The 57277-nt window shown below is 73.7% G+C and carries 54 protein-coding genes and 1 pseudogene (1 of these 55 cut by a window edge); 22 read left to right on the top strand and 33 right to left on the bottom strand.

The features are described 5' to 3' along the window. The 3 genes from FB388_RS32165 to FB388_RS32155 all read right to left on the bottom strand — a co-directional run. Window positions 1–1362, bottom strand: partial view of an aldehyde dehydrogenase family protein gene (locus FB388_RS32165; RefSeq protein ID WP_142107657.1) — the 5' portion only. Its footprint begins 72 nt before the window's first position; only the first 1362 of its 1434 coding nucleotides appear in the window; the start codon lies at window positions 1360–1362; its stop codon lies off the left edge, out of view. Continuing rightward, window positions 1359–2336 carry a deoxyribose-phosphate aldolase gene (gene deoC, locus FB388_RS32160; protein WP_142106481.1) on the bottom strand — a complete coding sequence of 326 codons (978 nt, stop codon included), beginning with the start codon at window positions 2334–2336 and terminating at the stop codon, window positions 1359–1361. The genes FB388_RS32165 and deoC overlap by 4 nt, the downstream gene beginning before the upstream one ends. Window positions 2337–2665: 329 nt before the next feature. Beyond that, on the bottom strand, window positions 2666–2902 hold the full coding sequence (locus tag FB388_RS32155) for a hypothetical protein (RefSeq protein ID WP_075940218.1): 237 nt from the start codon (window positions 2900–2902) through the stop codon (window positions 2666–2668). Window positions 2903–3334: 432 nt separating this feature from the next. On the opposite strand from FB388_RS32155, the gene FB388_RS32150 reads away from it, so the two are divergent. Further along, window positions 3335–4834 carry a metallophosphoesterase family protein gene (locus tag FB388_RS32150; protein WP_211362395.1) on the top strand — a complete coding sequence of 500 codons (1500 nt, stop codon included), beginning with the start codon at window positions 3335–3337 and terminating at the stop codon, window positions 4832–4834. Window positions 4835–4837: 3 nt separating this feature from the next. On the opposite strand, the gene FB388_RS32145 is transcribed toward FB388_RS32150, so the two are convergent. After that, on the bottom strand, window positions 4838–6238 hold the full coding sequence (locus FB388_RS32145; protein WP_342787949.1) for an MFS transporter: 1401 nt from the start codon (window positions 6236–6238) through the stop codon (window positions 4838–4840). Between the two features lie 67 nt (window positions 6239–6305). Between FB388_RS32145 and FB388_RS32140 the strand changes: the two genes are divergently transcribed. Continuing rightward, complete coding sequence (locus FB388_RS32140; protein ID WP_142106479.1) at window positions 6306–6758, top strand: winged helix-turn-helix transcriptional regulator; 453 nt, start codon at window positions 6306–6308, stop codon at window positions 6756–6758. On the opposite strand, the gene FB388_RS32135 is transcribed toward FB388_RS32140, so the two are convergent. Both FB388_RS32135 and FB388_RS32130 read right to left on the bottom strand, forming a co-directional pair. Continuing rightward, window positions 6719–7837, bottom strand: coding sequence for a sensor histidine kinase (locus FB388_RS32135; protein ID WP_142106478.1), 1119 nt, complete (start codon window positions 7835–7837; stop codon window positions 6719–6721). The two genes, FB388_RS32140 and FB388_RS32135, sit on opposite strands and share 40 nt — an antisense overlap. Beyond that, window positions 7830–8501: pseudogene (locus FB388_RS32130) on the bottom strand (response regulator transcription factor); the annotation flags it as partial. The gene FB388_RS32135 and the pseudogene FB388_RS32130, both read right to left, overlap by 8 nt. 185 nt (window positions 8502–8686) lie before the next feature. Between FB388_RS32130 and FB388_RS32125 the strand changes: the two are divergent. Together FB388_RS32125 and upp are read left to right on the top strand one after the other, a co-directional pair. Next, entirely contained in the window at window positions 8687–9268 is a 582-nt protein-coding gene (locus FB388_RS32125) for a hypothetical protein (RefSeq protein WP_142106476.1), read from the top strand. 10 nt (window positions 9269–9278) lie between these two features. Next, window positions 9279–9902 (top strand): uracil phosphoribosyltransferase, encoded by a 624-nt coding sequence (gene upp / locus FB388_RS32120; protein WP_142106475.1) that lies wholly within the window; start codon window positions 9279–9281, stop codon window positions 9900–9902. Between the two features lie 31 nt (window positions 9903–9933). Here upp and FB388_RS32115 read toward each other — a convergent pair whose 3' ends face one another. Then, window positions 9934–10398: a flavodoxin family protein gene (locus FB388_RS32115; protein ID WP_142107655.1), complete on the bottom strand. Its 465-nt coding sequence runs from the start codon at window positions 10396–10398 to the stop codon at window positions 9934–9936. A gap of 64 nt (window positions 10399–10462) precedes the next feature. Here FB388_RS32115 and FB388_RS32110 point away from each other — a divergent pair, with 64 nt between their 5' ends. Further along, window positions 10463–11209 (top strand): GDSL-type esterase/lipase family protein, encoded by a 747-nt coding sequence (locus FB388_RS32110; RefSeq protein ID WP_142106474.1) that lies wholly within the window; start codon window positions 10463–10465, stop codon window positions 11207–11209. On the opposite strand, the gene FB388_RS32105 is transcribed toward FB388_RS32110, so the two are convergent. Genes FB388_RS32105 through FB388_RS32095 form a run of 3 tightly spaced genes read right to left on the bottom strand, consistent with a single transcriptional unit; the run spans window position 11184 to window position 15213 of the window. Beyond that, window positions 11184–12803, bottom strand: a complete 1620-nt coding sequence (locus FB388_RS32105) for a phospho-sugar mutase (RefSeq protein ID WP_142106473.1) — start codon at window positions 12801–12803, stop codon at window positions 11184–11186. The two genes, FB388_RS32110 and FB388_RS32105, sit on opposite strands and share 26 nt — an antisense overlap. Beyond that, on the bottom strand, window positions 12800–13588 hold the full coding sequence (locus tag FB388_RS32100) for a purine-nucleoside phosphorylase (protein WP_142106472.1): 789 nt from the start codon (window positions 13586–13588) through the stop codon (window positions 12800–12802). Before FB388_RS32100 ends, FB388_RS32105 begins: the two co-directional genes overlap by 4 nt. Before the next feature lie 11 nt (window positions 13589–13599). Next, window positions 13600–15213: a serine/threonine-protein kinase gene (locus tag FB388_RS32095; protein ID WP_142106471.1), complete on the bottom strand. Its 1614-nt coding sequence runs from the start codon at window positions 15211–15213 to the stop codon at window positions 13600–13602. Between the two features lie 426 nt (window positions 15214–15639). Here FB388_RS32095 and FB388_RS32090 point away from each other — a divergent pair, with 426 nt between their 5' ends. Continuing rightward, entirely contained in the window at window positions 15640–16875 is a 1236-nt protein-coding gene (locus FB388_RS32090; protein WP_142106470.1) for an amidohydrolase, read from the top strand. 63 nt (window positions 16876–16938) lie between these two features. Here FB388_RS32090 and FB388_RS32085 read toward each other — a convergent pair whose 3' ends face one another. Further along, window positions 16939–18342 carry an NAD(P)H-quinone dehydrogenase gene (locus FB388_RS32085; RefSeq protein ID WP_142106469.1) on the bottom strand — a complete coding sequence of 468 codons (1404 nt, stop codon included), beginning with the start codon at window positions 18340–18342 and terminating at the stop codon, window positions 16939–16941. A 74-nt stretch (window positions 18343–18416) separates the two neighbouring features. Here FB388_RS32085 and FB388_RS32080 point away from each other — a divergent pair, with 74 nt between their 5' ends. Beyond that, window positions 18417–18866 carry a gamma-glutamylcyclotransferase family protein gene (locus tag FB388_RS32080; protein WP_142106468.1) on the top strand — a complete coding sequence of 150 codons (450 nt, stop codon included), beginning with the start codon at window positions 18417–18419 and terminating at the stop codon, window positions 18864–18866. A 61-nt stretch (window positions 18867–18927) separates the two neighbouring features. On the opposite strand, the gene FB388_RS32075 is transcribed toward FB388_RS32080, so the two are convergent. Beyond that, a complete protein-coding gene (locus tag FB388_RS32075; RefSeq protein ID WP_142106467.1) occupies window positions 18928–19749 on the bottom strand; it encodes a DUF559 domain-containing protein in 822 nt (273 codons plus the stop codon). Window positions 19750–20280: 531 nt separating this feature from the next. On the opposite strand from FB388_RS32075, the gene FB388_RS32070 reads away from it, so the two are divergent. Beyond that, a complete protein-coding gene (locus tag FB388_RS32070) occupies window positions 20281–20640 on the top strand; it encodes a hypothetical protein (protein ID WP_142106466.1) in 360 nt (119 codons plus the stop codon). Window positions 20641–20643: 3 nt separating this feature from the next. Here FB388_RS32070 and FB388_RS32065 read toward each other — a convergent pair whose 3' ends face one another. From FB388_RS32065 to FB388_RS32010, 12 genes are all read right to left on the bottom strand, one after another. After that, on the bottom strand, window positions 20644–21429 hold the full coding sequence (locus tag FB388_RS32065; protein ID WP_170225945.1) for an ESX secretion-associated protein EspG: 786 nt from the start codon (window positions 21427–21429) through the stop codon (window positions 20644–20646). 129 nt (window positions 21430–21558) lie between these two features. Beyond that, window positions 21559–22038: a hypothetical protein gene (locus FB388_RS32060; protein ID WP_142106464.1), complete on the bottom strand. Its 480-nt coding sequence runs from the start codon at window positions 22036–22038 to the stop codon at window positions 21559–21561. Between the two features lie 227 nt (window positions 22039–22265). Further along, window positions 22266–22748 (bottom strand): GNAT family N-acetyltransferase, encoded by a 483-nt coding sequence (locus FB388_RS32055; protein WP_342787948.1) that lies wholly within the window; start codon window positions 22746–22748, stop codon window positions 22266–22268. Between the two features lie 64 nt (window positions 22749–22812). Further along, window positions 22813–24573: an acetyl/propionyl/methylcrotonyl-CoA carboxylase subunit alpha gene (locus FB388_RS32050; protein WP_246122647.1), complete on the bottom strand. Its 1761-nt coding sequence runs from the start codon at window positions 24571–24573 to the stop codon at window positions 22813–22815. A 221-nt stretch (window positions 24574–24794) separates the two neighbouring features. Then, complete coding sequence (locus FB388_RS32045; protein WP_142106461.1) at window positions 24795–25694, bottom strand: TIGR04222 domain-containing membrane protein; 900 nt, start codon at window positions 25692–25694, stop codon at window positions 24795–24797. 105 nt (window positions 25695–25799) lie between these two features. Continuing rightward, entirely contained in the window at window positions 25800–26255 is a 456-nt protein-coding gene (locus FB388_RS32040) for a SufE family protein (RefSeq protein WP_142106460.1), read from the bottom strand. Continuing rightward, complete coding sequence (locus tag FB388_RS32035) at window positions 26252–27142, bottom strand: sulfurtransferase (protein WP_142106459.1); 891 nt, start codon at window positions 27140–27142, stop codon at window positions 26252–26254. Before FB388_RS32035 ends, FB388_RS32040 begins: the two co-directional genes overlap by 4 nt. Before the next feature lie 25 nt (window positions 27143–27167). Then, the gene (locus FB388_RS32030; protein ID WP_142106458.1) at window positions 27168–28748 is read right to left on the bottom strand and encodes a Na+/H+ antiporter; all 1581 of its coding nucleotides are present in this window, start codon (window positions 28746–28748) and stop codon (window positions 27168–27170) included. 102 nt (window positions 28749–28850) lie between these two features. Next, entirely contained in the window at window positions 28851–29480 is a 630-nt protein-coding gene (locus tag FB388_RS32025; protein ID WP_142106457.1) for a Maf family protein, read from the bottom strand. Window positions 29481–29908: 428 nt separating this feature from the next. Next, entirely contained in the window at window positions 29909–30124 is a 216-nt protein-coding gene (locus FB388_RS40080) for a hypothetical protein (RefSeq protein ID WP_211362393.1), read from the bottom strand. A 78-nt stretch (window positions 30125–30202) separates the two neighbouring features. Further along, window positions 30203–31441: an enolase C-terminal domain-like protein gene (locus tag FB388_RS32015; RefSeq protein ID WP_142106456.1), complete on the bottom strand. Its 1239-nt coding sequence runs from the start codon at window positions 31439–31441 to the stop codon at window positions 30203–30205. 142 nt (window positions 31442–31583) lie between these two features. After that, complete coding sequence (locus FB388_RS32010) at window positions 31584–33284, bottom strand: enoyl-CoA hydratase-related protein (protein ID WP_142106455.1); 1701 nt, start codon at window positions 33282–33284, stop codon at window positions 31584–31586. Window positions 33285–33838: 554 nt separating this feature from the next. On the opposite strand from FB388_RS32010, the gene FB388_RS32005 reads away from it, so the two are divergent. From FB388_RS32005 to FB388_RS31990, 4 genes are read left to right on the top strand one after another with little or no spacing between them, the layout of a single operon-like run. Beyond that, window positions 33839–35872, top strand: coding sequence for a sensor histidine kinase (locus FB388_RS32005; protein ID WP_142106454.1), 2034 nt, complete (start codon window positions 33839–33841; stop codon window positions 35870–35872). Next, entirely contained in the window at window positions 35869–36270 is a 402-nt protein-coding gene (locus FB388_RS32000) for a roadblock/LC7 domain-containing protein (RefSeq protein ID WP_170225944.1), read from the top strand. The genes FB388_RS32005 and FB388_RS32000 overlap by 4 nt, the downstream gene beginning before the upstream one ends. Window positions 36271–36272: 2 nt before the next feature. Further along, window positions 36273–36671 carry a DUF742 domain-containing protein gene (locus FB388_RS31995; RefSeq protein ID WP_211362392.1) on the top strand — a complete coding sequence of 133 codons (399 nt, stop codon included), beginning with the start codon at window positions 36273–36275 and terminating at the stop codon, window positions 36669–36671. Beyond that, window positions 36655–37236 carry a GTP-binding protein gene (locus FB388_RS31990; RefSeq protein ID WP_211362391.1) on the top strand — a complete coding sequence of 194 codons (582 nt, stop codon included), beginning with the start codon at window positions 36655–36657 and terminating at the stop codon, window positions 37234–37236. Before FB388_RS31995 ends, FB388_RS31990 begins: the two co-directional genes overlap by 17 nt. A gap of 63 nt (window positions 37237–37299) precedes the next feature. Here the strand turns inward: FB388_RS31990 and FB388_RS39720 are convergent, their stop codons facing one another. From FB388_RS39720 to FB388_RS31980, 3 genes are all read right to left on the bottom strand, one after another. Further along, window positions 37300–37446, bottom strand: a complete 147-nt coding sequence (locus tag FB388_RS39720; RefSeq protein ID WP_170225943.1) for a hypothetical protein — start codon at window positions 37444–37446, stop codon at window positions 37300–37302. 111 nt (window positions 37447–37557) lie between these two features. Beyond that, a complete protein-coding gene (locus FB388_RS31985) occupies window positions 37558–37800 on the bottom strand; it encodes an acyl-CoA carboxylase subunit epsilon (RefSeq protein WP_142106453.1) in 243 nt (80 codons plus the stop codon). Continuing rightward, a complete protein-coding gene (locus FB388_RS31980) occupies window positions 37797–39428 on the bottom strand; it encodes an acyl-CoA carboxylase subunit beta (protein WP_142106452.1) in 1632 nt (543 codons plus the stop codon). Before FB388_RS31980 ends, FB388_RS31985 begins: the two co-directional genes overlap by 4 nt. Before the next feature lie 188 nt (window positions 39429–39616). Here FB388_RS31980 and FB388_RS31975 point away from each other — a divergent pair, with 188 nt between their 5' ends. The 5 genes from FB388_RS31975 to FB388_RS31955 all read left to right on the top strand — a co-directional run bounded on the left by FB388_RS31975 (window position 39617) and on the right by FB388_RS31955 (window position 43854). Beyond that, window positions 39617–40423, top strand: a complete 807-nt coding sequence (locus FB388_RS31975; RefSeq protein WP_142106451.1) for a biotin--[acetyl-CoA-carboxylase] ligase — start codon at window positions 39617–39619, stop codon at window positions 40421–40423. A gap of 51 nt (window positions 40424–40474) precedes the next feature. Next, on the top strand, window positions 40475–40954 hold the full coding sequence (locus FB388_RS31970; RefSeq protein WP_142106450.1) for a PH domain-containing protein: 480 nt from the start codon (window positions 40475–40477) through the stop codon (window positions 40952–40954). Window positions 40955–40984: 30 nt separating this feature from the next. Next, window positions 40985–41902 (top strand): hydroxymethylglutaryl-CoA lyase, encoded by a 918-nt coding sequence (locus tag FB388_RS31965; protein WP_142107651.1) that lies wholly within the window; start codon window positions 40985–40987, stop codon window positions 41900–41902. 144 nt (window positions 41903–42046) lie between these two features. Beyond that, window positions 42047–42625 carry a Uma2 family endonuclease gene (locus tag FB388_RS31960; protein WP_211362390.1) on the top strand — a complete coding sequence of 193 codons (579 nt, stop codon included), beginning with the start codon at window positions 42047–42049 and terminating at the stop codon, window positions 42623–42625. A 59-nt stretch (window positions 42626–42684) separates the two neighbouring features. Continuing rightward, window positions 42685–43854, top strand: coding sequence for an LLM class flavin-dependent oxidoreductase (locus FB388_RS31955; RefSeq protein WP_142106449.1), 1170 nt, complete (start codon window positions 42685–42687; stop codon window positions 43852–43854). Window positions 43855–43934: 80 nt separating this feature from the next. Here the strand turns inward: FB388_RS31955 and hisN are convergent, their stop codons facing one another. From hisN to FB388_RS31925, 6 genes are all read right to left on the bottom strand, one after another. Next, window positions 43935–44729 carry a histidinol-phosphatase gene (gene hisN, locus FB388_RS31950; protein ID WP_142106448.1) on the bottom strand — a complete coding sequence of 265 codons (795 nt, stop codon included), beginning with the start codon at window positions 44727–44729 and terminating at the stop codon, window positions 43935–43937. Next, window positions 44726–45184: a DinB family protein gene (locus tag FB388_RS31945; protein WP_142107649.1), complete on the bottom strand. Its 459-nt coding sequence runs from the start codon at window positions 45182–45184 to the stop codon at window positions 44726–44728. The genes hisN and FB388_RS31945 overlap by 4 nt, the downstream gene beginning before the upstream one ends. Window positions 45185–45275: 91 nt before the next feature. Continuing rightward, window positions 45276–46550, bottom strand: coding sequence for a cytochrome P450 (locus tag FB388_RS31940; protein WP_142106447.1), 1275 nt, complete (start codon window positions 46548–46550; stop codon window positions 45276–45278). Then, complete coding sequence (locus FB388_RS31935; protein ID WP_142106446.1) at window positions 46547–48052, bottom strand: SagB family peptide dehydrogenase; 1506 nt, start codon at window positions 48050–48052, stop codon at window positions 46547–46549. Before FB388_RS31935 ends, FB388_RS31940 begins: the two co-directional genes overlap by 4 nt. Further along, window positions 48049–50034, bottom strand: a complete 1986-nt coding sequence (locus tag FB388_RS31930) for a TOMM precursor leader peptide-binding protein (RefSeq protein WP_142106445.1) — start codon at window positions 50032–50034, stop codon at window positions 48049–48051. The genes FB388_RS31935 and FB388_RS31930 overlap by 4 nt, the downstream gene beginning before the upstream one ends. Further along, window positions 50027–51916, bottom strand: a complete 1890-nt coding sequence (locus tag FB388_RS31925) for a hypothetical protein (RefSeq protein WP_142106444.1) — start codon at window positions 51914–51916, stop codon at window positions 50027–50029. The genes FB388_RS31930 and FB388_RS31925 overlap by 8 nt, the downstream gene beginning before the upstream one ends. 159 nt (window positions 51917–52075) lie before the next feature. Between FB388_RS31925 and FB388_RS39715 the strand changes: the two genes are divergently transcribed. The 5 genes from FB388_RS39715 to FB388_RS31905 form a co-directional block, all read left to right on the top strand. Next, window positions 52076–52291: a hypothetical protein gene (locus FB388_RS39715; RefSeq protein WP_170225942.1), complete on the top strand. Its 216-nt coding sequence runs from the start codon at window positions 52076–52078 to the stop codon at window positions 52289–52291. An 89-nt stretch (window positions 52292–52380) separates the two neighbouring features. Beyond that, complete coding sequence (locus tag FB388_RS31920; protein ID WP_170225941.1) at window positions 52381–54915, top strand: lantibiotic dehydratase family protein; 2535 nt, start codon at window positions 52381–52383, stop codon at window positions 54913–54915. After that, complete coding sequence (locus tag FB388_RS31915) at window positions 54908–55876, top strand: thiopeptide-type bacteriocin biosynthesis protein (RefSeq protein ID WP_142106442.1); 969 nt, start codon at window positions 54908–54910, stop codon at window positions 55874–55876. Before FB388_RS31920 ends, FB388_RS31915 begins: the two co-directional genes overlap by 8 nt. Before the next feature lie 2 nt (window positions 55877–55878). Continuing rightward, on the top strand, window positions 55879–56964 hold the full coding sequence (locus FB388_RS31910) for a thiopeptide maturation pyridine synthase (RefSeq protein WP_142106441.1): 1086 nt from the start codon (window positions 55879–55881) through the stop codon (window positions 56962–56964). 62 nt (window positions 56965–57026) lie between these two features. Beyond that, a partial coding sequence (locus tag FB388_RS31905) for a response regulator (RefSeq protein ID WP_142106440.1) occupies window positions 57027–57277 on the top strand: 251 nt, incomplete at its 3' end.

The raw sequence follows: 57277 nt of genomic DNA, 5'->3' as shown, positions 1-57277 counted from the left end.
GAACGGTGCGGTGGGGTCGAACCGGTTGAAGGTGTTCGTCCACACGACACCGGCCCGCACCCGCTGGGCCGTCCAGAGGGCCTTGGACCCCTTCTCCGTCCAGATCCCGGCGGACAGGCCGTAGGGGGTGTTGTTCGCCTTCGCGATCGCCTCGTCGGGTGTGCGGAAGGTCAGCACCGAGAGCACCGGCCCGAAGATCTCCTCCCGCGCCACCCGCATCGTCTGCTCGACGCCGGAGAACACGGTTGGCGGGAAGAAGAGGCCGCGTTCGGGCAGCGGGCACGAGCTGGTCCAGCGGTGCGCGCCCTCTGCGTCGCCCGCGGCGGCGAGGTCGACGATCCGGTCCAGCTGGGGACGGGAGTTGATCGCGCCGACGTCGGTGTTCTTGTCCAGCGGGTCGCCCACCCGCAGCGTCTCGATCCGGGTCCGCAGGAGCTCCATGAACTCCTCCTCGACCGACTCCTGCACGAGGAGCCGCGAGCCGGCGCAGCAGACGTGGCCCTGGTTGAAGAAGATCCCGTCGACGACGCCGTCGACCGCCTGGTCCAGCGGGGCGTCGTCGTAGACGATGTTGGCCGCCTTGCCGCCCAGCTCCAGCGTGAGCCGGCGGCCGGTGCCCGCGAGCCGGCGCTGGATCTCCTTGCCGACGTCGGTGGAGCCAGTGAAGGCCACCTTGTCGAGCCCGTCGTGGCCCACGACCGCCGCGCCGACGTCACCGGCGCCCGGCAGCACGTTGAGCACACCCGGCGGGAGGCCGGCGTCGGCGGCGATCTCGGCGAGCACGAGCGCGGTGAGCGGGGTGGTCTCGGCCGGCTTCAGGACGATCGTGTTGCCGCACGCCAGCGCCGGCCCGATCTTCCAGGCGGCCATGAGCAGCGGGAAGTTCCACGGGATCACGGCGCCGACCACGCCGACCGGCTTCGGGTCCGGCCCCAGGCCCGCGTAGCCGAGCTTGTCGGCCCACCCCGCGTGGTGGAACAGGTGCGCCGAGGCGGTGGGGACGTCGACGTCGCGCGACTCGCGGATCGGCTTGCCGTTGTCGAGCGTCTCCAGCACGGCGAGCTCGCGGGCCCGCTCGGCCACGACCCGCGCGATCCGGAACAGGTACTTCGCCCGCTCCGCACCCGGCATCGGGCCCCACACCTGCTCGTACGCCCTGCGCGCCGCAGCGACCGCCCGGTCGCCGTCCTCCTGGCTCGCCGTGCCGACCTCGGCCAGCACCTCCTCCGTGGCCGGGTTGAGCGTCTTGAGCGGCTCGCCGCCGCCGTCGACGAACTCCCCGTCGACGAACGGCCGGTACGTCGGCTTGAGGTTCGCGAGCGCGGCCGACTCGGGTGCGGGCGCGTAATCCCAGGCCATCAGGCCCCTCCGATGTGGTCGCGGTCGGCGTAGTGGCCCTCGAGCTGGGTGCGCCGCTGCCGCAGCAGGTCGCCGAGGAGCGCGGACGCCCCGAACCGGAACAGCTCGGGCGTCAGCCAGGCGGGCCCGGCCACCTCGTTGACGGCCACGAGGTGGCGGATGGAGTCCTTCGCGGTGCGGATGCCGCCCGCGGCCTTCACCCCGCGGTGCTCGCCGGTTGCGCGGTGCCAGTCGCGCACGGCCTGCAGCATCACCTGCACGACCGGCAGCGTGGCGGCGGGGGAGACCTTGCCGGTGGAGGTCTTGATGACGTCGGCGCCCGCCAGCAGCGCGAGCCAGGACGCGCGGCGCACGTCGTCGTAGCCCGCGAGCTCGCCGGTCTCGAGGATGACCTTGAGATGGGCGGTGCCGCACGCCTCCTTCACCGCGACGATCTCGTCGTACACCGCGCCGTAGCGGCCGGTGAGGAACGCGCCGCGGTCGATGACCATGTCGATCTCGCTCGCCCCCGCCTCGATGGCGAGAGCGGTGTCGGCGAGCTTGACCGCGCGCGACGACCGTCCGGACGGGAAAGCGGTGGCGACCGCTGCGACCGCGACGCCGGAGCCCTTCAGCGCCTCGACGGCGACGCCCGCGAGGTCGGGGTAGACGCAGACGGCCGCGACGGACGGGACGTCCGGGTGGTCCGGGTCGGGCCTGCGGGCCTGGGCGCACAGCGACCGCACCTTGCCCGGGGTGTCGGCACCCTCCAGCGTGGTCAGGTCGATCATCGAGATCGCCATGTCCAGCGCCTGGAGCTTGGACTCCTTCTTGATGCTCCGGGTGGCCAGCGTCGCCGCGCGCCGCTCGACGCCCACGTGGTCGACGCCGGGCAGGCCGTGCAGGAACCGCCGCAGCGACGCATCGTCGCGGACGGCGTCGGCGAACCTCCCGTCGCGGCCGCCTGCGGTGCTCGGGGCGGTAACGGTCGTGGTCACGCGGGCGAGTCTAGGCGTGGAAAGGCGCGCAGAGGCCTTCCGCCGAGCCTGCTGGATCGAGGTGAACCCCGTAACCGAGCGAGCGGGCCGACGACGTCCCGCGGAGGAGCTGCGCAGGGAACGAATGACCGAGCACCGGGGTAGCGGGGCGGGCTCACCAAAGGCTTGCGAGCCCGCTGCAGCGGAGCGGAGGCAGTCCCTGGACAGCACGCCGCCCGCCGCGCGGGAGGGGCGGCGGGCGGGGATGAGTGCAGGGGGAGCGGGGGTAATGCTTTCGTGCGGCCGTGCTGTCGCGCGAATGGGGGACCCGCGCGGTTCTTGCTGTGGGGTCAGGTGGAGCTGTGCAGCCGCACTACGCCCACGGTCACGTCCTCGAGCCCACCGCGGTCGAAATCGCGGCGGAGCTGGTCGGCCTTGACGGTGGCCGTCAGCCCGTCGAACGGGCCGTGTGCGTCGACCTCCCCGGTCTGGGGGTCGACGGCGAGTACGACGTATCCGTCGCACTGCGTGAGCTTCTCCGCCGCTGCGACCAGCGTCGCTTCGTCGGAAGTCGTGTTCTCCGGCACCGGATCACCTCCTAGTCACTAAGTACAGCGTCGCCGGGGCTCTCCGCGTGACAGTGTTCGTGCCAGACCACCCGTTCGGGTCAGGGTGAAAGTTCGACTTGATCACCCTTTGTGCTGCCCACGGCACAGTGGGCACGTGGGGCTGGGCGGAAAGGTCATTTCTGTCACGCAACCGGCACGGTCGGTGATCAGTTGAGGGCTGGATGGCCCCGGGGTGTAGTTGATCGTGTGACGGCTTCGCCGAAGGGGTTCGGGAGGCCGGGCGCAGCGTTCCGAGCGCCCGCGCCCCGATGTCGCTCTGGTTGCGAAGGGTGACCGGCGTACGCCCGCGCTGCCAGGATCCAGGCCATGCGCTCCCTCCCGCTCTCCGCCGGCTCCGGACCCTCCCGCACCTCTACCCGCGGGGCAGGCTGGGGATGCCGGACGCCGGGTGTGGGGGCCGGGCTGGCACCGCGCGACAGCCGCTTGTCGTGGCTGCGCCCGGGGCCGCTGATCAAGTCGCGCAACGACGTGCTCGCCCGCAGGTTCGGCGACCCGACCGACGACCAGCGCCGCGAGTGGCTACGCCGGCTCGACGAGTACGCGCGCGCCGCGGGCGCTCCCCTCCCGCCCCGGGACCGGTTGATCACGCGTTACGCCGACCGCGAGCGCGTCTCGGTGGCCCTGCTCGGCGACCCCGGCGAGGGTGACGCCTCCCAGTACGTCGTGGTGCCGGTGCTGGACCGGGTCGCCCGCGACACGGACTTCGCCGTGCTGTGCAGCGACGTCATCTACCCGGCGGGCGGGGTGCGGGCCTACGCCGACCGCTTCTACCGCCCGTACGCCGACTACCCCGGTCCGATCTACGCGCTGCCCGGCAACCACGACTGGTACGACGGGCTCGCCGGGTTCATGACCACCTTCTGCGACGCGCCGCCGGACGCGGGCGCCCCGCGGCCGGTGTTCCCCGGCTCGTGGTGGCGGCGGTTGCTGTGCAGGCTGCTCTGGCGCCCGGCCCCGTCGGCCACGGCCGAGGACGTCGCCGACATGCGCTGGTACCGCGACGCCGAGTCGCAGCAGGGCGGGCAGCCCGGGCCGTACTGCGCGATCGACGCCGGTCCCGTGCGGCTGGTGCTGATCGACACCGGCATCGACGGGCACATCGACCGCGACCAGGCCGAGTGGCTGCGGGAGATCTCCGCGGGTGACCGGCCCAAGATCCTGCTCACCGGTCGCCCCATCTACACCTACGCGCGCCGGCAGGACAGCCCGATCGAGGGCGGCGGCGACGTCAACGAGATCGTCACCGACCCGGAGTTCAACTACGTGGCCTGCATCGGCGGCGACGACCACAACTACCAGCGCTACCCGGTGCTGCAGCGCGACGGGCGCACCATCCAGTACCTGGTGGCGGGCGGATCGGGCGCCTACCTGTCGGCCACGCACCAGATCCCGAACGTCGACCGCCTCGCGCCCGCCGTGCACGAGGAGGACTTCCGCTGCTACCCGCTGCGCGGCGACTCCCTCGCGCACTTCAGCCGCCGCTACGACGACGTGCTCGGGTTGGGGCTCGGCCGGTTGGTGATCTCCCCCGAGGAGGCGACCACGATCATGGCCGAGCGGATCGGGATCGAGCCGCCCCGCCCGTCGCCCGTCGTCGTGAGCGACCGCGCTCGCCGGGCCGCGGACCGGGTGTTCCCGCTCCCGGCCCGCGGCTCGGCGCCCGCGCACAACCTCATGTCGCTGCTGTTCGACTCGAACGCCGTGCCGCAGTTCAAGAGCTTCCTGCGCCTGAACATCGCCCCTGACGAGATCGTCATCACCTGCTGGGCGGCCACCGGATGCCGCGAGCACGAGCTGGACCCCGTGCTCGAGGACTCCGCACGGGCGGTCCGGGAGGCGGACGGCCGCTGGGAGTGGCACAGCGAGACGCCGGGCCGGCCGGTCCCCTGAGGGTCAGCGCCCGGTCCGGCGCAGGCCCGTCACCATCAGCAGCGCGCCGATCGCCGCTGCGCCCACCGGCACCAGCAGGCCCGCCCGGTAGCCCTCGAGCACGGCCTCCGGTGAGGCGTCGGCGGTGGCGGCGACGATCACGGCGGTCACGATGGCGAGGCCGAGCGCGGCCCCGAACTGGAACGACGTCGTCAGCAGGCCGCTGGCAAGGCCCTGCTCCTCGTCGGCCACGCCGTCGGTGGCCGCGATCGTGAGTGGCCCGTACGCGAGTGTGAACGCCAGGCCGAGCACCAGGAATGCCGGCAGCATCGCCCAGAAGCTCCAAGCCGCCCCAACCGGGAGGAACAGCAGGTAGGCGAGCACGGCGAGCACCATCCCGGCGGTGAGCACCCGCCGGTTGCCGAACCGGTTGACGAGCACCGGCGTGAGCGTCGGGGCGAGCACGGCGTCGATGCCGGCGACGGCGAGCGCGAGCCCCGTTTGCACGGTCGACCAGCCACGCAGCTCCTGCATGTAGAGCACGGCGACGAGCTGGAACGCCATGAACGCGCCGACCAGCAGCATCGCGCCCGCGTTCGCTCGCAGGAGCGGCGCCGAGCGCAGGATCCCGAGCCGGACGAGCGGTGCGGCCGAGCGCCGCTCGATCCGGACGAACGCCGCGAACAGCACGGCTGCACCGGCGAGGGTGACGAGGGTGGTGCCGATGGCGACCTCGGGCGCGTGCACGACCGTGATCACCAGGAGCAGCATCGCGCCGGTGAGCGTCAACGTGCCGGGGATGTCGAAACCGCCCGCGGTCCGCTCGCGCCGTTCCTCCCGGGGGATCAGGACGATCGCCGCGATCAGGATCGCCGCCGCGACCACGACGGGCGCGAAGAAGACCCAGCGCCAGCCGATGGCCGTGAGCAGCCCGCCCGTCAGCATGCCGAGCGAGAACCCGCCGGCGGCCGCTCCTGCGTAGACCAGCACCGCCCGGTTGCGCACCGGGCCTTCGGCGAACATCGTCGTGATGATCGACAGTCCGGCCGGGGCGAGGAACGCGGCAGCGACACCGGTGACGAACCTGGCGAGGATGAGCACCCACCCGTCCTCGGCGAACCCACCGAGGCCGGAGAAGGCCACGAACACGACCAACCAGACGAGGAACATCCGGCGACGGCCGAGCAGGTCGGCGGCTCGCCCGCCGAGCAGCACGAACCCGCCGTAGCCGAGGACGTACGCGCTGACGACCCACTGCAGCGAGCTGGTCGACATGCCCAGCTCGGCGCGGATGGACGGCAGCGCGACACCCATCATCGAGACGTCGATGCCCTCGAGGAAGATCGCCCCGGAGAGGACGAGCAGCAGGCCCCACGCACGCGCGGTCATGCGTTCGGCGCGTGGTGTGGCGGTTCGTGCGGACACGGCGTCTTCTCCCATTCGTTCGGTTCCCTCTTGTAACCGACCGCATCGTCCGTCACCATCGACCACTGTGGAAGAAGGCACTTCGAAGTCACCGACGCACGCGGGAGGCACCGTGGGCGGTAGTTCCTGCGAGTGGAGCGACGCCTACCAGTGGGACACCCGCGAGGACTGCGAGGTCCGCCAGATCCTCGACCGGATAGCGGACAAGTGGTCGCTGCTGGTCATCGCGCTGCTCGACGAGCGGCGGATGCGGTTCACCGAGCTGCGCCGCGAGATCGACGGCGTGAGCCAGCGGATGCTCACCGTGACCCTCCGCCAGCTGGAGCGCGACGGGCTGGTGCACCGCACCGTCCACCCGGTGGTGCCGCCGCGAGTCGACTACGAGCTCACGCCGCTGGGGTCGTCGCTGCACGAGACCGTGCAGGCGCTCGTGAGCTGGACCGACGCCCACCAGCGCGAGATCGCCGCCGCCCGCAGCTCCTACGACGCCCGGAAGACGCCGGAGCCCGCCGCTCCCTGAACCCGGGGCAGCCGCATCTCGAAGCGGCAACCACCCGGCACGTTCCGAACCGCGACGGAGCCGCCGTGCGCCCGTGCCACCGCCCGGACGACGGCGAGGCCGAGGCCCGCGCCGCCGTCGGGGGTGCGGGCGGGGCTCGCGCGCCAGCCCGTGTCGAACACCCGGCTCAGGTGCTCCGCGGCGATCCCGCCGCAGCCGTCGGTGACCGTGAGCAGGGCGTCCGGCCCGTCGACGCCGACCGTCACGGCGACGCTGCCGCCGTCCGGCGTGTGCCGGACGGCGTTCTGCAGGAGGTTCCCGGTGGCCCGGCGCAGCGCGTCGCGGTCCCCCGTCACGGTCACGGCGGGACCCGCCGAGTGGAGCCGCACCCCCGCCCCGGCCGCGACGGCCTCGGCCGCACCGACGGCCTCCGCGGCCAGCTCGGCGAGGGGGACCGGCACCGGGTCCGCGCGAGGCGTCGGCTCCCTGTCGTGCAGCGCCAGCGCGACGAGGTCGTCCACCATCGCGGTGAGCCGCTCGGCGTCGCGGCGGATCGTCCGGCGGTAGCGGGCCGGGTCGGGCGCGACGCCGTCCTCCAGCGCCTCGGCCATCGCACGGATCCCGGCGAGCGGTGAGCGCAGGTCGTGCGACAGGCCGGCCACCAGCTCGCGGCGTGCCTGCCGCACGGCGTCCAGCGCGTCGAGGGCGCCGGCCAGGTCGGCCGACAGCGCGGCAACCTCGGGGGCCGGGTCCGGTGGCGGGGTGAACGTGCCGCGGCCGGCGAGGTCGCGCACGGCGGACCGCAGCTCGTCCGTGCCCCCCGCGACCTGGCGGGCGAGCACACCGGTGACGCACAGCCCGGTGACGGCTGCGACGGCGCAGGCCGCCACCACCATGGCCAGGTCCTCGCCGGCGACGAACATCCCGGCGGCGGCACCGGCGATGGCGAGGACGACCGCGAGCTGGCTCGTCAGCACCGCCGCACCGAGCGCCGTGCCGATCGAGCGGCGGCGCAGCAGCGGCACGGCCAGCACCCCGACGCCGCCGACGAGCAGGCTGTAGCCGGCGGCGATCGCCGCGGCCACGAGGACCTCACGCACGGCGCGCCGGCTCCCAGCGGTAGCCGACTCCCCACACCGTGACCAGCCGTTCCGGCCGGGATGGCTGGTCCTCGACCTTCTCGCGCAGGTGCCGCACGTGGGACGTCACGGTCGCGTGCCCGCCGACCGTCCAGCCCCATACCCGGCGCAGCAGCTCGTCGCGGGTGAACGCCTGACCGGGGTGGCGCAGCAGGAATGCGAGCAGGTCGAACTCCCTGGTGGTCATCGGCAGATCGCGCCCGCCGCGGCGGGCCTTGCGCCCGACGACGTCGAGGTCGAGGTCGCCGTCGACCAGGAGAGCGGGGGAGGGGGCCGGTCCGACGCGCCGCAGCACCGCCTGCGCGCGCAGTACCAGCTCCCGGGGGCTGAACGGCTTGGTCACGTAGTCGTCGGCGCCCAGCTCCAGTCCGAGCACCCGGTCACCGACGCTCCCCAGCGCAGTCAGGATGATCACCGGTGTGGGCCCTGCGGCCCGGAGCCTGCGGCAGACCTCCCGCCCGTCGACGCCCGGCAGCATGAGGTCCAGCACCACCAGGTCGGGCGACCTCCGGGCGCACGCCAGCAGCGCCTGCTCGCCGTCGACGGCGTGCTCGACGACGAACCCGGCGCGGCCGAGGTAGATGCCCACCACCTCGGCGAGCGTGGGGTCGTCCTCGACGACGAGCCGTGCGTCACGGGGATGACGGTAGGGCGAGCGGGCAGTGGCGTCGCCGACCGGAAGCGGACGTCACCGAAACGCAAGGACCCTTGCCGATGTCTTGGCCTGCCCACGCGGGACGGGGGATCCGGCCGGGCGCGCGCTCTGATCGGCCCCGCGCCCTTTCGAGCGCACCCGAGAGGAGATCCCCAGTGCCCGTCCCCACCCTGCACCGGCTCGCCGCGATCGCCGGCATGCTGTGCGCGTTCGCCATCTGCTTCAACGCCGCCCGCCGCGGCGGGCTCGTCCCGAGCACCGACCTCGCCCGCGCGGCGGCGCCGCTGGCCCAGCTGTTCGGGCTCTGGCTGCTGACCGGCCTGTACACGAGCACCCGCGAGCGGACCGGTGTACTCGGGCTCGCCGGCTACGCGCTCAACTCGCTGGGCCTCGCCGGGCTCGTCGGCTGCGAGTACGTCGTGAACTTCGTCCTCCCGTTCGTGCCGCCCGCGACCGTCGCCGACCTCCTCGACGGCCTCGCCGGCGCCGTCTTCACCGGCACCCAGGCCGTCCTCCTCGTCGGTGCGCTGCTGTTCGCCGCGGCGCTCGCGCGCGGCGGCCACCCGCCCGTCGCGGTCGCGCTGTACGCGATCGGCGCCGTCGCGATCGGGCTGCGCGGCGTCCTGCCCGACGTCACGTTGAACCCCGGCCTCGTCCTCGCCGCGACCGGCCTCGCCTGGCTCGCCGCCGCGCTGTACCGCTCCACGGAGCGAACCGCAACAGTTCCGACGCATTAGCCTCTGCCCCATGGACGTGCAGGTCGTCGACCACCCACTGGCCAAGGCCCGGCTGTCGGAGCTGCGCGACGCGCGCACCGACAACGCCGCCTTCCGCGCGGCGCTCGCCGACCTCACCCTCATGCTCATCTACGAGGCCACCCGCGACGCCCCGCTGGCCACGGCCCCGCTGCACACGCCGGTGGCCCGCACCGTGGGCTACCGGCTCGCGAACCCGCCGCTGCTCGTGCCCGTGCTCCGGGCCGGGCTGGGCATGGCGGACGCGGCGCTCGGCCTCATGCCGGAGGCGCAGATGGGGTTCGTCGGGCTCGCGCGCGACGAGGAGACCCACCGCCCGGTGCCGTACATGGAGTCGCTGCCGGCCACGCTCGCGGGCCGGCCGGTGTTCGTGCTCGACCCGATGCTCGCCACCGGCGGCTCGATGGCCCACACGATCCGGCTGCTCACCGAGCGGGGCGCCACCGACGTCACCGCGATCTGCGTGCTCGCCGCGCCGGAGGGCGTCGCGCACCTGCGCGACAGCGGCCTCCCGGTGCGGGTCATCACGGCCAGCATCGACGAGCGCCTCAACGACTCCGCGTTCATCGTGCCGGGGCTGGGGGACGCGGGCGACCGGCAGTTCGGGGCCATCTGAGGCTCCGTGCTCACACTCGGCGGATCCCGGCCTAGCCGTCCTCGTCCGGCGCGATCCCGGCCGCGACGACCGCGCCCAGCTCGTAGCACGCCTCAAGCGCCGCCTTGTCCGGCGCGCCCATGACCTCCACCGGTTCGGCCACGCGCGTCCAGCCCATGCCGTCGGCGATCGAGCCGATGGCGCGCACCGCCCCCTCCACGCCGAGGTTGCCGTGCACGTAGCAGCCGTAGGGAAGGCCGCGGGTGTCGTCGCCGCACACGTAGAACACGGTGTCGAAGAAGTGCTTGAGCGCGCCGGACATGTAGCCGATGTTGGCCGGCGTGCCGAGGACCACCGCGTCGGCGGCGAGCAGGTCGGAGGCCGTTGCGGCGAGCGCCGCCCGGCGAACCACGTCGACGCCGGTGATGTCCGGGTCGGACGCACCGCGCACGACCGCGTCGAGGAGCTCCGCGGTGGCGGGCGACGGGGTGTGATGGACGATCAACAACCGGGCCACGAAGAGCATGTTCCCACCCCTGCGCAGCAACTAGATTGACTCGCGGACGGGACGAAGGGGCGGGATGGCCGGGGTCGGTTCGTGGTTCGGTCGTGGTCTGCTCGCCGTCGCGGTCCTGCTGATGGTGCTGGTGGGCGTGAGCGCGGGCGCGGTGCCGGTGCAGCGCAGGGCCGCCGCCGCCCCGGTGCCGGCCCCCGTCGTGCTGCGGATCATGCCGCTGGGTGCGTCGAGCACGGTGGGGAGCGGCAGCCCGGAGACCGCCGGCTACCGGGGGCCGCTGCAGTGGCTGCTCGCGCGCGACGGCGTCACGGTCGACATGGTCGGGTCGCAGCGCTCGGGGCCCGCCTCGGTACGCGACTGCGACTACGAGGGCCGCAGCGGTCTCACGCTCGAGGACATGCGCCCCCGGGTCGCGGAATGGGTGCGCCGCGCCGACCCCGACGTCGTGCTGCTGCACATGGGGACCAACGACCTGCTGAAGGGTGCATCGCCGGAGAAGGCCGTCAGCCGCCTGGAGGACGTCCTCTCGCAGATCGTCATGGTGTCCGACGCGCACGTGGTCGTGGCGGGCGTCTGGGCCCCGCTCCCTGGCGAGGCGCGCGACCGCGCGGAGTTCAACCGGCTGGGCGCGGCCCTCGTCGGGGACTTCAGGCGGCGCGGCCACTCGATGCGCTACCTCGACGTCTCGGAGCCCCTCGAATCCGACGAGCTGGCCGACGGGCTGCACCCGAACGCCACGGGCTACCGGATGATCGCCGCGATGTGGGAGCGTCAGATCCTGGACGTCATCGGCCGTCGAGCAGGGTCCTGACCTCTGCGCGCAGGGCGTCGAGGCGGTCCTTCGCCGCGGTGCGGGCCGCGGTGAGCGCGGCGGCGTCCGGCACCGGTTCCACCACCTCCAGGTAGGCCTTGAGCTTGGGCTCCGTGCCCGACGGCCGGATCACGAGGCGCTCGCCGTCGCGGCGCAGCACCAGCACGTCCGGTGCCGGTAGCTCGCTCGTCCAGCCCTCCGGCGGGGCGGAGCGCAGCCGCGCCGCGGCCGCGTCCCGCGCGGCGGGCTCCATCCGCAGCGACACCCCCTCGGTCAGGTGCACCCCGTGTGCCACGGCCAGCTCGTCGAGCCGGTCCGGCACGCCCCGCCCGGTGGCCTTCAGCGAGGCCGCGAGATCGCAGGCCAGCACGGCCGCTGCGATGCCGTCCTTGTCCCGCACCGCGTCGGGGTCGACGCAGTAGCCGAGCGCCTCCTCGTACCCGTAGACGAGACCGGGCCCACCACGGACGATCCACTTGAACCCGGTGAGCGTCTCGGCGTACCGCACCCCGTACGCGGCCGCGACCAGCCGGAGCATCGACGACGACACCACGGTGGTGGCCACGAGCGGGTCCACGAAGCCGCCGGACCGCAGCAGGTGGTCCCCCAGCAGCACGCCCGTCTCGTCGCCGGTGAGCATCCGCCACCCCGACCCGGTTGGCACGGCGAGTGCGCAGCGGTCGGCGTCCGGGTCGAGGGCGATCGCCAGGTCGGCGTCCACGTCGGCGGCGAGCGCGATGAGCGCGTCGGTGGCGCCCGGCTCCTCCGGGTTCGGGAACGCCACCGTGGGGAATTCGGGGTCCGGCGCCGCCTGCGACCCGACGACGTGCACGTTCGGGAAGCCGGCCCGGTGCAGCGCGTGCACGGCGGTGGCGCCCCCGACACCGTGCATCGGCGTGAGTGCGACGCGCAGGTCACGGGCCGTCCCGCGGGGCAGCCGCGCGACGCGCTCCAGGTAGGCGTCGGTCACGTCCACCTCGGTGGCCGTCGGGGCCGTCGGGATCGAGACGGCGGCGGGCGCCGCGGCGATCGCGGCCTCGATCTCGGCGTCGGACGGCGGGGCGAGCTGCGCCCCGTCGGCCAGGTAGACCTTGTAGCCGTTGTCGGCAGGCGGGTTGTGCGAGGCCGTGATCTGCACTCCGGCCACGGCGCCCAGCTCCCGCACCGCGAACGCGAGCACCGGCGTGGGTAGCGGACCGGGCAGCGCCCGCACCGCGAACCCGGCACCGGCGAGCACCTGCGCCGCCGCCGTCGCGAACGCCGCCGACCCGTGTCGCGCGTCCCGCCCGACCACGACCGTGCCGCGCTCGCCTCCGCGGGCGAGCCACGCGGCCAGCCCGGCCGTCGCCCGCCGCACGACGGCGACGTTCATCCCGGCAGGCCCCGCCCGCACCGGACCGCGCAGGCCCGCCGTTCCGAAGCTCAGCATCCCGGACATGCGGTCGGCGAGGTCCTCTACCGCCCCGGCCGTGCCGACCATCGCCGCGGCCAGCACCCGCTGCAGCTCGGTGCGCGTGGCCGGGTCCGGGTCGTCGGCGATCCAGCGCATCGCCGCGTCGCGCAGCTCGGGCCGCAGAGTCGTGCCCCGCGTCATGCGCGCTCGATCAGGTCGCGCAGCAACGCGCCCATCCGCCCGGCCGCGGCGGCCCCCGCGGCCAGCACCTCGTGGTGGTCGAGCGGCTCGCCGGTGATGCCGGCGGCGAGGTTCGTGACGAGCGACAGCCCGAACACCTCCACGCCCTCGGCGCGCGCGGCGATCGCCTCCAGCACCGTCGACATGCCCACCAGGTCGGCACCCAGCAGGCGGAACATGCGGATCTCCGCGGGCGTCTCGAAGTGCGGCCCGGGCAGGCCCACGTAGACGCCCTCGGACAGCTCCGGGTCGATCTCGCGGGCGATGGCCCGCAGCCGCGGCGAGTACAGGTCGGTCAGGTCGGTGAACCGCGGACCGACGAGCGGCGACAGGCTCGTCAGGTTGAGGTGGTCGGAGATCAGCACGGGCTCACCGACGCGCATGCCTTCGCGGATCCCACCCGCCGCGTTGGTCAGCACCACCGTGCGGCACCCGGCCGCCGCGGCGGTGCGCACGCCGTGCACCACCGGCTCGACGCCGTGGCCCTCGTAGAGGTGCGTACGGCCCAGCAGCACCAGCGCGCGGCGCTCAGCGACGGTGACGGACCGCACGGTGCCGGAGTGGCCTGCCACGCCCGGCGGCCGGAAGCCGGGCAGGTCGGCCATCGCCAGCTCGTCGTCCGGCTCGCCGATCACGTCGGCGGCGGGGCGCCAGCCGGAGCCCAGCACCACGGCGACGTCGTGGCTGTCCACACCGGTGGCCTTCGCGATGGCCGCTGCTGCAGCGGCGGGGTCGTCGGCGCTCATGAGCCCGGAGCCTAGGCGGTGGTCGGTGCGAACCCGTCCACGAGCAGGTCGAAGAGCTCCGCGGACGCCTCTCCCGCCACGCTCTGCGGAACGGTGAGGGTGACCGTCCACGCGCCCTTGCCCGCCGGCTGGACGTGCCGCCACGAGGTGCGCTCTTCGTCGGTGTACTGCAGCTGGACGGCTCCGTCGGACGTCTCCGTCGGCCCGTCCAGCACCGTGCCGGGCACCGACCGGGCCGACTCGGCCGAGCCCGCCCGCTGCACCGTGAGCTCCTCGCTGCCGTCCGGGCTGACGAAGCTGACCGAGGGCTCGCCGTCGACCGGCTCGTGCGGGTAGGCGGTCCAGTTCGACGGCACGGGGATCGTGAACCCGAGCTGGTCGGTGTGCTGCGACAGCTGGGTGCTCACGGACGTCACGTTCACCGTGGTGGCGGGGGACTGGCCGCCCAGCAGGCGGGTGACGCTCCAGCCGAACAGGATCCCCACCAGCACGACGGCGGCGCCGGCCAGGACGTACCCGATCGCGGCGACGCCGGTCACCGCGGCACCGGACCCGGGCCGGGCCAGAGCGCGGCCGGAGCCCGACGGGGACCGCGACCCGCCCGGCAACGGGCCGGGCGACGGCGCGAGCGGTGCAGCGCCGACCGGGGCGCGCGTCGCCGTCGGACTCGGCGGCAGGGGTGCAGGCCGCGGACCGGAGATCTCGCTGCGCGGGGCCGGGGCCGGGACGTGGAGGCCCGCCCCGATCGTCGGGGCGTCCGGCGAGCCGGGGTAGACCGGGTCGTCCGGGTCCTCGATGAGCGGCCGCAGGCGCTGGCGCACCTCCTCGAGGGGCATCCGCGCTTCCGGCTCCTTGCGCATCAGCGCGGTGATCACGTCGGCGACCGGCCCGGACCCGCGGGGACGCGGCACGTCGCCGTCGACGACCTCGGTGATCGTGGCGACCGGGTCGCCGCCGACGTCGTACGGCGGGCGGCCCTCGACGGCCGCGAACAGCGTGGCGCCCAGGCCCCACAGGTCCGCAGCAGGCGTGACGGCCTTGCCCATCGCCACCTCGGGCGCGATGTATGCAGGCGAGCCCAGCACGAGGCCCGCGCTCGTCATCGGCGCATCGGCCACGTTGCGGGCGATGCCGAAGTCGGTGAGCTTGACGCGGCCGTCGTCGGCGATGAGGACGTTGCCGGGCTTGACGTCCCGGTGGGTGATCCCGCTGCGGTGCGCAGCGCGCAACCCACCGGCCGTCGCGAAGCCGACGACCGCGACCTGCGACATCGTGAGCGTGCCCTGCTCGCTGATCATCGTCGCCAGGTTGCGCGACGGCACGAGCTCCATCACGACCATGGGCTCGCCCTCGACGTCGACCACGTCGAAGACCGTGATGATGTTGGGGTGGGAGAGGCCGCCGAGCGCACGCGCCTCGCGCATGATCCGTTCCCGCGCCTCGGCCGCCTCGTGCGACGGGACACCGGGAGGGACCTTCAGCTCCTTGACCGCGACCCGGCGCTGCAGCACCTCGTCGAAGCCCGACCACACCGTGCCCATGGCACCCGCGCCGAGCAGCCCGGACAGCGTGTAGCGGCCACCGATCCGCCGCACCTGCTCGGAGTCCGAGCCATCCTGTCCCACCCACCCATTCTGGCCAGTCCGGGCGCGTGCTGCGCCCCCGGCCCCCGATCCCTCCTCCGGGTGGTGTCGCCGCCGTTGCGCGTCACCGGCCCCCCAGCGGGTAGCGCAAGTTCATGTTCGCGCCTCGAAATCGCCCTTGTGGGCAGCATGCGGGGAGCCGTCGCGCGCGTAACACATGCGACGAACGGCGCGAGTCCCCGTTCGGCGCGTGGCGTGACGACCGTTCGTCCGCAGCTACGGGCCCGCCCGCCTCACGTCGGCAACACCTCGGCGCCGAAACCGGGAACAGCCCCAGTTCTGGTTGGTCTACCGCCGTCCGGGTGAGCACGATTGGGAGATGCACGTGAGAGCAGCCTCGATGCGCGGTTCGCTGACGCACCGCGCCGTGGCGGGCCGACCGGGGGCCCGCCGGGCAGGTGGTGCCCGGTGACCCTCCTGGAGGCGCACACCGACCTTGCCGTCGCCGACCTCGCCGTTCCCGACCTCGGCGCGGGTAGTGGCCCTGCCTGGCTGGACGCCTGGCTCGACGCCCACCGCGCCGACGTCGTGGGCTGGCGCCGATCGTTCCACGCCGTACCCGAGCTCGGCCGCTCCGAGCACCGCACCACGCAGGTGATCGCCCAGCGGCTGATGGCGGCAGGCCTCGAGCCCCGCACCCTCCCCGGCGGAACCGGTCTCGTCTGCGACGTGGGGTTCGGCGACCGGTGCGTTGCCCTGCGCGCCGACCTCGACGCGCTCCCCCTCCAGGAGAACACCGGCCTCCCGTTCGCCTCCACGGTCGACGGCGTCATGCACGCCTGCGGCCACGACGCCCACGCCGCCATGCTGCTCGGCGCCGGCCTCGCGCTGGCGTCGGCGCCCGCGCTCCCCGGCCGCGTCCGGCTGATCTTCCAGCCGGCCGAGGAGGTGCAGCCGGGCGGCGCCATCGACATGGTCGCCGACGGCGCCATGGAGGGCGTCGAGCGGATCTTCGCGCTGCACTGCGACCCACGCCTGGAGGTCGGTCGGCTCGGCACCCGGGTCGGTCCGATCACCTCCGCGTGCGACGTCCTCGAGGTCCGGCTCACCTCCCCGGGTGGCCACACCTCGCGCCCGCACCTCACCGCCGACCTCGTCGAGGCGATCGGCCTGCTCATCACGCAGGTCCCGCTCCTGCTCACCCGGCAGGTCGACCCCCGCTCCGGCACCGTCCTCGTCTGGGGCGCGGTGCAGGCAGGCGAGGCGGCCAACGCGATCCCGCAGCACGGCGTGCTGCGCGGCACGCTGCGCACCGCCGACCACGCCACCTGGGGCGAGCTGGAGGACGTGATCCAGCGGCTCGTGGAGTCCGTGCTCGCCCCCACGGGGGTCACCTACGAGCTCGACCACATCCGCGGCGTGCCACCGGTCGTCAACGAGGCGGTCAGCTCCGGCATGCTCACCGGGGCTGCCATCACCGTCGGTGGCCCGGAGGCCGCTGCCGAGACCCTGCAGTCCAGCGGCGGCGAGGACTTCGCCTGGTACCTCGAGCACGTCCCGGGGGCGATGGCGCGCCTCGGCGTCTGGTCCGGCCACGGCCCGATGCGCGACATCCACCAGCCCACGTTCGACCTGGACGAGCGCGCCCTCCCCTTCGGCGTCCGCGTCCTGACCAACGCCGCCCTCACCGCCCTGACCACCTGACGGCCGCAACCCCGCCCGAGCCCGGACCACGCGCGACTCCGGGCCCGGGCGGGGCCGAGCCGCTCAGTCCAGGTCGCCGTGGCGCATCAACTGCCGCCCGGCCTCCGTGATGGAGCCCGACAGCGACGGGTAGACCGAGAACGTGTGGGCGAGGTCGGCCACCGTCAGCCTGTTCTGCACCGCGAGCGCGATCGGCAGGATCAGCTCGCTCGCCACGGGCGCGACCACCACGCCGCCCACCACGACCCCGGTGGCCGGACGGCAGAACAGCTTCACGAACCCGCGACGCAGCCCCTGCATCTTCGCGCGCGGGTTCGTGGACAGCGGCAGCATGATCGTGCGGGCAGGCACCTCGCCCGCGTCGATCGCACGCTGGCTGATCCCCACCGTCGCGATCTCGGGCCGGGTGAACACGGCGGCCGCCACGGTCTTGAGCTTGATCGGCGCGACGCCCTCGCCGAGGGCGTGCCACATCGCGATCCGGCCCTGCATGGCGGCGACCGAGGCGAGCATGAGCAGCCCGGTGCAGTCGCCGGCCGCGTAAACACCGGGCACCGAGGTGCGCGACACCCGGTCCACCGGGATGAAGCCGCCGCGACCCGTCTCGACGCCGATCTTCTCCAGCCCGAGGTCGGCCGTGTTCGGCACCGATCCGACCGTCATGAGGGCGTGCGAACCGGTGACCGTACGACCGTCGGCGAGCGTGACGACGACCCCGTCGCCGTCGCGCTTCACCGAGTCGGCCCGCGCCTGCGAGAGGATCTCGACGCCCCGCTCGGCGAAGACGTCCTGCAACACCGCCGCGGCGTCGGCGTCCTCGCCCGGCAGCACCCGGTCGCGGCTCGACACCAACGTGACGTGCGCGCCGAGCTCGACGTACGCCGACACGAACTCCGCACCCGTGACGCCCGAGCCGATCACGATCAGGTGTTCGGGCAGCTCCTGGAGGTCGTAGAGCTGGCGCCAGGTGAGGATCCGCTCGCCGTCGGGCACGGCGTCGGGCAGGACGCGGGGAGTGGCTCCGGTGGCGATGAGCACGACGTCGGCGGGGAGCTCCTCCTGGCCACCGTCCAGCGTTCGGGCCTCGACGAGGTGCGGGGCGTGGGGTGACGGCTCGTCGGTGAAGGCGGCCGTGCCCTTGATGATCCGCACCCCCTCCCGCTCGACGCGGGCCCGCACGTCCGCCGACTGGGCGAGCGCGAGCCCCTTCACCCGTGCGTGAACGGTGGGCAGGTCGACGCCGATCGCCTTGGGATCCGTGGTGACGCCGAGATCCGGCGCCCGGTGCATGTCGACGCGCACGCCCGCCGACGAGATGAAGGTCTTCGACGGCACGCAGTCGTCCAGCACGCAGGCGCCACCCATGCCGTCGCGCTCCACCACCGTGACGTCGCTGCCGTGCTGGGCCGCCACCAGAGCGGCCTCGTAGCCCGCCGGTCCGCCACCCATGATCACGATCCGCGTCACCGGGGCACGCCCTTCCTGTCCGTATTTCGTTCCCCGAGCACGGTACGCGGGAGGCGTCGCTCTACTCTGTGGCGGTGCCGCTGTACGCCGCCTACGGGTCGAACATGGATCCCGCCCAGATGAAGGAGCGTGCCCCGCACTCGCCGATGGCGGGTACCGGGTGGCTCATGGGGTGGCGGTTGACGTTCGGCGGTGAGGACTTCGGCTGGGAGGGCGCCCTCTCCACCGTGGTCGAGGACCCGGACTCGCAGGTCTTCGTCGTGCTCTACGACGTCTCCGACCTCGACACCGCCCAGCTCGACCGCTGGGAGGGCGGTGAGCTCGGCCTGCACAAGAAGCTGCGGCTACGCGTGCACACCCTCGACGGCGACGTCCTCGCCTGGGTGTACGTGCTGGACGCCTACGAGGGCGGCCTCCCCAGCGCGCGCTACCTGGGTGTCATCGCCGACGCCGCCGAGCAGGCAGGCGCCCCCGACGACTACGTCGCCGCCCTCCGCAGCCGCCCCAGCCGCAAGTCCCTCTGACGAACCCCGCGAGTCCGACGTATCGACACGGCGAGTCCTGCATTCGGGACGCGAGTTCGAATCACCAGGTGTAGCCGCGGCATGCGAAGGCGGCGCGCAGAGCATTGATCACGCGCGTGAAGGGGCGAAGGTCGTCCTTGCGGACGACCACGACGATCCACCCTCGTGCTTCCAGGTCGGCCCGCCGGGCACGGTCTTCCTCCTCTCGCCCGGCGTGCGCCGCGTACCCGTCGTACTCGATCATGATGCGCAGCTGCGGCCAGGCCAGATCGAGGCGGTAGAGCAGCCGGCCGTCGAGATCCCGGATCGGCCAGTTGACCTCGGGCAGCGGCAAGCCCTGCTCCACGATCATCAGGCGCATCCAGCTCTCGGCCGGCGAGTCGACACCCTCTGATGTGAGTTCGAGCAGACCCGCGGCGCGTACGGTGCCCCGGGGGTCGTGCCGTCGTTCGATCCGGTGCGCGACCTGTTTGCGGAACGTGTCCGCGGAATCACCTGCGAGCCCCAGTGCCTCGTCCGCCAGAGCCAGCGCGTCACGGGCCGGCAGCGTGCACAGCATGTCGGCGATCACCCGGTCGAGTGGGAGGGTACGAACCCCGTCGAGCTCGACGGCGTCGTCGGTGAAGGCCCTGCCACGGTGGACGACGAGTCCTTCGCGACTTCGGGTCTCGCAGCCGTATGGCACGAGGATGTGCGTCACGGGCGACTCGACGGCGCGACACCCGTGCAGTTGCGCGGCGGTGATCCCGGAGACGACGGCGCGCGGGCCTGCTGTCAGCAGGGCCGCGCTGGCGCGTGTCCACGGGTTCAGCAATCGTGTGCTCTCGACGAGAACGCCGCGCCAGACGGGCGTTACCTCCTTGGTGGCGACGGCGTTCGCCACGCGTCTTCGTCCGAGCAACCCCACGAGGTCGCTTCGAAGGTGAGCACCGTGCAGACCGCTGGTCGGGAGAGCCATACCTGCACGATGCGCTACCCAGCGGCTCGCGTACCGATGATCTGCAGAGCTGTGGATGGATGACCGAGGATGTGGACAACTACCGGCCACTGGACGGATTGCCGCCCTTGATTGTCGGAGTCGCGGTGTTGGGGTTGCCGGCTCGCCGTGTCGGGATGTCGGACTCGCCGGAGTGGATGCAGGACTCGCGCTGCGCTCGAACGAGGGACTCGCCGTGCTCGGACGCTGGACTCGCGGTGCTGGGACGGCGGACTCGCCGTGCTCGAACGCTCGACTCGCCGTGCTGGGACGCCGGACTCACCCGGGTACGGCGTCAGCCTCGCCCGGCTGAACGTCGGACTCGCCCTGGCGTTCTGCCCGACCCGCCGTGTCGAGATGTCGGACTCGCGGGGGGTGGGGGGTGGGTCGGGGGGATCCCCGATGTTGCGGGGGGATCCCGCGCGGACCATCGGAGGCATGACCACCCTGCCTGCCACATCCCGCGTGCCCGTCGCGGCCGCGCTGCTCGCCGGGGTCGGCGCGCAGTTCGTGGACGACGTCGCCTACTTCGTGCTCCCGCCGACCGTGCTGCTGGCCCCGCTGGGCGGGCTGCTCGCCGTGCTGCTCACGGCGGCCGCCGCCCGCCTCGTCAGCCGCAATCGCACCGGGGCGGGGGTGGCCCGGACCGGGCTCGTCGTCGGCGCGGTGTCGGCGGGGGTCGGGCTGCTCGTGTCCGGGCTCGGCTTCCTGGCGGTCGTGCTCGCCGGGCTGACCGTGCTCGCGGGGGTGGCCGGGGCCGTCGCCGGTCGCGGGCTGACCGCCCGGGGCGGTGAGTAGCCCTCAGCGGCGGGCGGCACCGACCGCGGTGGCGAGCAGGTCGGCGATGCGGTGCCGGAGCTGGCGGTCGTCGGCCGGGGCGACGGTCGCCCACTCCACCCCGTCCTCGCCGGTGCTCCGGGTGAGCAGGTAACGGCCCCGCGGCCCGTCCAGCACGCCGAGCACGCCGCCTGCGCGCCTCAGCACGCCCCACCGGTCGGCGCCGAGCGCGACGACCTGGGCCCGCTGCCGGGTGCCCGCTGCCATCGTGGCGAGCAGCGCCGCCTCCGCGGAAGGCGCACCGGCGGCGATCAGCGCCTCCCGCAGCCCGGCTGTCGGGGCGGATGCGAGTGCCGAGCTGGGCACGGTGCACGCTCGGCCGGGTCCGCGGTCTGCCGGTGGGAACGCCCCGAGGATCGCCGACGGGAGCGAGCCGCACGCCGTGACGACCACGCTGTCGGCCTCGCGCAGGGCGAGCGCGCCCGCGCCGTGCCGGCCTGCTGCGAGCGCCCGCACCTCCCGGTCCCACCACGCCCGCAGCTCCAGCTGCTCCTCCGGCCGGGCGAGCAGGTGCATGAGCCGCGCCAGCTCCGGGTCGGGCCCGTCCGGGCCGGCGAGCTCGCGCTCGCGCAGGGCCCGCCACGCGGCCGTCTGGATCGCGGTGCGCTCGGTGTGGGTGCGACCGGGCGATGCGAGCTGCAGGACGACGGGGGTGGCCGCCAGCCCGAGCCACTCCCACAGCACGTCGAACTCCGCGGTGCTGAGGACGTGCCGGCGGGTGTCGAGGACAGCGGAGACGGTTTCGGTCACGAGCGGGGACGCTAGGTCGCCCGCCGCGGCGAAGAGGGGCGTTCCTGGGGAAACGTGTGCGAGTGCGAACGTTCCGGACACGCCGACGGCCGGTGCGCGGGCCCACGCACCGGCCGTCGACGGACTCCGTCAGCTCGTCCGGGCCAGCGCCGCATCGGTGGTGCGGCACCCGGTGAGCGGGCAAAGGGTCGTGCAGGCGAGGCGGTGACGGAGTTCCGCGTCGCCCCGGGTGCTGGCGAAGGGCCAGTCCCCGGTGAACCGCTGCAGGTACCAGTAGAGGAACAGGTAGTCCGGGTCAGCGGTGTCGGTGACGAACACCGAACGCCCCGGCAGCCGGTGGACCCAGCTGGCGTAGGCGTTCATCGCAGGGGCAGGGGGTCGGCTGGCCCGCCGGGTGGAGAGCCAGTCCTCCGACCGACGCCTCCAGGACTGGAGGGCGAGCGGGTGGAGGGTGGCTCCGGGCAGCTCTCGGATGTTGGTGGTGAACACGGAGGTCGGTCGCCCGTCGCTGCGCGGGTACGCAGCGGAGACGAGGGTGAGCAGGGAGTGGGGGCCGGGTATCGGCCCGTCGGTATGGATATGGCTGGTTACGTACGTGTCGGGGGGCATGACGGATCCTGGTCGCCGTGGTGGACGTGCTGGCGTGTTCACGGCGCGGCCTGAGCCAGCGTGGTGAACGGATCCGCGGCGCGGCGTTCCGCGTGGCGGGATCACCGGGCCCCGTGGTCGGTTGTCACACGGGTTGTCACTGCTTCCGCTATGCACTTGTTCAGCACGGTGCGGTTCGCTGTGGAATCACCTGGCCCGCTGACGTTAAATCGCCGTGTAGTCGATCGTCAACAGTCCGTCGCCAGTCGGCCCGCGATGTGGACGTCCACCCGGCGCCCGTCCACCAGCCAGGCCTCGCGCTGGCGGCCCTCGATCCGGAACCCGCACTTCTCGGCCACGCGGCCGGAGGCGGTGTTGCCGTCGGCCCATGCGTAGGTCACCCGGTGCAGGCCGAGCCCGCCGTAGGCGAACCGGAGCACGGCGGACAGGGCGGTCGTGATCATCCCACGGCCCCGCGCTGCGGGGAGCGCCCAGCAGGCGACGTCCGCGGTGCCGTGGCAGAGGTCGAGCTCGGCGAGCTCCACCTCGCCGAGCATCTCGCCGGTGGTCGGCTCGCAGACGGCCCACGTGTAGCGGGTGTCGCGCAGCCACTCCGCGGCCCGCCGCCGGATGTAGGCCTCGGCGTCCGCGGGGTCGGCGGGTGGCCGGTGGCGCCACCGCGCGATCTCCGGGTCGAGGCTGGAGGCGACCACCGCCGGCCGGTCGTCCACCCGGTCGTCGCACCGCAGGGCGCGCAGGTACCAGAGGCCGGCGTTGATCTCTACGGGGTCCAGCTCAGTCCTTGATCTCGCAGATGACGGTGCCCTGCGACACCGAGCTGCCCTGGGCGGCGGACATGCCGGTGATCGTGCCGGCCTTGTGCGCCGTGACCGGGTTCTCCATCTTCATCGCCTCGAGGACGACGACGAGGTCGCCGGCCGAGACGGTGTCGCCGTCGGTCACGGCGACCTTGATGATCGTGCCCTGCATCGGCGCGGTGACCGCGTCGCCGGAGACCGCGGAGCCGCCCTTGCCGCCGCCCCGCTTGCGCGGCGGCGCCTTCGCCGCGGCGGCCGGTGCGCCACCGCCGATGGTCAGGTCGCCGGGCAGCGACACCTCGAGGCGCCGCCCGCCCACCTCCACCACGACGGTCTGGCGGGAGGCCTCGTCGGCGTCCGCGCCCTCGCCGCCGGTGAACGGCTCGACGGTGTTGTTCCACTCGGTCTCGATCCACCGCGTGTGGACGGTGAAGTCTTCGGCGAACGCCGGGTCCTCCACGACGAGCCGGTGGAACGGCAGCACGGTGGCCATGCCCTCGACCTGGAACTCCGCGAGCGCCCGGCGGGAGCGCTCGAGCGCCTGGGCGCGGTCGGAGCCGGTGACGATCAGCTTGGCCAGCAGCGAGTCGAACTGCCCGCCGATGACCGAGCCCGCCTCGACGCCTGCGTCGACCCGCACGCCCGGCCCCGACGGCAGCGCGAGCGCGGTGACGGTGCCGGGGGCCGGCAGGAAGTTGCGGCCCGCGTCCTCGCCGTTGATCCGGAACTCGATCGAGTGGCCGCGCGGCTCGGGGTCCTCGAGCAGGTTGAGCACCTCGCCCTCGGCGATGCGGAACTGCTCGCGCACCAGGTCGAGCCCGGAGGTCTCCTCCGAGACCGGGTGCTCGACCTGCAGGCGCGTGTTGACCTCAAGGAACGAGATGAGCCCGTCCTGGCCGACCAGGAACTCGACGGTGCCTGCGCCGTGGTAGCCGGCCTCCTTGCAGATCGCCTTGGCGGCCTCGTGGATCGTGGCGCGCTGCTCGTCCGAGAGGAACGGCGCGGGTGCCTCCTCCACGAGCTTCTGGAACCGGCGCTGCAGCGAGCAGTCGCGCGTGCCGACGACGATGACGTTGCCGTGGGTGTCGGCCAGCACCTGCGCCTCGACGTGGCGCGGCTTGTCGAGGTAGCGCTCCACGAAGCACTCGCCGCGCCCGAACGCCGCAACGGCCTCGCGGACCGCCGACTCGTACAGCTCGCGGATGTCCTTCTTCTCCCGCGCGACCTTCATGCCGCGCCCGCCGCCCCCGAACGCGGCCTTGATCGCGATCGGCAGCCCGTGCTCGTCGGCGAACGCCTCGACCTCCTCGGGTCCGGACACCGGGTCGGAGGTGCCGGGGACGAGCGGCGCACCCGCGCGCATCGCTATGTGGCGTGCGGTGACCTTGTCGCCGAGGTCGCGGATGGCCTGCGGGGTGGGTCCGATCCAGGTGATGCCCGCGTCGATCACGGCCTGGGCGAAGTCGGCGTTCTCGGAGAGGAAGCCGTAGCCGGGGTGGATCCCGTCGGCGCCTGCCTGGCGGGCCGCCCCGATCACCTTGTCGAAGTCGAGGTAGGACTCCGCTGCGGTGGTGCCGCCCAGCGCGAACGCCTCGTCGGCCAGCCGCACGAACGGCGCGTCGCGGTCGGGGTCTGCGTAGACGGCGACGCTCGCGATTCCGGCGTCGCGACAGGCCCGGACGACCCGGACTGCGATCTCCCCGCGGTTGGCGACGAGGACCTTGCTCAAGCGCGGCACGGTCGGCCTCCTGGAGTGGGCGTGCCCGGGGGACCTGTGCCCCGGCGCAGTGGTTACCCGGGAGTTTAGGGACCGATGCTTGATCACCGGGTCGTGGTGTGACCCATGTGGGCTCACCCCCGCAGCTCCGCCACCCCTCGAGACGGCGCTGCGGGGGCGAGGCGATTGCATCGATCACCCGCCGCTGGTTGCGTCAGGCGATCCCGATCACCCCGACCGGTTCATCCGGCGGTGGCGGCACACCCCCCGCTGCCGCCACCGCCACTGCCGCCGTCACGCCTCCGCTGACGGCGAGACCTGTCCGAGCCGGCGTCACCCGCGGTCGCGACCTGCGGCGCGATCTCGCGGACGCGCCCGGACGCGAAGGCTGCGAGCGCCCCCGCCCCGAAGAGGCCGACTCGCAGCGCGGCACCGGTCGGTCCGTGCGACTGCCAGTCCGGTTCCCGCTCCGGCGCGAGTGCACGGTGCTGGTCGCGCAGGGCGACAAGCGCGCGGTTGCCGCGCCGGCTGCGCCGCGGCGCAAGAGCGATCTGCGTCACGGCCGTGACCGTGACGATGAGCAGCACCGTGACGAGGAGGCCGACCGAGCGTGCTTCGGCGATGTCGGCGAGCACCCGCACGAGCCCGAGCGCCGCAACGCCGAGCATCCAGAACCCGACCCGCCGGATCCGCCTGCGGCGCTCGTCGGACAGCAGGTACCCGGCCGCGACGAGCCGCTCCTCGATCTCGGCGAGGGCCGGTCGCACCGAGCGGTGGAACATGAGCCGCCGGTGTGCGACGGCCGAGCCGGCGGTTGCGTGGATGGCCTTCTCGAGCACGTCGGCGTCGGGGTCGAGGCGCCCGACCGCCCGCACGGTGCCCTCGGCGGCGAAGAGGGTGCCCCGCAGGCGCATCGCGCACAACGCGGACCAGACGGCCAGCTCGCCGCCGCCCGCCAGGTAGGCGACGTCGTGCAGGCGGGCGGTGATGTCGTCGATGGGTCTGGCGGCGCCGGGTTCGGCGAGGGTTCTTCGCGTGCAGATGCCCGCAGCCCCGACCGTCGCGGCGATCAGGAGGTAGGCGGGCAGGAAGGTCGTGCCGGTGATGCCCCAGGTCTCAGCGGTAGCTGCTGCGAGGGCCATCGAACACCTCCTGAGCCGTCTTCATGAGACGGCTCACAGTGTTGCGGGCCACAGCAGGCGTGGGAACGTTCTTCACAAGGACTTGAGGTTGCGGCGTGGTGGCCCTCAGGCTGCGGTGGCCGCCCTGACCTGCTTCTTGATCCGCGCGAGCATCGCGGCCATGCCGCGCAGCCGCAGCGGGCTCACCGCCTCGGCGAGGCCGAGGGCGGTGTAGAAGTCGTCGGGCACGGCGAGCACGTCGCCTGCGGCCTCGCCGTCGAGGCCCGTGTGCATGATCGACGCGAAGCCGCGCGTGGTGGGCGCCTCCGGCGGTGCCGAGAAGAACAGGTGCACGCGCCGCTCGGGATCGGGGTCGACCTCCACCGCCAGGAACAGCGGCGACTGGCACTCGTGCACCTGCTCCATCGTGTCGGCCGCGTCGGCGTACCGCTCCGGGAGCTCGGGCAGCTCCCGCGAGAGCTCCAGCAACAGCTGCAGCCGGTCCTTCGGCCCGACGCTCGCGAAGTCGTCGACCAGCTCCGCGAGCTGCGGCGGCAGTGCGCCCGTGGTCTGCTCGGTCATACCGACCCGCGCTCGGATCCCTGCACGATCGGCACCCGCACGGAGTTGCCCCACTCCGTCCAGCTGCCGTCGTAGTTGCGGACCTTCGAGAAGCCGAGCAGGTGGGTGAGCACGAACCAGGTGTGGCTGGAGCGCTCGCCGATGCGGCAGTACGCGACGACGTCGTCGTCCGGCGACAGGCCCTGCTCCTGCTGGTAGATCGCCTCCAGGTCGGCGCGCGTCTTGAACGTGGCGTCCTCGGCGGCCGCGCGGGCCCACGGCACGCTCGCGGCGCCCGGGATGTGCCCGCCGCGCACCGCACCCTCCTGCGGGTAGTCGGGCATGTGCAGCAGCTCGCCGGAGTACTCGCCGGGCGACCGGACGTCGACCAGCGGCTTGCCGAGGTGTGCGAGCACCTGCTCCTTGAACGCGCGGATCTGCGTGTCGTCGCGGTCGACGACCGGGTAGTCCACGGACGCGGGCTTGGCCTGCTCGGTGGTCATCTCGCGGTTCTCGGCCACCCACTTGGCGCGACCACCGTCGAGGATCCGCACGTCCGGGTGCCCGAACAGGGAGAACACCCAGAGCGCGTATGTGGCCCACCAGTTGTTGCGGTCGCCGTAGAACACGACCGTGGTGTCGCGCGTGATGCCGCGCTCGGCGCAGATCTGAGCGAAGCGCTCGCCGTCGACGTAGTCGCGGGCGACCGGGTCGTTCAGCTCCGTGTGCCAGTCGACCTTGACGGCCCCGGGGATGTGCCCGGTGTCGTAGAGCAGCACGTCCTCGTCGGACTCCACGACGACGAGCCCGTTGTCGCCCAGGTGCTGGGCGAGCCACTCGGTGGTGACGAGGCGCTCCGGGTGCGCGTACTCGGCCAGCTTCGGGTCGGGGTCGTTCGACAGTCCCATGGCTCCAGAGGTTAGTCCTCTCGTATCAGTCGAGCAGGACCGTGCGCAGGTCGAGCCGGCGCAGGACGCGGTCGGCCGCCTCCGGGTCGACGCCCGGCTCGCGCCGGGCCGCGAGCACCTCCTCGCGGGCGGCCGCCAGCGCGTCGGCCTGCACCTCCGCCACGACCCGCCGGCCGCGGCGCAGCGCGTCGAACCGGTCCCGCTCCTCGGCGGTCGGCGGATCGCCGCGCAGCAGCGCCTCGAGCCGGCCCATCCGTTCGTGCAGCGCGGTGACGGCCTCCTCCGGCAGCTCGTCGGAGCGCTCGCGCGCCGTCATCCGGGTGAGCGCGGCGCGGCGGGCCCGCAGGGTCAGCTCCCGCTCGGCGGCGTGCTCCGCGTCCGCGTCGGCCTGCACACCCAGCAGCCTGACGAGCAGCGGCAGCGTGAGACCCGGGCCGATCAGCGTCACGACCAGCACCGAACAGGCGATCACGACCAGCTCCGCGCGCGCCGGGAACGCGCCGTCGACGGTCGAGGCCGGCAGGGAGAGTGCGAGGGCGAGCGTCGCGAGGCCACGCATCCCGCACCACCCGAGCACCACGGCCTCCCGGCCCGTGCGGGGCGCCCTCGACGGGTCGGGGGAGTTGCGGACCAGGAGCCAGGCGGCCGCCATCCACACCGCCCGCACCCCGAGCACGACCCCGCACACGGCGGCCGCGTGCGCGAGCATCCGCGGCAGGTCCGCCCCGGCTGCCTCGATCACCTGGCGCAGGTCGAGGCCGATCAGGCCGAACGCGACGCCCGTGACGAGCAGCTCGACGACGTCCCAGAACGAGCGCTGGGCGAGCCGGTCCGCCGCCTCGTCCACCGCGCTCGTCGACCGCAGGTCGAGCGCGACGACCACCACGGCGACCACCCCCGACGCGTGCAGCTCCTCGGCGGCGAGGTAGACCGCGAACGGCAGGACGAGCGTGAGCGCGCTGCGGCCCGTCGGGTCAGCGACCCGGTCGATGATCCAGCGGGCCGCCCGGGCGAACACGATCCCCACGACGACGGCCGCGAGCGCGCCCAGCACGAACCGCAGCACCAGCCCTGAGGCCGACAGCTCGCCGCCCTGCACGGTGGCGAGCACCGCGGTCTGGAACACGACCAGCGCCGTGGCGTCGTTGAACAGGCCCTCGCTCTGCAGCACGGACAGCAGCCGCCGCGGCATCCGGACCGGCCCCGCGACGGCCTCGACGGCCACCGGGTCCGGCGGCGCCACCATCGCCCCCAGCGCCACGGCCGCGGTGAGCGTGATGCCGGGGACGATGGCGAGCGCGGTGCCGGCGACCGCCGCGATCGTCACCGCGACCAGCGCGACGGCCAGCAGCGCGATGCTGCGCCACCGGGCCCGGAAGAGCGCCCACGAGGTGCGCTGAGCCGTCGCGAAGAGCAGCGGCGGGAGGAAGAGCGGGAGGATCAGCTCGGGATCGAGGTCGAACGCGTCCGGAAGCCCTGGTACGGCAGCGACCACCACCCCGAGCAGCACCATCAACGCCGGCCACGGCAGCCGGGTCCGGTCGCCCACCCCGACCAGGAGCACGGCCGCGAGCATCAGCCCGACGACGAGCAGCAGAACTTCCACAGGCGACAGCGTGCCCGGCCCGTAAGGCTTCCTCCGCGCGCACTCAGACCGCGACTCGCGCGCACTCAGACCGCGACTCGCGCGCGCGAGTCGCGTCCGCGGTCAGCCCGTGGGCGGGCGCCACAGGTCGGTGACCCGGACGCCGACGGCCGCCAGCAGCCGCCGCACCAGGGGGAGGCTGATCCCGATGACGTTGGACGGGTCGCCGTCGATGCCCTCGACGAACCAGCCGCCCAGGCCGTCCAGCGTGAAGGCGCCGGCCACGACGAGCGGTTCGCCGGTGGCGAGGTAGGCCTCCAGCTCGGCGTCGGTCGGTTCGGCGAAGCGGACGGTCGTGACCGCGTGCCCCTCGGCGACCTGGTCGATCTCGCCGTCGGCTAGGCGGAGCACGGCGTGGCCGGTGACGAGCTCACCGGTGCCGCCCGCCATCGCCTTCCAGCGGCGGCGGGCGGTGTCCGGGTCGCCCGGCTTGCCGACGAGCTCGCCGCCGAGGTGCAGCATCGAGTCGCAGCCGATCAGGACGGCGTCCGGGTGGGTGCCGGCGATCCGCCTCGCGACGGTGGTGGCCTTCGCCGCGGCGAGGTGGGTCACCTTCTCGGCGGGCGAGGCCTCGGGCATCGCCGCGAGGAGCGCCTCCTCGTCGACGTCGGCGATCTCGACCAGCGGGTCGATGCCCGCGGCTCGGAGCACTGCCCGGCGGGCGGGGGAGGCGGAGGCCAGCACGACGCGCACGGCGGGTCAGCCTACGAGACCCCCTGAGGCGCGCTGCTCAGTCGCCTCCGCCGCCACCTCCGCCGCCGCTGTCGCTGCTGCCCCCGCCGCTGGAGGAGTGGCCGGCGACGAGTCGTGGCCGGGCGAGCCCGCGGTATCGGACGAGCCGTGCTCGCTCCACCAGCCGGGGATGCTGCGGTACGACCCGACGGACCGCGTCGTCGCCGAGTGCCAGCTGGTCCGGACGCGCTCGGTCATGCGCCGTCTGCGGCGCCGGAGGCGGACTGCCAGGCGTGGCCGCCTGGTCCTCGGACGGTTCGTGGTCCGCGCGGGACGGGTCGCCACGCCGAGTCCGACGATCACGACCAGCGCGAGCACGATGACGAGGACCCCTGGTCCGAGCTCCATCTGAGCTCCCCTACCGGGAACGCGGTCGAGCGGCCGCGGACTCAGTCGCCGCCACCACCACCGCCGCCACTGCCCCCGCAGTCGCTCCCCCCGTCGCTGGAGAACACGCCCCACGAGCCGCCGCCGGAGGATGACCCGTCCGCGCGCTTGCCGGTGCGCGAATGGGCGGTTGCGGCCCGCGCGATGGTCGCGACCACCAGGACCAGCGCGAACAAAACCAGGAGAGACGCTGCAACGACGTCCACGAGAACCCCCATGCTCCTACGTTCCGTCGTCGGCAGTGTGGGGGGCGCCACAGACGGGCCGCCAGCTTCTTGGGCAGGTCTTGATGTCGCTCAGTAGCGCGGCAGCGCGTCGGTGAAGTTCGGGTCCCGACGGCGCATGTAACCGCCGTCGTCGCGCGCCGTGCGGCCCGCCGCCCGGTACCGCTCGTGCAACTCCTCCACGCGGCTCTCGTCGACCTCCACACCGAGCCCGGGGCCGGTGGGTACCGCGACCGCACCGTCGACGATCTCGATCCCGCCGGGCACGACGACGTCGTCGGCCCGGTTCCACGGGTAGTGGGTGTCGCAGGCGTGGTCGAGGTTCGGGATGGCCGCCGCGACGTGCGTCATCGCCGCGAGCGACACCCCGAGGTGGGAGTTCGAGTGCATCGACACCCCGACGCCCATCGCCTCGCAGATCGCGGCGAGGTCCTTCGTGCGGCGAAGGCCGCCCCAGTAGTGGTGGTCGCTCAGGAGGATCTGCACGGCGTCGGTGCGCACCGCGGGCAGCAGGTGCGCGGTCTCGACGACGCACATGTTCGTCGCGAGCGGGATGCCGGTCTCGGCGTGCACCCGGCTCATCCCGTCGATGCCGAGCACGGGGTCCTCGAGGTACTCGAGCACGCCGTCGAGGCGCCGGGCGACGGCAAGGGTGGTCTCGTGGCTCCACGCGCCGTTGGGGTCGATCCGCAGGGGGAGGCCCGGGAACTCCTCGGCGAGCGCGAGCAGCGCCTCCACCTCGCGGTCGGGGTGCAGCGCCCCGGCCTTGAGCTTGATCGACCGGAAGCCGTACCGGTCGATGAACGCGCGGGCCTGGGCGACCACCCCGGCGGCGTCGAGCGCCTCGCCCCACTCGTCGGGTTCCGCGTCGAGGTGGCCCGCCCACTTGAAGAACAGGTATGCGCTGTAGTCGACGCGTTCCCGCAGCGCCCCGCCGAGCAGCTCGCTCACCGGCTTGCCCAGCAGGCGGCCCTGCGCGTCGAGCGCGGCGACCTCGACGGGGGCGAAGCTGGTCAGGCGGGCCCGCGGGCCGAGCTCGGGCCGCAGGCGCCGAAGCACGGCGTCGACGGCGGCCTCGATGCGTGACGTCGCGAAGACGTCGAGGCCGAGCACGGCGTCCCGGACGGCCGGCACCACGTCGGCGGGCAGGGCGTCCCCGCGCCCCTCGCCCCAAGCGACGACGTCACCCGCGCGCAGCCGCACGAGGGTGCGCAGCGCGAGCGGCTCGTGCACGCCTGCGGCGTTGAGCAGCGGCGGGTCCGAGAACGCGATGGGGACGACCTCGAGCCCGGTGATCCGCGTGTCGATCATCTCGGGACCGCTCCCGCCGAGATGCCGTGCCGGAACGCGACCACGGGGCGAGCGTAAGGAGGAGGCCCGTGCCGGTGTCCAACTCCGATTCGGCATGGACCGATGCCTTCACAGCATCACGTGAAGCATCCCGGCAGTGGTGCTAGAAGCCGGCGCTCCTGGCGAGCTCCCTCGCGTCGTGCTGCTCCGCGGTAGCGGCGGGTTGCTTCATCACGAAGGCATGCCGGGCGGCGGCGAAGCCGAGACGGTCGTCGAAGATGTCGTGGCTCATCTCGGCCAGCTCGCGGATGCGGTAGGTCTCCAGCGGCCGGTGCCGCTCGTCGGCCACCCGGGCCGCCGCCTTCGCGGCGAGGCGCTGGCCCAGCCCGTCCGAGGTGGCCAGGCGGTACGCGTGATCCAGCACCGCGGCGTCGAACTCGTCGGGCGCCCCGGGCAGCACGCCGTCGGCGAGCCCGATGGCCGCCGCCTCTGCGGCGCCGATCGGCAGGCACTCCCCGGTGAGCCGCTGCGCCTCCGCGGCCCCGACCCGGCGGGGCAGCGTGTACGTCCAGTACTCCGATCCGGAGAGGCCCATGGTCCGGTAGTGCGGGTTCAGCACGACGCCTGCGCGCACCAGCACCTGGTCGGCCCCGAGGCCGAGCATGACGCCACCCGCGCCAGCGTTGCCGCCCATCGCGGAGACGACGAGCTGGTGGGTGCAGGTGATGATCTCGCGGCAGACGTCGTTGATCGCGTTGATGTTCCGCCACGCCTCAGCGGCCGCGTCCGGCCGGGCCTCGATGACGTTCAGGTGGATCCCGTTGGAGAAGAACTGCCCTCCGCGCAGGACCAGCACCGAGGTGTCCTGGGCGGCCGCGGCCCTCAGCGCCGCCGCGAGCCGGTGGCACTGGGCTGTGGACATCGCCCCGTTGTAGAAGTCGAAGCTGACGATCCCGACGGGGCCGTGGCGGTGGTAGGTGATCTCGCGGTAGCCCGCGCCGGGCGCGCCGAGCGGCTCGAGCGACTCCGGGACGCCGACGAGCCGGTCCCGCAGCACCATCGTGGCCGGCAGCTTGATCCGCGGGCCGTCATCGCGCCTGCGGAGGTGGCCGATCCACAGCGCTCCGTCGCCGGTGCGCACGAGCACGGCCCCGTGGCGCCGCAGGGCGATCGTGCCCGGCTCGCCCGGTGTGGCCGGCCCGCGGTGCGCGTCGAACACCGAGACGGGGAGGCCGGCGAGCTCGGTGCGGACACCGGGGGAGCCGTCGGCCGCGCGGATGCGCCGCAGCACGTGCTCGGTGGGGTCGGACCACGAGAAGGCCCGGTCCACCTGGCGCATCGTGGGCCGGAGGCGGCCGCGGACGCCGGGGCGGGAGTAGTCGAGCGGCCGTGGCGCGAACGTCGGGTCGCCCACCTTCGCCACGACCTCCGCGGCGAGCGCTGCCGCGGCCTCGGTGACCGGACCGGCGTAGAGCGCGCTCTTGCGGGGCGGCTCGGCGGGGAGGGCGAAGGTGCGGGTGCCCCAGATCGGGCCGGCGTCCATCTCGTCGATCGCGCCGAGCGCGGTGACCCCCCACTCCGGCTCCGCGTCGCTGATCGCCCAGTCGAGCGACGACGGTCCGCGGTCGCCCTCGGGCCCGGGGTGGATGACGACGGTCGGCCGGGAGGCCCAGATGTCAGCCGGGATCCGTTCCTTCAGGAACGGGCAAATGATCACGTCCGGATCGACGGCGGTGACGGTCCCCCTCATCGCGGCTTCGGACCCGGCCGTGCGGCTCACGACCTCGTGTCCGGCCGCGCGTAGATCCGTCCAGACCCGCTGGGTGAGGCCATTGAAGGACGAACACAGCAGGAGGATTCTCACGCCGATCTCCGTAGTCGCGATTCCGAGCACAGCGCAATGACGGTTGCCCGAATAGGCGAACCGTGCATCTGCGCTCCCATGACGGGTGCCGGCCCTGACACCCGCGGGGTTTCACTGAACCCTTCCGCCCGCCGCCTCGTTATGGGGAGCGAGAAGAGGTGCGTGATCGCACTGTAACCGGCCGATGGCTGCACTAGACAGCAACGAACGGACGCAGTGCTGCGGCCATTTGGCGTAATTCAGTTAGGCTGAACGTCGCGAACACGCACCGTTCGGTACAGCGCGCCCAGCGGCTGCCCGCGGGCGCTCAGAGACGCTTGGCAGTTACGCTTCGCATCCGGATGCATGCTAGCCGTAATTGATCCTGGTGGCCAGCCAGCTTTTCTCCGAGTCGTGAATGAGCCGAACGGACGAGCTGCAGGGTCGAGCGGTTCAGCGGTTAGGCCATTTCGCGCAATGGCTTGATGACTACCGCTGAGCGTCGCCGTTCGCCTTGTACTGTCCGCCAACCAGGAGCACGGAATGGCCGCCTCGACCGGACGGAGTAGACCTCCATGCAGACCAGTGCGCCGATCGGCCCTCCCGAGGAGGGAACCGACGGAACGGGCCGGGCGGTGAGTCGCCTGCTGGCCTACCTGCCTCGCGGCAACACGCTCGACGACCGGTCGTGGCAGCGACGCCACCGCCTGTTGCAGTGGGTCCTGCTGATCCACGTGCCCGCCATGGCCGCACTCGGCGTCGTTCTCGGCAACTCACCCCTGATCATCGGGTACACGCTGATCGGGCCGGTGGGCTTCCTGGTGCTCGGTCACGTGCTGCGCACGCGCCGACTGGCGTCGTTCTCCACGACGGGTGGCCTCGTCTTCTGCTCGATCGGCCTCGTGGTGCTCACCTCGGGCAGCATCGAGGCGCACTTCCACTTCTTCATCATCATCGGGTTCATCGCGCTCTACCAGGACTGGGTGCCGTTCCTGTGGAACGTGGCGTTCACCGTGATCAGCCACGGTCTCGGCACGCTCTGGATCAGCAGCCTGATCTTCAACCACCCGGCGGCCCAGGCGCACCCGTGGCTGTGGTCGATCATCCACGGCGTCGCGGTGCTCCTCGCGTGCGTCGGCATGGTGATCTTCTGGCGGATCACGGAGGAGGAGCAGACGGAGAAGGAGGCGCTCGGCCGCAGGCTGATCACGGCGGACGCCGAGATCGGGCGCCGTCGCTTCACCTCCGAGATGCTGGTCAACCTCGCGCGGCGCAACCAGAGCATGCTCTACCGCCAGCTGGACATCATCAACCAGCTCGAGGAGAAGGAGCGCGACCCCGACGCCCTCTCCCAGCTGTTCACGCTGGACCACCTCGCCACCCGCGTGCGCCGCAACGCCGAGAGCCTGCTGGTGCTCGCCGGTGAGCAGCCCCCGCGAACCTGGTCGGCCCCGGTCCCGCTGCGCGACGTCGTGCGCGCCGCGATCGCCGAGACCGAGGACCTCGACCGCGTCGTGTTCGCCATCGACGACCGGATCGCGGTGTCCGGTGCCTCCGTCGCCGACCTCACCCACCTGGTCGCCGAGCTCACCGAGAACGCGGTGCGCTTCTCGCCACCGGACACGGCGGTGACCATCCGGGCGAGGCCCGACCGGCGCGACGAGGGCGGCTACCTGCTGACGATCGAGGACTGGGGCGTCGGTATGCCGGCCGCCGACCTCGTCGCCGCCAACGAGCTCCTCGCGAGCCCACGGGAGGTCGACCTCGCGGTCGCGCAACGGCTGGGCTTCCACGTGGTCGCGCGGCTCGCCGCCCGCCACGGCATCTCGGTCTCGCTCGGCAACACCCCCGGTTCCGGCGTCACCGCCGTCATCGCGCTCCCCGCGGCGCTCTTCGCGGTCGCGCCTGCCGACGTCGTGCTCCCGCCCGACACGGGCGTGACGGAGGCGCGGCCGTACGTCACGGGCCGGGTGCACCGCCGCGAGCCGCGGTTCGACGACCACCCGCTGGAGAACACGGGCTGGGTCGAGCCGCTCTCCACGGCCGGCGCCGTGCGCAGCGCGGGCACGAACGGATCGTCGGCGTCCCGCTGGTCCGTGCCGACGGAGATGCTCGGCTCGAACAGGCACGGCCTCGACGGCGCGCCCGACGGTGGCTGGCGCGGGTGGTGGAACCCGGAATCGGTGGGCTCGCCCACCCGGCACACCGATCGTCAGCCCGTCGACGGCGGGCGTGGGGCCAACGGGAAGCGGTCGCCGGGGTGGCACCCCTCTCCCACACCCCGGGATCAGCAGGCGTTGCCCTCGGCCCCGCAGGCGACGTCGAAGCCCGCCCCGGAGCCGGACGTCGCCGACGTCCCGGCCGAGCCGGAGATCCCGACGCCCAGGCGCAACGGGGAGGCCGCCGAGAACGGCAAGCCGGGCCTGCGGCGGCGGGTGCCACAGGCGCACCTCGCGCCGGAGCTGCGGCAGCCGGTGGCGGGCGAAGGCGCAGAGGCGCCCCAGATCGACGGTGCCGCGGCCAGTGCGCTGTCGCGGTACCAGGCGAGCCGGCAGGCGGCGCAGGCCGTCGTCGACGAAACGGGAACGGCAGGAGGGATTCGTCAGTGAGCGGCCGATCAGGGCAGCTGGACTGGTTGCTCGCGGAGTTCGCACGCGACGTGCCCGGGGTCGTCCACGGTGTGGTGGTCTCCGGCGACGGCCTGCGGCTGGCATTGTCCCCCGACGTCAGCGTCGCGCTGGGAGACCAGCTCGCCGCCGCCGCGTCGGGGCTCGTCAGCCTGGCCCGTGGCACCTCGCACCTGCTCGACGCGGGGCCCGTCACCCAGACCATCCTCGAGATGGCCGGTGGCTACCTGTTCGTCTCGTCGGTCAGCCAAGGAGCCACGCTGGCGGTGTTCACGCGCCGGCAGTGCGACATCGGCATGGTCGGCTACGAGATGACGATGCTCGCTGCGCGGGTGGGCCACGCACTCACACCCGCTCCGCGGGCGAGCGCGGGACGGTAGCGGTGTCGCTTCGGGACGCCCTCGGTCGCCAACCGTCCGGCGTGCAGGAGGCGCACGGCGGCCGCGTGGTGCCGGTGTACGCGCTCACCGGCGGGCGCACCCGCTCCTCCACCGGTGCGGAGCTGCCGGTGGAGACGCTGGTGACCGTCACGCCTGCGGGCCACCGAGCCGACGAGCTGCACCTGGAGTACCGCGCGACCGTCGAGCTCGCCGCGCGTCCGATCTCGGTGGTCGAGATCGGCGCGGCGCTGCGCGTACCGGTCGGGGTGGCCAGGGTGCTCGTCAGCGACCTTGTCGACGCCGGGTACCTGGCCGTTCACCTCCCGCCTTCGGTGGACGGCAGCCCGGCGCCCGAGATCTTGGAACGGCTGTTGGAGGGGCTTCGTGCACGCTCACACTGATCCCGACGACCTGGTCCCGCTCAAGGTGCTCATCGCCGGCGGGTTCGGGGTCGGCAAGACGACCCTCGTGAGTTCGCTCTCGGAGATCCCGCCGCTGCTCACGGAGCAGGCCATGACCACCGCCTCCATCGGGGTGGACGAGGCCGACATGGTGCCCACCAAGACCACCACCACGGTGGCGATGGACTTCGGGCGCATCACCGTCGACGACTCGCTGATCCTGTACCTCTTCGGTACGCCGGGGCAGTCCCGGTTCTGGTTCATGTGGGACGAGCTCGCCCGCGGCTCCGTCGGCGCGGTCGTGCTGGTGGACCTGCGCCGGATCGACGACTGCTTCCCCGCGATCGACTTCTTCGAGAACCGGCGGCTGCCGTTCGTGGTCGGCGTCAACCGGTTCCCGGGCGCCGACGACTACGACATCGACACCGTGCGCGACGCGCTCGCGCTGTCCTCGGACTGCCCGCTCGTGTGGATGGACGCGCGGGACCCGCACTCCAGCCGGGACACGCTCGTGACGCTGGTCGAGCACGCCCTCGCCCGGACCTCGGTGGTGCGGGCCGGCTGAGCCGACCGCCCGACGCAGACCGGCCCGCCCCCCGAGGGGGACGGGCCGGTCGGGCGAGGTGGCTCAGAACCCGTCGTCTCCGGGTCGCGAGCTGCCCCGTGCGACGGGTTCGCGGTCGCCGCCCGGGCCGTCGGGCGGCCGGCCGATCGCGGCGATCACCAGGGCGATCACGATGATCGCGGCGATGCCGAACCAGATGACTGCTTCCACCTCGATCGCCTCCTCGTGGCCGGGCGGCCCCGGCCCATGCCCCGAGTGTGGGCTGCACCACCGGGCCCGGCCACCGGCTTGAGGAAGCTTTGAGGTCGGCTTAGCGGCCGGTCAGCGCGGCCAGGTCGACGTGCGCCACGCACCGGGGCCCGGGTGGAGCGGCGTCCGGAACCGCGCGGCGGGATCGGACCAGCGGCTCCGGGCCGGAGGCGTCTCCGGGCCGGGTGCGGGCGCGGCGACGGCGGCGAGCACGACCGTCAGCGCCGCGAGCTCCTCGTCCGACGGCTCGCCCCTGACCACCTGGAACGCCGCCCTGCGCTCCTCCGGCGTGCCCGTCGCCTCGGTTCCCGTCACAGCGGGATGTTCCCGTGCTTGCGCGCGGGGACGGCCTCCCGCTTCGTGGCGAGCAGCTGCAGCGCCCGCGCGACGTGACCGCGCGTGTGCGACGGCGGGATCACGCCGTCGATGTACCCGCGGTCGGCCGCGATGTAGGGGTTGGCGAGCGTGTCCTCGTACTCCTGCTGGAGTTCCACCCTGCGCGTGGCGAGCTCGTCGCCCGACAGCTGGGCGAGCTCCTTGCGGTAGAGGATGCTGACCGCGCCCGCCGCCCCGGTGACGGCGATCTGCGCGGTGGGCCACGCGATGTTCACGTCCGCCCCGAGGTGCTTGGAGCCCATCACGTCGTAGGCCCCGCCGTAGGCCTTGCGGGTGATCACAGTGACCTTGGGGACGGTGGCCTCGGCGTACGCGTAGATCAGCTTGGCGCCGCGGCGGATGATCCCGTTCCACTCCTGTTCGGTGCCCGGGAGGAAGCCGGGAACGTCCACGAACGTGAGGATCGGGATGTTGAACGCGTCGCAGGTGCGGACGAACCGGGCCGCCTTCTCGGAGGCGTCGATGTCCAGGCACCCAGCGAACTGGGTGGGCTGGTTCGCCACCACGCCGACCGACCTGCCGTCGACCCGCCCGAAACCGACGACGATGTTGGGTGCGAAGAGCGCGTGCACCTCGAGGAACTCGCCGTCGTCGAGCACCCGCGTGATCACCTCGTGGATGTCGTACGGGGTGTTGGGCGAGTCGGGGATGATCGCGTCGAGCTCGAGGTCGGTGTCGGTGAGCGCGTCGGCGATGGCGCCGTCGGTCGGCTCCGGTGCCGGGTAGGACGGCGGGTCGGACAGGTTGTTCGACGGCAGGAACGACAGCAGCTCCTTCACGTAGGAGAAGGCGTCGGCCTCGTCCTCTGCGAGGTAGTGCGCCACGCCGGACTTCGTGTTGTGCGCCCGGCCGCCGCCGAGCTCCTCGAAGTCGACGTCCTCGCCGGTGACCGTCTTGATGATGTCCGGGCCGGTGATGAACATGTGGCTGGTGCCGTCGACCATCACGGTGAAGTCGGTGATCGCGGGGGAGTAGACCGCGCCGCCCGCGCACGGCCCCATCACCAGCGAGATCTGCGGGATCACACCGGAGCTGCGGACGTTGCGCACGAAGATCTCGCCGTAGAGCCCGAGCGCGACCACGCCCTCCTGGATGCGGGCCCCGCCGCCGTCGTTGATGCCGATGACCGGGCAGCCGATCTTGGCGGCCAGGTCCATGACCTTGACGATCTTCTCGCCGTACACCTCGCCGAGCGCGCCACCGAACACCGTGGCGTCCTGGCTGAACACCGCCACCGGCCGGCCGTCGATCGTGCCGGTGCCGGTGACGACGCCGTCGCCGAACGGGCGCTTCTCCTGCATCCCGAAGTTGGTGGAGCGATGCCGGGTGAGCGCGTCGAGTTCGACGAACGAGCCGGGGTCGAGCAGCTGGTCGATGCGTTCTCGCGCGGTCTGGCGGCCCTTGGCGTGCTGCCGCTCGACGGCGGCCTCGCTGCCGGCGTGCACCGCGGCGTCCACGCGCTGGTACAGGTCGGCCAGCTTGCCCGCGGTGGTGTGGATGTCCGGCTCGTCGGGGCCGGACGCGAACGGCTCCGTTGCGGCGCTCATGGCCCCGGAGCCTATCGCCGCCCGCGGCTGCGCCGACGCGATGCGCGTCACGCAGCCGGGAGGTTGCACGCGCGGGTCGGCGCGGGTCGGCGCGGACCGGAGCGCGTCCGGCGACGCCCGGCCGCCGTCCGTCGCCCGTGCGTGGAAAGCCAAGCGGTCCCGGTGACTCGCCGGTAGCGTCACCAGCCATGCACCGGACCGTCGAGCCGCTGGACGCAGCCGCCCTTCGGGCTGCGCTCACCGGACGGTGGGAGCAGGTCGACGTGGTCGAGCGCACCGGCTCCACCAACGCCGACCTCCTCGCCGCCGCAGCCGACGGCGCGCCGGACCGCACCGTCCTCGTCGCCGAGCACCAGGAGTCCGGGCGCGGACGGCTCAGCCGCACCTGGGTGGCCCCACCGGGCACCGGGATCACGGTCAGCGTGCTGCTGCGCCCCACCGGCGTGCCGCCCGCCCGGTTCGCCTGGCTGCCGCTGCTCGCGGGGCTCGCGCTGCTCGACGCCGTCCGCGCGGTGTGCGACGTCCCCGCCGGGCTCAAGTGGCCGAACGACCTGCTGCTCGGGGCCGGGCAGCGCAAGGCGGCGGGGATCCTCGCCGAGGTCGCCGACGCCGTCCGGCCGGCCGTCGTCGTGGGCATCGGGCTGAACGTCGCGGCCTCGCCCCCCGACCAGCCGGGTGCCACGTCACTCGCCGCCGAGGGCGCCGTCGTCGACCGCATGCAGGTGCTCACCACCCTGCTGAGCTGCCTCGCCGAGCGGGAGTCCGTGTGGCGGGCAGGCCGCGGCGACGCGGAGGCCACCCGGCTGCGGGCCGACTACCGGCGCGGCTGCGTCACCCTCGGCTCTGAGGTCAGGGTCGAGCTGCCGGGTGGAACGGTCTGGCGCGGCATCGCCGAGGACGTCGACCGCGACGGGCGGCTCCTGCTGCTCGACCCTGCGGGCCACCGGCGCGCCGTCGCCGCAGGCGACGTGGTGCACCTGCGCCCGTCCGGGTAACCGCGCGCGTCCATCTGCGCGGCGCCACCGGACAACGCCTACCGTGGCGGCGTGGCCTATCCGGACGACCTGCTCGTGGAGGACGAGCAGGTGGTCGTTCACCGGCACCCGCACTGGAAGATGCTGGTCGTGCCGGTGGTCGTGCTGCTGCTCGTCGTCGGGGTCGCGAGCTTCCTGGCCGCGGTCGTGAGCGCGCAGAGCTGGGCGCTGTGGGCATGGCTCGGGCTCGCGGTCGCCGGTCTCGCGCTCGTGGGGCGGTTCACCGTGTTCCCGGTGCTGCGCTGGCGCACCACGCACTTCGTGGTGACCGACCGCCGCGTGCTGGTGCGGGAGGGTGTGCTCACCCGCCAGGGCATGGACATCCCGCTCAGGCGGATCAGCAGCGTGCAGATCCGGCAGAGCCTGTTGGAACGGCTGCTCGGAGCGGGCACGCTGGTCGTCGAGGCCGACTCGGACGAGTCGCTCGAGTTCGACGACGTACCGGGCGTGCGGCAGGTGCACGCGGTGCTCTACAACGAAGTGGGGCAGTAGCGAGGTGGAACAGTGACGAGACCCCTTCCGATGCCGGTGCCCGCACCAGGGTTGCCGGAGCACGTCACGATCTACGAGGTCGGGGCGAGGGACGGGCTGCAGAACGAGTCGGCGATCGTGCCGGTCGAGGTGAAGGCCGAGTTCCTGCACCGGCTCGCGGCCGCCGGCCTGCGCGTGCTGGAGGCCACCAGCTTCGTGCACCCCAAGTGGGTGCCCCAGCTCGCCGACGCGGGCGACCTGCTGCGCCTGCTGGTGCGCACCGACGGAGTCGACTACCCGGTGCTCGTGCCCAACGAGCGCGGCATGGACCGGGCGCTGGACGCCGGTGTCTCGCACGTCGCGGTCTTCGCGAGCGCCACCGACACGTTCGCCCAGCGCAACCTCAACAGCACCCTCGACTCGCAGTTCGCCATGTTCGAGCCGGTGGTGAAGCGGGCGCTCGAGGGCGGCCTGCGCGTGCGCGGGTACGTCTCGATGTGCTTCGGCGACCCGTGGGAGGGCGCCGTTGCCCCCGAGCAGGTGGCGGCGGTGACCCGCAGGCTCGCCGAGATGGGCTGCCACCAGATCTCACTCGGCGACACGATCGGCACCGGCACCCCCGGCCACGTCGACGCGGTGCTGGACGCCTGCGTCGCCGCCGGGGTGGCCGTCCGGCAGCTCGCCGTGCACTTCCACGACACCTACGGCCAGGCACTGGCCAACACCCTCGCCGCGCTGCGCCGCGGCGTCCGCACGGTCGACGCGAGCGCAGGCGGGCTCGGCGGCTGCCCCTACGCCGAGTCGGCCACCGGCAACCTCGCCACCGAGGACCTCGTCTGGATGCTCGACGGCCTCGGCATCGGGCACGGGGTCGACCTCGACGCACTGGTCGCGACGAGCGTGTGGATGGCCGAGCGGCTGGGGCGGCCGTCGCCTTCGCGGGTGGTGCGGGCGCTCGCGGGTGACTGACGCCGCGGCCCTACGGCGGATCACGCACGAAGAGGGGTCGTGGGACCGCCGTGAGGTGCCGCTAGCAGCGGTTGGCGCGGCGCGAGCGGTTAGTCCTGTCGGTGGTGTGCGACACAATGAACCCACCTTTCAAGGAGGTGCGCGGTGGCGCTGCCGATCCCCCGGGAGCTGATGACTCTCGACGAGTGGGACGCCCTGCCCGAGGACAACTCGGCGCACTACGAGCTGCAGGAGGGCGTGCTCGTCGTGTCGCCGAAACCGGCAAGAAAGCATCAGCGGGCGTTCGTGCGCCTTGCCTCGCAAATGGAACGACAACTTCCCCCGGACTGGGAAGTCCTTCCTGACTTCGAGGTCGTCGTGCAGGCCGAGGGGCCGGCGACTGTCCGCGCGCCAGACCTCGTGATGGTTCCGACGGAGGGGCCGGACAAGCATGTGCCGGCGAGCGAGGTTCTGCTAGCCGTCGAGATCATCTCACCCGGGTCCCGCAAGATCGACACCCACATGAAGCCGTTCGAGTACGCCGACGCCGGTATCGGGCACTACTGGGTCGTCGACCTCGACCCGCCCGCGCCATCGATCACGGTCTACGGGCTGGGCGCCCCGGATGACGGCTACGTGGAGAGCCAGACAGCGACCGGTGAGCTCATCGTGGTGGAGCCGTTCGAGATGCGGATCGACATCGGCGCGCTCATCGAGCGGAGGCCCCACCGATCGGAGGGGTGACCTCGCGGGCGGATCGTGACACGGTCGAAGCTCCCCGTCGACGACGACCGGAGCGGCTCGTGACCCGACTGAGATTCGGCATCTTCCTGGCCCCCTTCCACCCCGCGGGCGAGAACCCGACCGCGGCACTGCAGCGCGACCTGCAACTCGTCCAGCACCTCGACGACCTGGGGTACGACGAGGCGTGGATCGGTGAGCACCACTCCGCGGGTTCGGAGATCATCGCCTCGCCCGAGATCTTCATCGCCGCGGCGGCGGAGCGCACGAAGCGGATCCGGCTCGGCACGGGCGTGGTCTCGCTGAGCTACCACAACCCGCTGTGGGTGGCGGAACGGATCGTGCTGCTCGACCACCTCACGCGCGGTCGCGTGATGCTCGGCGTCGGCCCCGGCTCCCTGCCCACCGACTCGGCCATGATCGGCCTGAACCCCACCGACACCCGCGAGCTGCTCGACCAGAACCTCGACATCGTCATGCGGCTCCTGCGCGGCGACGAGCCGGTCACCGCCACCACGCGCACGCACCAGCTGGTCGACGCCCGGCTGCACCTGCGGCCTTACTCCGACCCGCTCTTCGACGTCGCCGTCGCCGCGGTGGCCTCGCCCACCGGGCCGCGGTTGGCCGGTCGGCACGGCGTCGGGCTGCTCTCGATCGGGGCCACGCTCACCAAGGAGGGCTTCGACGCCCTCGCCCACCACTGGAACGTCATGGAGGAGCGGGCGGCGGCGTTCGGCACCAGCGTCGACCGGGCCGCGTGGCGGCTGGTCGGGCTGATGCACGTGGCCGAGACGCGGGAGCAGGCCTACCGGGACGTCGAGCACGGCATAGAGCAGTGGTTCCGGTACTTCCAGAAGGTCGCCGCGTTCCCGCAGATGGCGGTGGAGGGCGGCGACGTCCGGGAGATGATCGATTTCGTCAACGCGGCCGGGATCGGCGCCATCGGCACGGCGGACGACGCGGCCGCGCAGGTGCAGCGGCTCGTCGACCAGTCCGGTGGGTTCGGCGCCATGTTGCTGCTCGCCCACGAGTGGGCGAACCCGCAGGCGACCCGGCGCTCGTACGAGCTGATCGCCCAGCACGTCCTGCCGCGGTTCCAGGGCCAGGCGCAGGCCACGCTCGACGCCAAGGCCCGAGCCAGCGCGAGCCGGTCCGGCCACGCGGAGCAGCAGATGGCGGCGGTCGCGCACATGACGGAGAAGTACGAGAAGGAGGTCGCCGACCGCGGTTGACGCCACTTCACACACCCCGCACGGACTTCACACAGGGCCCGCCCTGTGCGAAGTCCGTGCTCGGTCTGTGAAGTGCTGGCTCAGGGGCGGCCCACGATCGACAGTGCGGCCTTGTGAACGGCCCCGTTCGACGCGAGTCCGTCGCCGCCCGTGAACGTCTCGGCGCCGGACAGGTCGGTGAGCGTGCCGCCGGCCTCGGTGAGGATCGGGACGAGGGCGGCGAGGTCCCACGGGTTCGCCGCGCCGTCCACCGCGACGTCGATCACGCCCTCGGCCACGAGGCAGTACATCCAGAAGTCGCCGAAGGCGCGCGTCTCCCAGCACGAGTCGACGAGCCGCAGGTAGTCGTCGCGGCGGCCGAGCTCGGTGAACGTCTTGATGTCGGTGGTGGAGAGGTAGGCGTCGGCCAGCTCGGCCACCCCGGAGACGGTGATCCGCCGGGTGCCGGTGGGGTCGGAGGTCCAGGCGCCCTCGCCGCGCGCGGCCCACCACCGCCTGCCCAGCGCTGGGGCGCTGGCCACCCCGACCACCGGCTCGCCCTGCACGGTGAGCGCGATCAGGGTCGCCCACACCGGGACGCCGCGGGAGAAGTTCTTCGTGCCGTCGATCGGGTCGAGCACCCAGCCGCGCTCGGCGTCGGTGACGGCGCCGCCGCGCTCCTCGCCGAGCACCGCGTCACCGGGGCGCTCCGCGCCGATCGTGCGGCGCAGCGCGTCCTCGACGGCGGTGTCGGCGTCGGTCACGGGGGTGCGGTCCGGCTTGCGCGTGACCCGCAGGTCGCTCGCCCGGAACCGCGCGAGGCTGATCGCGTCGGCCGCGTCGGCGAGGTGCAGGGCGAGCTGGAGATCGGCGTCCACGGGGCAAGCCTGCCTCATTCACCGGTGGTGCCGTCGATCCGCTCTCGCAGGAGGTCGGCGTGGCCGTTGTGGCGGGCGTACTCCTCCACCATGTGGTGCAGCACCCAGCGCGCCGACAGCTTCCTGCCCGCTCGGTCGGTGACCATCACGTCGAGGGACGGGAGTGCCGCGGCGATCTCCCGGGCGCGGTCGCACTCGGCGCGCCAGGTGGCGAACGCCTCGTCGACCGTGGTCGGGTCGAGGTTGTCGAAGTCGCCGTCGGGGTCGTCGTCGGAGTAGTACAGCGGCGGCGCGTCCTCGCCGGCGAGGCGGCGGCGGAACCAGCCGCGTTCGACGTCTGCCATGTGCCGCACCAGACCCAGCAGCGACAGCGTCGAGGGCTCCACGGCTCGGGTGGCGAGCTGGGCCGGGGTGAGGCCGGCGCACTTCAGCTCGAGGGTGGCGCGGTGGAAGTCGAGCCAGCCGGCGAACATGGTGCGTTCGTCGGCGGTGGCGGGCGGCCGTGGGCGGTTGTCGTCGGACACCCGTCGATGATCCCCGCTGCGGCGGACGGCGTCAGCGCGGTTACGCGTCGCGCAGCACGATCCGCAGGTTCTCCGGACGCATCGGCACGCCGAAACGGGAGGTCACCGGAAGCGGTCCCGCGGCCTCCACCACGTGGTCCGACGCGAGGCGGGCCGCCGCGACGGCGAGGACCGCGACGCCGAGGTGCGTGGCGATGCAGACGCGGGTTCCGGAGCCGAACGGCAGGTAGGCGTGCGGCGCGTGGGGCGGATGCGAGCCGAGCCAGCGTTCCGGCAGGAACCGCTCCGGCTCGTCCCACCAGCGGGCGTCGCGGTGCAGCAGGTACGGGCTGAACGAGACGAACTGACGCGGCGGGAGCCGGTGCGTGCCGAGGTCGACCGGGTCGCCGGTGGCCCGTCCCGTCATCCAGGTGGGCGGGTGGAACCGGAGCACCTCCTTGGCGAACCCCTGTGCGTACGGCAGGACCTCGGCGAGGGCGCACCCGTCGAGGTCGTCGGGGAGCGACCGGGCCTCGTCCCGGATGCGGGCCGTCTCGGTGGGACGGCGGGTGAGCTCGTGGAACAGCCAGGCCAGCGCCGCTCCCGGCACGACGGAGGCGGCGGACAGGACGGTGGTCAGCACGTGGCTGCGCACCCCTGGCTGCAGCTCCTGCGTGGCGTGGACGACCGTGTGCGGGCATCCCGGAACGAGCGGCGCGTCCTGGGCGGAGACCGCGTCGGTGGCGTCCCGCAACGCCTGCTTGGCCGAGCGAGCCGCCTCCTGCCGTTCCCGCTGCTGCGCCGGGGGAGCGCCCATGCCGTTCTCGATGACGTCGAGGAAGGTCCGGGCGGCGTCGACGGCGGCGGGGGCGACGGCCGGGTCGGTGCCGGGCATGCAGAACGGCAGTGCCGCGTGGACGAACACCTCCGGCGCCACGTCCATCGGGTCGAACGGGGTGCCCGACGACGCGGCACGCAGCTGCGCCCGCACCGCGCGGTCGACCGCGCCGAGGTGCGCGGTCACCGCGGGCTCCCGGAACGCGGTCGAGGCGAGCCGCCGGGCCCGCATCCAACCCTCGACCTGGTTGCGGGTGGGCGCCCGCATGTCACCGAGGACGTCCATCTCGGCGGAGGTGTCGCGGTTGGTGCGAGCCAGCAGCAGCTGCACGAGCTCGGGGCGTCCGACGTACACCTGCCCCGGTCCGTTGCGGAAGACGTCTCCGTGGAGGTCCTGCAGGCGCCGCAGGTACGCCGGGGGATCCGAGGCGAACGCGTGAGCGTCGCCCGCGGACATCTCCTGCGCGCCGGGCAGGTCGAGGGTCATCGGGACGGTCATGGCAGTTCCCTCCGCTGCGGGGGTGGAGCGGGCAACCGCGGTCCGCGCCGCTCGTGGCCGAGCAGGAGGAACGACAGGCTCCGTTCGGGGCGGTCGGTGAGTCCGATTGCGGCGTCGGTCGCGCGGTTGGCGCCGTCGGAGTGGATGCGGGCGCCGAGGTCGCAGGCTGCGGCGGCGAGGGCGGCGCGGTGCACGACGAGGCCCGTCTCGATCTGCAGCACCCGGTACCAGCGGTCGCCGAGACCCCGGTCCGCGTCCAGCGGGTCGCCGACCGGGACGACGACGGCTGCGGCCGTGGCCAGGCCCAGCCCGGTGTTCTCGTGCACCGGGCCGTTGCGCACCAGCGCGATCGCCGACGCGTCGCCGACCTGGACGAGCGAGTTCCGGTCCGCGTCGTAGCGGTAGGCCCCCGGTGCGAGGCCGCGGACCCGGTCGACGACGACGTGCGGGTCGACGGCCACGGGCGCCGCGTACGCCCCGGGCAGATCTCCCCGGTACCCGCGCGCCGCGTGGGCGAGCACGGCGGCGAGCGCGTCGGCGTCCACCGGATCGCGCCGGTACCCGGCGAGGGGCGACGCCCGGCCGGCCACGCCGTCCGCGAGCCGGACGGGCCGTGCGTCCGGGAGCGGGACGCGCGGCCCACCTGCGGCGGCTCCCGGGTAGCGGGGCACGTGGTCCCGGACCCGCGTGGGGCGGGCGGCCGTGGTGTGCAGGCGGGTGAGGTGCGGCAGCGTGGTGGGCACGGCCGGCGACGCGTCGAGCGGCGCCGCGGCGGGCGTGGCCGTGAGGTCGGCTGCGGTCGGCAGGTCCTCGATCCGGGCGGCGGTGTCGGTTCCGAGCGTGAGGAGCGCGAGCGCGCCCTCGGCCGCAGGTTCGACGCCGAGCAGCGCGTTCACCTCGCGGTCGCGGAAGATGACGTGCACGCTCGCGCGCCGGTCGAGCGCCTTTGCGATGGCGAGGAACTGCGCGGCGAGCGCACCGGTCTCCTGGCACTGGAGGTTGTAGGCGAAGTCGCGGTACTTGAAGCCGTTGCGCCAGAACACCGCCGTGCAGGCCACGACCAGGTCGGGCAGGACGGCGGGGGGCGCGTCGAGCAGGCCGCTCATCGCGGCCCGGTGGTCCCCCGGGCGCACGAGGTCGAGGCAGTGGTGGGCCGGGTCGTAGTGGTAGAGCCCGGCGGCGCGCCCGGAGCCGGGGCCCGTGCAGACGTAGAGCTCGACCGGGTGGAGCCCGCCGCCCGACGGCACCGGCCGGCCGACGTCAACCAGCGGGCGCTCCTGCCGGGCCGTCCCCGTGAGCGCCACCGGGTAGCTCCACCGCGGGCGCAGGCCCATGAGGTCGCGCAGCAGGCCGGCGAGCGGGTCGGACCCGCTGTTCCACGGCAGTACCGAGCGACCTGCGGGCGGGTAGCGCTTGTACCGGGGCGGTGCCGCCGCCCAGTCGATATCGGCGTCCGGGCGGGCGGCGAGGTAGGCCCGCGTGGCGCGCAGCCCGGCCGTCACGGGAACGGGTGGGGGTCGGCGTTGATGGCGGCCTCCGGGAGGTCGTCGTCGCGGAACCCGAGCGTGCGGGGCACGGTGGCGAGCCGCGGCAGGCCGTGCGTGCGCCGGAACGGGTGCCCGAACGTCATCGGGAGCGTGCCGGGGACGATCACCTTGGCGCAGGCGAGGCCGCCTGCCCGGTGCTCGGGCGAGGTCGTGTCGACCGCGACGACGTCGAGCCCGGAGCCGAGGTAGCGCCCGACGAGCCCGGCCAGGTCGTCGGCGAGGTCGTCGTGGTGCGGCCACTCGCCTGCCCCCGCGATCTCCGACAGCGCACGGCGCGGGCCGTCGACGGGCAGGAAGCCCAGCCGCGCGGCCGCCTCCGGGTGCCCGTACAGCAGCCCGTGGTCGTCCATGACGCGAACGAGGTCGGGCTCGGCCAGCATGCGGGACGCCGCCTCGGGTTCGTAGCGCCGCCGCAAGCCGTCGATGCCGGGCCCGACCTCGTTCAGCGCGGAGCGCAGCGCGCGCTCCGGATCGGGGTGCGCCGCCGCGGCGCACATCAGGGCGGGCCGGCCGGGCCCGCCGACGCGGTCGACCGCCATCGTCCAGAAGGCGGGGATGCGCTGTTCGAGGGTGGTCGCGAAGACCACGACCTCGTAGCCGAGCCGCCTGCGGACCAGCTCGGCCAGCAGCGGGATGCGCCGGTCCGTTGCCGAGTCCAGGTCCACGCGCGGCACGGGGAGCCGCGCGTACCAGGTCATGAGGAATGCGTCGCGCTCGGCGACCTCGAGCAACCCGTGCAGGACGGCCTCCTCGAAGGTGCTGCCCAGCGCGTACCCGTTGGAGCACTCGAACGCGAGAGCAGGCTCGTCGGGCGTCGCCACCCCGAGGTAGACGTAGCTCTCGGGGACGAGCACCGGCTCGCAGCGGCCGAACGAGTAGCCCCACACCCAGCGCAGCGGGGCGGCCGGGTCGAACCGGGCGAACGGGAACCCGGGGCGCTCGTACCGGCCGTCGGGGTACAGGCCGAGCGTGCGCGGGTCGACCGCCCGGTCGGCCACGTCCGCGTAGGCGGCCCGCACGGCCGTCCGGCGGCCTCGGGGGCGGAACATCGCGAGCCGTTCCAGCGCCTCGGCGAGCGCCGTGGTGTCGGCTCCGAGGAAGCTGTCGGTCCGGCCGAAGCCGTGCCTGCTGTCGTCGCCGTCGGAGCCGGGTTCGAGCCGGGCCACGGCCACGGGGATGCCGCCGCGGGTGTCGTTCCCGATCGACGCGATCACCCCGGTCTCCGCGTCGACGTACAGCTCGCGGAGCTCGGCGGCCCGCGTGGTGAGGTCGGTGAGCCGCATCCGAGACGGCACGGGCTTGGGGAGCGGACGGGGCGCGAGGATCGCGGCGGTGGGGCCGTCGGCGGGCAGCCGGGCGCAGTCCGGGCACAGCGGGTCGGGGAGGACCGGGTTCCGGTGGACCGCGGCGGTCCGCAGCGAGACGCTGACCAGCGCGTGGCCGGTGCGCTCTGCGTCCCGGCCACTGGCGAGGTGCTCGACCTCGTCGGCGACGACGCCGGCAACGGCGCGCGCGACGACCGGCGTCACGAGGACGCTCGGTGTCGCGGCGAGTGCGGGACCGTGCTCGCGGATGAGGGCCGCGCGGGCCGGTGCGTCGTCCCGGTTGACCCGGCGGCGGCGCATCGCGCAGGTGGGGCAGCCCGGCTCGGCCGGGTGCGCGGCCGGCCCGACGAGCACGCGGTCGCGCTCCACGCGGACCGGGAGGAACGGGATCCCGCGGTCGGCCGCGACGCGCTGCAGGCGGCGGAGGCCCTTCGGGTCGTCGGCGTCGGTCGCGGCGACGAGCACCGCGGCGGCTCCGGGGTCGGTGGCCTCGTCGGCCCCCACCGCCCGGCTGCGGCCGGTGAGCGCCGATGCGATGGCCGCGTGGACGCGGCCGGAGCCGACCAGCAGGACCGGTGCGGTGACGACCGGGGCGAACGCCGTGTCAGTCACCGTGCAGCACCACCTGCACGACGTGCCCCAGGTGCTCCCGCAGTGCGGGGTCGTGCGCGGTGGGGACGACGACGGGGACGTGCCCGTGCCGCTGCAGCGCCTCCACGAGCTCCGGGATCCCCGAGCCGTCCCCGGTGCGGGCCGGGGCGAGTGCCCGGCCCGGGTGCAGACCGGTCTGCCACTGGAGCAGCAGGCGTTCGAGGCCGTCGTGCAGCGCGTCCGCGACGGTGGTCGCGCACACGGTGGCCCGGAGGCCGGTCCCGGCCCGCATCGAGAACGCGGGGAGCTTGAGGCGGTCGCCGAGGTCCTCGACGCGGACGTCCAGCCCGGCGATGCGCAGGAGGTCGTGCAGCTCGGCCACGCGAGCGTCGTCGGTCTCGGCCACGAGCGCCGGGAGGTCGACCACCGCTCGGTCGGGTCGATCGTCGCCGCGCAGGATCGCCTCGCAGTGGTCGCGCAGACCGGTGACGACGGCGTCGTCCCACGACAGCGCGGCCGCGGCGCCGACGGGCGGCTGGAAGGGCACCACCGGGGCCGGTAGCGCGCGGACGCGGTGCCGGGCGCCGCTGATCGGGTCGACGCCCCAGAGGTCACCGGGGTTCGCCGGCGCCGTCAGCGACCCGTTGACGGCCAGCCCGGCGAGGAGGGCACGCAGGCGCGCGGCCCGCCGGTCGGCGCCCCATCCGTACACCGCAGGCGGCTGCACCCACGCCGGCAGGACCGGGCCGGGGTCGGCGACCCGGGCGCGACAGACCGCGAGCGGAACCTGGACGAGCTCGTCCTCGGCCAGCGACCTGAGCAGCCCGGTGCGGGCGTCGACGAGGTCGGCGGCGGTGTCCAGCAGCGCGGCACCGTCGACGGCCGGCCCGCCGATCCGCTCCTCGGGAGCCGCCTCCGGAGACCGCTCGCGCGCCTCGGCCCGGGGGTGGACCGACACCCGGTGGATGCGGGTCACGAGGGTGCGCAGGTCGGTGCCGATCAGCACCGGCACGCCGGGAGGGCGGTCCGGTGCGGGGAGCGTGTCGAGGCCGGTCAGGTGGCTCGTGCAGGAGAGCGCGAGCTGCGCGGCGACGAGGCCGGGGACCGGCCCGAGCAGCCAGTCGTCCTCGGTCCGGGGCGGGGGCGCCAGGCGTCGCCAGCACGACTCGGCGGCCGTTTCCGCCGCAGGGCCCACCGGCACCATCCACGCCTCGGCCCGGTCGACGAGCAGCTGGCCGAGCGGCGTGCCGGTGCGGTGGCACTCGCGCGCGACGGTGATCAAATCCGCGCGGCTCGCGTCCCCGCTGACCTGCAGCACGACGTCGAGGTCCCGGACCAGCCCGGGCAGCCAGGCATCGAGCGGTCCGTCGGCGGGGTCGACCCGGATCTCCTGCAGGTCGTCGCGGCGGGGCGTGGCCAGGAGGGAGTCGACGTCCGCGGCGGCAGCGACCACCCGGGTGTGGCGCCAGCCCGACCACACGCCGGCGCGGAGCAGCTCGCCGAGCACGGGGCCGTCCCCGACCAGGCCGATCCGCGCCTCGCGCAGCTGCTGGAAGCGCCGTTCGGCGGAGTCGAGCCCGAACCGGATGAACGCGATCTCCGCCGCGTAGGTGCTCAGCTCGCCCGCGGTGAGGGTGTGCGGCCGGTCCTCGTTCCCCGCGTCGACGACGAACTGCTGCGCGGCGAGCGCCTCGACCAGGTCCCGGACGGCCGTCTGCTGCCGGTCGGGGAGCCCGGCGACGAGCTGGTCGAGGGTCTGCTCGCCGGTGAGGTGGGGGGCAACCCGGTCCAGCAGCTCGTAGGTGTGGCTGCCCGTGAGGGTGCAGGCGCCGCCGAGACCGTGGACGTACGCCCCGTCCGGTGCGCTGACGTACCAGACGTGGTCGCGCAGCAGCGGTCGCATCGCCGGGACCTCCTCCCGCAGGTCGCATCCGCACGACCGGCGCAGGTCAACGTAGCGCGATCCCCTTCGAGAATCGACCCCTTGCTGGATCGTTGAACGATCCTTACGCTGCGATCGATGTGGCGCGAGCCACGTCACACCCGAGGAAGGGAATACCAAGTGAGCGAGCACAAGCCGTCCCTCGACCTCACCGGTCTCGTGGTCGACACCGTCGAGGTCGTCCCAGCTGGCTCGCTGGACGCCGTCGCCTACGGGCACGGCGCGCCGGAGCTGGGGGCCTCCTGCTGGTGCAACTGCCCGGGCGGCCTGAGCACCAGCTGCCACGTGACGGCCGGCTCCTCGATCGACATGCCCGACGAGGGCGTCGAGATCTGAGTCGGTCCGACCTGATCAGGGCCGCGCGCGTCCGTCCCCTCGGCCGCGCGCGGCCCGCCCCTCACCCGACCACTGCCGCCGGAGGGACCGTGTCGCGAGCACCGGAGGACCCCACCCCGTCCGGTCCCGGCTGGATCGCGTCGCCGACGTTCGGCGTCCGCGTGGCGGGGGCGGCCGCCGAGGAGCTGGAGGCGCTGACCGGTCGCTCCTGCGCCACCGCCGTCGCCGAGCACGTCGAGACCACCGACGGGCTGCGTGCCGACGCCGCCGAGCTGTGCGACCTCCTCCACGCGGTGATCGGCGGTGTCCCGGAGGGCAGCACCAGGTCGCAGCTCGTCGCGCTCCGGCGGGCCGTCCACCAGCTCCGGCCACCCGGGCCGCGCGCCTGGTCGCCGCAGGCGCGGGCGGCGCTCCCGGCGGAGGTGGCGGCCCGCGTGGACGCGTGGCTCGCCCGGCGCGCACTGGCCGACGAGCAGGTCGCGGGCCTGTCCGAGCTCGTCGCGGAGGAGACCGCCCGGGCGACGAGCGAGCTCCGCAAGGCGGTCGCCGAGCCCGCGTTCCGCTTCGGGCTCGTCCTGGGCAGCGCGAGCCTCGCCGCGGCCGTCGGCGACTGGGTCGACAACGGGAAGGAGCTGCGCCGCTCCTCGTTGCTGCGCGCGGTGAAGTACCTGGCCCGGGCTGCGGCGAAGACCAGCCCGTACGCGTCCTTCGGGTTCAGCGGGCTCGGACGCTGGGTGGCCACGGGCGCGGCCGTCGAGCCGATCGCCGATCTGCGCTGGCACGGCGTCCCCGAGCTCGACCGCCACACGGTGGAGGGCATCTGGTCCGCGCTGGCACTGCGTGCCGAGCTGCGCGACCACGTGCAGGTGCGCCGCAACCCGAGCGCGACGGAGGTGGACGGGCGCGTCCGGTTCCTCGCCGCAGGCCCGGGCGAACCGGTGGCGGACGCCGCATTCACCGACGCGCTGCGGATCGTCTGGGACCTGGCTGCGGCGCAGCCCGCGGTGGGGGAGGTGGTCGGGCGGCTGGAGGCGGTGACCGGCGAGCCAGAACACCGGTGCCGTGCCTGGGTGGACGATCTGGTCACCGTCGGGCTCCTCGAGCGGGTACGCCCGTTCCGCGACCAGGACGCCGATCCGCTCGCCGGCATCATCGCGTGGCTCGCCGGCAGCGGTGCCGGGCCGTTCGCCGCCGCCGTGGGCGCCGCGCTGGAGGACCTGCGGGCCGCCGTCACCGGGTATCCGGGGCTGCCCGACGCCGCTGCCCGGGCACGGCGGCTGCGCACCGTCCATTCGCAGATCGAGGCGCTGGCGGGGCGGCTCGCGCCGCGGCGGCAGGGCACGGTGCCCGACAAGGAGCTCGTCCGGGAGAACGCGGTCGTCGCCGGGCCAGTGGTGAACGCCCGGTCGTCGGCGTGGCAGCCCGTGCTCGCGGACCTCGACGTCCTACGCAGGTTCCTCGCGATCACCGACCCGCACCTCGCCGCAGCGGCCGGGGCGGCCGCCGCATTCCGCGCCCGGTTCGGCGCCGGGGCGACCGTCGGGTTCCTCGACTGCTACCGCGAGCTGCACACCACCGACCACCCGCTGCCCGAGCCGCTGGCCGAGCTGCGCACGGCCGCACTGCAGACGCTGTTCGACGGCCCTCGGCGCGGCGACGGGACCATCGAGGTCGACCCCGCGGACGTCGAGCGGCTGGCCGCATCGTGGCCGTCCCCGGTGCGGGCGCCGCGGTCGGTCTCGTGCTTCGGTCAGGAGGCCGGAGCCCCGGACGGCCCACGGCTCGTCGTCAACGCGGTCCGCACCGGCCACGGCTGGGGGACCAGCCGGATCCACCACCTCCTCTCCGTGCACGGCGAGGACGTCCCGCCGCTGCGGGCGGCTCCGGCGCCGGGCTCGCTCCTGCTCGCGGAGTGCCCCGCCGCCTTCGGCACCACGCTCAACGTGCGGTCCGCGGCCGTCCCGCACGCCATCCGCTACCCGGGCGTGGAGGCGGACGGCGGGATCGCGCTGCACGAGCTCGCCGTCGGGTACGACGCGGAGCGCGGCCGGCTCGTGCTGCGCACCGCCGAGGGAGCCGAGGTGCTCCCGCTCGCCCTGGGCATGCTCGTCGAGCAGCTGCTGCCGCCCGCGCTGCGGTTCATGGTCCGGGTGTTCGGCGAGGCGCAGACGGCGTTCGTCCCGCACGTGCAGCTCGGCACCGTCGGCCTCGGCCCCGCCGTCGACGGCGTACGTCGCAGGCCGCGGCTGGAGCTTGGCAGGCTCGTGCTGGCGCGGGCCGTCGCGTGCGTCCCCGCCACCGAGCTGCCGCGGCGGGCCAAGGGGGAGACCGACGCCGGGTTCCTGTTGCGGTTCGCGCACTGGCGGCACCGTCACGACCTCCCGCAGCGCTGCTTCGTCCGCACCCTGGGTGGGCGCAGCTGGGACAAGGCGCACAAGCCGCTCTACCTCGACGCGGCAAGCCCTCTCCTGCTCGGTGCCTTCGACCGGTCGGCGCGCCACCTCGGCGCGGGCGAGGTGGTCGCCTTCGAGGAGGTGCTCCCCGGCCTCGCTGCTGCCCCCCGCTACGGGGCGCACGGGCGGCGGGTCACCGAGTACGTCCTGGAGGTGGCGGCGGATGCCTGACACCCTCGTGCCGCCCCGCTCGCAGCGGGAGTGGGTCAGCATCCACGTGTTCCACCGCGGCGACCTCGACGCCGTCCTCGTCGAGGCGGTCGGGCCACTGGTCGACGAGCTGTCCTCGGCGGGAACGCTGGGCTCCTGGTTCTTCCTGCGCTACTGGGAGGGCGGGCCGCACCTGCGCCTGAGGGTGCGGCCCGCCGCACCGGAGCACGCCGAGGAGGTCAGCGCGCGGGTCGTCGAGCGCTGCGCCCGGCACCTGCGCAGCCGCCCCGCCGGTCCTGCGCCAGCAGACGTGGTCGATGCCTACCGCGAGGTCGCCGCGCGCTGGGCGCGGGCCGAGCGCCTCGCCGAGTACGACGACCGCGTCCGGGCGGTGGACTCGGTCGAGCTCGTCCCCTACCGGCCGGAGTCGGCGGTGTACGGGGAACGGGCGGCGCTCGCCGCGGCCGAGGCGCATTTCGCCGAGTCGAGCGCGCTCGCACTGCGCCTCCTGCGAGGAGGGCTTGCGATGGATCGGCGCAGGGCGGTCGCGCTGGCCGCGCTCATGCTCGCCGTGGCGGTGTGCGAGCCCCGTGCCGCCGACGCCGCGCGCCGGCTGCCACGACCGGACGGCGTCGGCGCCACCCCCCGCCTGCGCGAGCAGGCGCGGCGGTTCTGGGCCGCCGCGAACGCCGACGCGGCGACCGGGCTGGGCGGGGAGCTGGCGACGTGGCTGCGGTCGGTGCGGGCACTGCACCAGACGTTCGCCACCGCGGCACTGAACGGCAGCTTCGCGCCGAGCGAGACCGCGTCCCCCCTCGGGCACCTCGCCGCCTGCGCCGCGCCCGCGACCCGTCCGGCCGCTGCCGTCGTGCTCCGCTGCACCCACCTGCTGTTCAACCGCCTCGGCGTGCACGGCGCCGCCGAGGTGCAGATCGCCGGGATGGCCGCCGCCGCACTCAACGGCCTCGACGAGGAGGAGTGAGCATGCCCACCGCCGCGTGGCACAGCGCCCACATCTACTACTACGAGCTGGACAAGGACGCCCTGATCCTCGACGCGGTCCGGCCCCTGCTCGACGAGCTGCGTCCGGCGGTCGACCGCGCGTACGTGGTGCGGCACTGGCGGCGGGGGCCGCACCTGCGGCTGCACGTCCACACCGACCCGGAGTCGTGGCGCGACGTGGTGCGGCCGACCGTCGAGCGGACCGTGGGTGGCTACCTGCGCTCCCACCCGTCGACCTCGCAGCTGGACGAGAGGGCCGAGCTGCCCACCCACCGGATGCTCGCCGACTACGAGCAGGAGTCCGGCCCGCTGAGCCCCTGGTTCCCGGACAACTCGCTGCAGTACCCGCCGTACGACGCACGCGTCGAGGTGCTCGGCAACCGGGACGTCGCCGAGCTGGTCGCCGACCACGCGGCGGCCGGAACCGCGCTGCTGTTCGAGATGCTCGAGCACGCGCGGTCCGGCGCCGACTCGAAGGAGCTGCTGAGCCTCGGTCTGATGCTGGCGGCGTCCCACACCGTCGCGCCGCCGATCGAGCACGCGTTCATCTCGTACCGCTCCCACGCAGAGGGGTTCCTGTTCTGCAGCAAGGACCCCGACGGCACCAGGGCGCGGTTCGACGCCCACTACCGGGAACGCCGCGACGTCCTCACGGGACGGGTCCGGGACGTGATCGCGACGCTGGAGGGCACGCCGGACGGCGAGCCCGTGCCGTTCGTCCGCGAGTGGGCCGACATCGCGCGCCGGTTCGCGCGCCGGGCGGCCGCCCTCGTCAGGGAGGACAGGCTCTTCCCGAGGGTGGGCGCTCCCACGGCGGACGGCCCGCCCCGCACCGACTTCCACAACCTGATGTTCAACAGCGCCCGGTACCGCGAAGAGGTGTTCAACGCGCACTACTTCCAGCTCTACCGGTTCGCGCTCAACAACACCTACCTGCAGATCAGCCGCATGGGACTGACGCCGTACGAGCGGCTGCGCACCTGCCACGTCGCCGCGAACGCCGTCGAGGAGGTGTACGGCGTCTCCGCGTTCGACCTCGTCGCCGGGTTCGTCGGGGAGGCGGTGTAGCGGCCCCGAACGGCGTCGTCGCGGCGCCCGGCCGCGCTTCCGGCGGGGGATAGGCTGATCCGGTGACCACCGTCCTGCTGGCCGAGGACGACGCCGCGATCGCCGAGCCCCTGTCCCGGGCGCTCCAGCGTGAGGGGTACGCCGTCGAGGTCGCCACCGACGGCGCCGCCGCGCTCGAGCGCGTGCGGCGCGGCCAGGTGGACCTGCTCGTGCTCGACCTGGGCCTGCCCGGGATGGACGGCCTCGAGGTCTGCCGGCGCGTGCGCCTCGACGATCCGGACCTCCCGGTGCTGATGCTCACCGCCCGCACCGA

Source organism: Pseudonocardia cypriaca, assembly GCF_006717045.1.
Lineage (GTDB): Bacteria > Actinomycetota > Actinomycetes > Mycobacteriales > Pseudonocardiaceae > Pseudonocardia > Pseudonocardia cypriaca.
Note: the sequence above shows the minus strand (reverse complement) of the source record. Positions and strands in the feature narration are given on the sequence as shown.

What these genes read in the sequence shown, in the direction of transcription:
- FB388_RS31940 (WP_142106447.1), bottom strand. Translation starts at nt 46,550, where the DNA reads ATGACCGTCCCGATGACCCTCGACCTGCCCGGCGCGCAGGAGATGTCC.
- hisN (WP_142106448.1), bottom strand. Translation starts at nt 44,729, where the DNA reads ATGAGGCAGGCTTGCCCCGTGGACGCCGATCTCCAGCTCGCCCTGCAC.
- FB388_RS31945 (WP_142107649.1), bottom strand. Translation starts at nt 45,184, where the DNA reads ATGTTCGCCGGCTGGCTCGACTTCCACCGCGCCACCCTCGAGCTGAAG.
- upp (WP_142106475.1), top strand. Translation starts at nt 9,279, where the DNA reads ATGGACGTGCAGGTCGTCGACCACCCACTGGCCAAGGCCCGGCTGTCG.
- FB388_RS32100 (WP_142106472.1), bottom strand. Translation starts at nt 13,588, where the DNA reads ATGAGCGCCGACGACCCCGCCGCTGCAGCAGCGGCCATCGCGAAGGCC.
- FB388_RS32105 (WP_142106473.1), bottom strand. Translation starts at nt 12,803, where the DNA reads ATGACGCGGGGCACGACTCTGCGGCCCGAGCTGCGCGACGCGGCGATG.
- FB388_RS31975 (WP_142106451.1), top strand. Translation starts at nt 39,617, where the DNA reads ATGCACCGGACCGTCGAGCCGCTGGACGCAGCCGCCCTTCGGGCTGCG.
- FB388_RS32040 (WP_142106460.1), bottom strand. Translation starts at nt 26,255, where the DNA reads ATGACCGAGCAGACCACGGGCGCACTGCCGCCGCAGCTCGCGGAGCTG.
- FB388_RS31915 (WP_142106442.1), top strand. Translation starts at nt 54,908, where the DNA reads ATGCCTGACACCCTCGTGCCGCCCCGCTCGCAGCGGGAGTGGGTCAGC.
- FB388_RS31910 (WP_142106441.1), top strand. Translation starts at nt 55,879, where the DNA reads ATGCCCACCGCCGCGTGGCACAGCGCCCACATCTACTACTACGAGCTG.
- FB388_RS32035 (WP_142106459.1), bottom strand. Translation starts at nt 27,142, where the DNA reads ATGGGACTGTCGAACGACCCCGACCCGAAGCTGGCCGAGTACGCGCAC.
- FB388_RS32110 (WP_142106474.1), top strand. Translation starts at nt 10,463, where the DNA reads ATGGCCGGGGTCGGTTCGTGGTTCGGTCGTGGTCTGCTCGCCGTCGCG.
- FB388_RS32060 (WP_142106464.1), bottom strand. Translation starts at nt 22,038, where the DNA reads ATGCCCCCCGACACGTACGTAACCAGCCATATCCATACCGACGGGCCG.
- FB388_RS32045 (WP_142106461.1), bottom strand. Translation starts at nt 25,694, where the DNA reads ATGGCCCTCGCAGCAGCTACCGCTGAGACCTGGGGCATCACCGGCACG.
- FB388_RS31980 (WP_142106452.1), bottom strand. Translation starts at nt 39,428, where the DNA reads ATGAGCGCCGCAACGGAGCCGTTCGCGTCCGGCCCCGACGAGCCGGAC.
- FB388_RS32070 (WP_142106466.1), top strand. Translation starts at nt 20,281, where the DNA reads ATGACCACCCTGCCTGCCACATCCCGCGTGCCCGTCGCGGCCGCGCTG.
- FB388_RS32015 (WP_142106456.1), bottom strand. Translation starts at nt 31,441, where the DNA reads ATGATCGACACGCGGATCACCGGGCTCGAGGTCGTCCCCATCGCGTTC.
- FB388_RS32005 (WP_142106454.1), top strand. Translation starts at nt 33,839, where the DNA reads ATGCAGACCAGTGCGCCGATCGGCCCTCCCGAGGAGGGAACCGACGGA.
- FB388_RS31965 (WP_142107651.1), top strand. Translation starts at nt 40,985, where the DNA reads ATGCCGGTGCCCGCACCAGGGTTGCCGGAGCACGTCACGATCTACGAG.
- FB388_RS40080 (WP_211362393.1), bottom strand. Translation starts at nt 30,124, where the DNA reads ATGGGGGTTCTCGTGGACGTCGTTGCAGCGTCTCTCCTGGTTTTGTTC.
- FB388_RS31925 (WP_142106444.1), bottom strand. Translation starts at nt 51,916, where the DNA reads ATGCGACCGCTGCTGCGCGACCACGTCTGGTACGTCAGCGCACCGGAC.